At 47.7% G+C, this 43,606-nt stretch carries 36 protein-coding genes and 1 pseudogene (1 of these 37 running past the window's edge); 36 read left to right on the top strand and 1 reads right to left on the bottom strand.

Annotation, left to right across the window (positions count from 1 at the left end; translation table 11 throughout):
• Nucleotides 1-227 precede the first annotated feature (227 nt).
• The 35 genes and pseudogenes from NSB28_RS18165 to NSB28_RS17995 all read left to right on the top strand — a co-directional run bounded on the left by NSB28_RS18165 (nt 228) and on the right by NSB28_RS17995 (nt 41,826).
• Nucleotides 228-1,613 (top strand): ABC transporter substrate-binding protein, encoded by a 1,386-nt coding sequence (locus NSB28_RS18165; protein ID WP_109747901.1) that lies wholly within the window; start codon nt 228-230, stop codon nt 1,611-1,613.
• A 118-nt stretch (nt 1,614-1,731) separates the two neighbouring features.
• Entirely contained in the window at nt 1,732-2,613 is an 882-nt protein-coding gene (locus NSB28_RS18160; protein ID WP_109747902.1) for a carbohydrate ABC transporter permease, read from the top strand.
• Nucleotides 2,614-2,625: 12 nt separating this feature from the next.
• A complete protein-coding gene (locus NSB28_RS18155) occupies nt 2,626-3,456 on the top strand; it encodes a carbohydrate ABC transporter permease (protein ID WP_109747903.1) in 831 nt (276 codons plus the stop codon).
• A 6-nt stretch (nt 3,457-3,462) separates the two neighbouring features.
• Nucleotides 3,463-5,721, top strand: coding sequence for a glycoside hydrolase family 95 protein (locus NSB28_RS18150; protein ID WP_109747904.1), 2,259 nt, complete (start codon nt 3,463-3,465; stop codon nt 5,719-5,721).
• Nucleotides 5,722-5,732: 11 nt separating this feature from the next.
• Complete coding sequence (locus tag NSB28_RS18145) at nt 5,733-6,701, top strand: acetylxylan esterase (protein ID WP_109747905.1); 969 nt, start codon at nt 5,733-5,735, stop codon at nt 6,699-6,701.
• Between the two features lie 252 nt (nt 6,702-6,953).
• Nucleotides 6,954-8,423, top strand: a complete 1,470-nt coding sequence (locus NSB28_RS18140; protein WP_109747906.1) for a UDP-N-acetylmuramoyl-L-alanyl-D-glutamate--2,6-diaminopimelate ligase — start codon at nt 6,954-6,956, stop codon at nt 8,421-8,423.
• Between the two features lie 9 nt (nt 8,424-8,432).
• A complete protein-coding gene (gene priA, locus NSB28_RS18135) occupies nt 8,433-10,655 on the top strand; it encodes a replication restart helicase PriA (RefSeq protein ID WP_109747907.1) in 2,223 nt (740 codons plus the stop codon).
• 63 nt (nt 10,656-10,718) lie between these two features.
• Nucleotides 10,719-11,198: a peptide deformylase gene (def, locus tag NSB28_RS18130; RefSeq protein ID WP_109747908.1), complete on the top strand. Its 480-nt coding sequence runs from the start codon at nt 10,719-10,721 to the stop codon at nt 11,196-11,198.
• Between the two features lie 37 nt (nt 11,199-11,235).
• A complete protein-coding gene (gene fmt / locus NSB28_RS18125) occupies nt 11,236-12,189 on the top strand; it encodes a methionyl-tRNA formyltransferase (RefSeq protein ID WP_109747909.1) in 954 nt (317 codons plus the stop codon).
• Nucleotides 12,190-12,361: 172 nt separating this feature from the next.
• On the top strand, nt 12,362-13,102 hold the full coding sequence (locus NSB28_RS18120) for a zinc metallopeptidase (RefSeq protein ID WP_109747910.1): 741 nt from the start codon (nt 12,362-12,364) through the stop codon (nt 13,100-13,102).
• Nucleotides 13,095-14,450, top strand: a complete 1,356-nt coding sequence (gene rsmB / locus NSB28_RS18115; protein ID WP_109747911.1) for a 16S rRNA (cytosine(967)-C(5))-methyltransferase RsmB — start codon at nt 13,095-13,097, stop codon at nt 14,448-14,450. The genes NSB28_RS18120 and rsmB overlap by 8 nt, the downstream gene beginning before the upstream one ends.
• Nucleotides 14,450-15,517, top strand: a complete 1,068-nt coding sequence (rlmN, locus tag NSB28_RS18110; protein WP_109747912.1) for a dual-specificity RNA methyltransferase RlmN — start codon at nt 14,450-14,452, stop codon at nt 15,515-15,517. The genes rsmB and rlmN overlap by 1 nt, the downstream gene beginning before the upstream one ends.
• Entirely contained in the window at nt 15,514-16,257 is a 744-nt protein-coding gene (locus tag NSB28_RS18105) for a Stp1/IreP family PP2C-type Ser/Thr phosphatase (RefSeq protein WP_109747913.1), read from the top strand. The genes rlmN and NSB28_RS18105 overlap by 4 nt, the downstream gene beginning before the upstream one ends.
• Nucleotides 16,251-18,596, top strand: a complete 2,346-nt coding sequence (locus tag NSB28_RS18100) for a protein kinase domain-containing protein (protein WP_109747914.1) — start codon at nt 16,251-16,253, stop codon at nt 18,594-18,596. Before NSB28_RS18105 ends, NSB28_RS18100 begins: the two co-directional genes overlap by 7 nt.
• Before the next feature lie 15 nt (nt 18,597-18,611).
• Nucleotides 18,612-19,490, top strand: a complete 879-nt coding sequence (gene rsgA / locus NSB28_RS18095) for a ribosome small subunit-dependent GTPase A (protein ID WP_109747915.1) — start codon at nt 18,612-18,614, stop codon at nt 19,488-19,490.
• Nucleotides 19,491-19,492: 2 nt separating this feature from the next.
• Nucleotides 19,493-20,164: a ribulose-phosphate 3-epimerase gene (gene rpe, locus NSB28_RS18090; protein WP_109747916.1), complete on the top strand. Its 672-nt coding sequence runs from the start codon at nt 19,493-19,495 to the stop codon at nt 20,162-20,164.
• Nucleotides 20,161-20,811, top strand: coding sequence for a thiamine diphosphokinase (locus tag NSB28_RS18085; protein WP_109747917.1), 651 nt, complete (start codon nt 20,161-20,163; stop codon nt 20,809-20,811). Before rpe ends, NSB28_RS18085 begins: the two co-directional genes overlap by 4 nt.
• A gap of 260 nt (nt 20,812-21,071) precedes the next feature.
• On the top strand, nt 21,072-22,169 hold the full coding sequence (ychF, locus tag NSB28_RS18080) for a redox-regulated ATPase YchF (protein ID WP_109747918.1): 1,098 nt from the start codon (nt 21,072-21,074) through the stop codon (nt 22,167-22,169).
• 123 nt (nt 22,170-22,292) lie between these two features.
• The gene (locus NSB28_RS18075; protein ID WP_187374364.1) at nt 22,293-22,445 is read left to right on the top strand and encodes a hypothetical protein; all 153 of its coding nucleotides are present in this window, start codon (nt 22,293-22,295) and stop codon (nt 22,443-22,445) included.
• Nucleotides 22,446-22,616: 171 nt separating this feature from the next.
• A complete protein-coding gene (locus tag NSB28_RS18070) occupies nt 22,617-23,522 on the top strand; it encodes a diacylglycerol/lipid kinase family protein (RefSeq protein ID WP_109747919.1) in 906 nt (301 codons plus the stop codon).
• Between the two features lie 101 nt (nt 23,523-23,623).
• Entirely contained in the window at nt 23,624-24,487 is an 864-nt protein-coding gene (fba, locus tag NSB28_RS18065; RefSeq protein WP_109747920.1) for a class II fructose-1,6-bisphosphate aldolase, read from the top strand.
• A 290-nt stretch (nt 24,488-24,777) separates the two neighbouring features.
• Nucleotides 24,778-26,889 carry a glutamine synthetase III family protein gene (locus NSB28_RS18060; protein ID WP_109747921.1) on the top strand — a complete coding sequence of 704 codons (2,112 nt, stop codon included), beginning with the start codon at nt 24,778-24,780 and terminating at the stop codon, nt 26,887-26,889.
• 143 nt (nt 26,890-27,032) lie between these two features.
• Nucleotides 27,033-27,833 carry a prolipoprotein diacylglyceryl transferase gene (locus tag NSB28_RS18055; protein WP_109747922.1) on the top strand — a complete coding sequence of 267 codons (801 nt, stop codon included), beginning with the start codon at nt 27,033-27,035 and terminating at the stop codon, nt 27,831-27,833.
• A gap of 166 nt (nt 27,834-27,999) precedes the next feature.
• A complete protein-coding gene (locus NSB28_RS18050) occupies nt 28,000-30,111 on the top strand; it encodes a glutamine synthetase III family protein (protein WP_109747923.1) in 2,112 nt (703 codons plus the stop codon).
• Between the two features lie 26 nt (nt 30,112-30,137).
• Nucleotides 30,138-31,052 (top strand): CorA family divalent cation transporter, encoded by a 915-nt coding sequence (locus tag NSB28_RS18045; protein ID WP_109747924.1) that lies wholly within the window; start codon nt 30,138-30,140, stop codon nt 31,050-31,052.
• Between the two features lie 513 nt (nt 31,053-31,565).
• Entirely contained in the window at nt 31,566-31,904 is a 339-nt protein-coding gene (locus NSB28_RS18040; RefSeq protein ID WP_109747925.1) for a P-II family nitrogen regulator, read from the top strand.
• Nucleotides 31,905-32,017: 113 nt separating this feature from the next.
• A pseudogene (locus tag NSB28_RS18035) lies at nt 32,018-33,253 on the top strand (ammonium transporter); the annotation flags it as partial.
• A 214-nt stretch (nt 33,254-33,467) separates the two neighbouring features.
• Nucleotides 33,468-34,151, top strand: a complete 684-nt coding sequence (locus NSB28_RS18030; protein ID WP_257517598.1) for a WecB/TagA/CpsF family glycosyltransferase — start codon at nt 33,468-33,470, stop codon at nt 34,149-34,151.
• Between the two features lies 1 nt (nt 34,152).
• Entirely contained in the window at nt 34,153-35,028 is an 876-nt protein-coding gene (locus NSB28_RS18025; protein WP_109747928.1) for a YitT family protein, read from the top strand.
• A 110-nt stretch (nt 35,029-35,138) separates the two neighbouring features.
• On the top strand, nt 35,139-36,227 hold the full coding sequence (locus tag NSB28_RS18020) for a PucR family transcriptional regulator (RefSeq protein ID WP_109747929.1): 1,089 nt from the start codon (nt 35,139-35,141) through the stop codon (nt 36,225-36,227).
• Nucleotides 36,228-36,267: 40 nt separating this feature from the next.
• Nucleotides 36,268-36,954 (top strand): cell division ATP-binding protein FtsE, encoded by a 687-nt coding sequence (gene ftsE, locus NSB28_RS18015; RefSeq protein WP_109747930.1) that lies wholly within the window; start codon nt 36,268-36,270, stop codon nt 36,952-36,954.
• Entirely contained in the window at nt 36,944-37,852 is a 909-nt protein-coding gene (gene ftsX, locus NSB28_RS18010) for a permease-like cell division protein FtsX (RefSeq protein WP_109747931.1), read from the top strand. Before ftsE ends, ftsX begins: the two co-directional genes overlap by 11 nt.
• 25 nt (nt 37,853-37,877) lie before the next feature.
• Nucleotides 37,878-39,458 carry a murein hydrolase activator EnvC family protein gene (locus NSB28_RS18005; RefSeq protein WP_109747932.1) on the top strand — a complete coding sequence of 527 codons (1,581 nt, stop codon included), beginning with the start codon at nt 37,878-37,880 and terminating at the stop codon, nt 39,456-39,458.
• Nucleotides 39,459-39,591: 133 nt separating this feature from the next.
• Nucleotides 39,592-40,881, top strand: a complete 1,290-nt coding sequence (locus NSB28_RS18000; protein WP_109747933.1) for a S41 family peptidase — start codon at nt 39,592-39,594, stop codon at nt 40,879-40,881.
• A gap of 54 nt (nt 40,882-40,935) precedes the next feature.
• Complete coding sequence (locus NSB28_RS17995) at nt 40,936-41,826, top strand: RNA polymerase sigma factor region1.1 domain-containing protein (protein ID WP_109747934.1); 891 nt, start codon at nt 40,936-40,938, stop codon at nt 41,824-41,826.
• A 119-nt stretch (nt 41,827-41,945) separates the two neighbouring features.
• On the opposite strand, the gene NSB28_RS17990 is transcribed toward NSB28_RS17995, so the two are convergent.
• On the bottom strand, nt 41,946-43,241 hold the full coding sequence (locus tag NSB28_RS17990) for an HlyC/CorC family transporter (RefSeq protein ID WP_109747935.1): 1,296 nt from the start codon (nt 43,239-43,241) through the stop codon (nt 41,946-41,948).
• A 293-nt stretch (nt 43,242-43,534) separates the two neighbouring features.
• Between NSB28_RS17990 and NSB28_RS17985 the strand changes: the two genes are divergently transcribed.
• Nucleotides 43,535-43,606: the 5' end (the start) of a hypothetical protein gene (locus NSB28_RS17985; protein ID WP_109747936.1), read on the top strand. 2,037 nt of this gene lie beyond the right edge of the window; 72 of the gene's 2,109 nt are visible here — the first part of the coding sequence; the start codon lies at nt 43,535-43,537; its stop codon lies beyond the right edge, outside the window.

The following is a 43,606-nucleotide window of genomic DNA, read 5'->3' as shown; positions in this document are numbered from 1 at the left end:
CACGAATCCTCCCGCCCGCCTGTCCCTCATGCTGATTCACTGCCTAAAATGCAAAGCGTCCCTCCCGCCCCTAATCATCTAAACAGCAATTTTAACCTGCTTGTCCTGTTTTTTCCCTCCTAATGCACGTTCAGTCCTAGTAGTCCCCCTCAGGAACATGCTAAAATAAACCCATCAAAACAAAGAGATGCCCGTGAGAAACAGGGATAGACAAAAGGAGGACAATCATGAAACTGAAAAAAGTGATGAGTATGGCTATGGCGGCAGCTATGGTATTGGGTATGACGGCTACAGCTGAGGCGTCAGAGGGCACAGAGGCGGCTGCAGAAACTGCGGCAGAGGCAACAGAGGCGGCAGGGGAGAATGCTTCCCAGACTGTAAGCCCGCTGGATCTGCTGGCTCCGGAAGTGGATGAGACGGAGGCGGTTTTCAGGGTCTGCACATATTATGGAGGGGATAATACTGTTTTTGCAGACTACGCGGCTGAAAAAATAAAAGAAAAATATCCCAATGTGACGCTGGAATTTGAGACATATCCTTCAGATGGGGGACAGACCATCAAGACAAGGGCAGCTACAGGGGATCTGCCGGAGATCCTGATGGTGGATTCAGGGACGATCAGTGTGCTGGCGGAGAGCGGCAGTATCATCCCGCTGGATGAATACATAGAAAAGTTCCGCCTTGCTGATTATTATAATGACTCTATTATGCAGAACACCCTTTATGCCCCGGACGGCCATATGTACCATTTCCAGATAGGCAGTATCTCACCGATCCTCTGGTACTATAACAATGAGCTTTTTGAAGAAAATAACATCAAAGTCCCGGAAAACTATGATGAGCTGCTGGCAGCAGTGAAGGCATTCAGAGAAAAAGATATCATTCCTATGGCAATGTTTGGAAAAGAGCCATGGCCGTTAGGTGCATTCTTTGACAGCTTTGCAGTAAAAGAGGTGCCGGGAGGATGCTATGCCTTATCAAAGGGTGAGGTTAAGGCATCAGATGAGGGTATCCAGAAAGCAGTGGGGAAAATCGAAGAACTGATACAGGCAGGTATTTTCCAGGACGGAGTTACAAATACAGATTTTGATACTGCTTCAGCCCTTTTTAAAGAAGGTAAGGCTGCGATGATGTTAAACGGCAGCTGGTATACAGGTGACGTGATCGAGCCTATGGCAGGAAAAGTGGATATCATGGCTGCCTATCCCACAGCTGACGCCGGCAGTGAAGCAGTTAACGAATTCTGCATGACAGGCGGAGGAGATACAAATGGAATGGCAGTGACGGCTTCAGCAAAGGACCCGGAACTGGCAGCCAAGATCGCTTTCCTCTTTGGATATTACCGTGAGGCAGCCCAGTATCAGGCAAAAGGACTTGTGACTACACCGCTTAAATCAGATGTTCTGACCCTGGACAATGAACTTGATCCTATTTCACAGAAGCTTCTTGGTGTAGTGAATGAATATACCTATGATACAAAATTCCTGCACACTCTGCCAAATACAAAATTTGCAACTATTTTTACAGAAGAGATGCAGAAATTCCTGGTAGGTGAATCCGCGGCAGATTTCACAGCTAATCTGGATAAGGCCATTGAAAAGACCGTAGAATAGTAACTATTCAGCAGGTCTGTGCATGTAACTGTGAAGGTACTGAACAGTTGCGCAGAATAGAGAAATACAGGGCCGCTGCCAAAAATGCAGCGGCTCTCTTAATCAGAGGAGAAGCGCTATGAACAAAATGCTGGGAAATAAAAAGGCAATCTGTTTTTTTACATTGCCTACCATAATCGTGTTTACAGTATTCGTATTTTATCCCATCCTGCAGACTGCTTACAGGAGCTTTTTTGAATGGGACGGGCTGAATACAGCAGTTTTTACAGGTCTTGCAAATTACAAAGAGCTTTTTGCAGATGACCTGTTCTATGAGTCACTCAAAAACGGCCTGATCTTTGCCGTCATTCTGGTGACAGTCCAGGTGGGGCTGGCCACCCTCCTGACATTTGCTATGATGAATCATAAGATCAGGGGCAAACGCTTTTTTAAGACAGCCTTTTTTATTCCGGTAGTGCTGTCTGTCACAGTAGTCTGTCAGCTGTGGAGTGCTATCTACAATCCGGAGTTTGGCCTTATTAACAATATTTTTGAGGCGCTGGGAATCAGCTACAGGCAGGACTGGCTTTCTAATATGAACCTGGCTATTTTTGCTGTGACATTTGTCAATGTGTGGCAGTATACAGGATATCAGTTTGCTATTATCTATGCAGGGGCAAAGGCCATCCCTGAAGATTATCTGGAAGCGGCTAAGATTGACGGCGCATCAGACTGGAAAGTGAATACAAGGATCATTCTTCCTCTTTTAAAGGATACATACAGGATGTGTGTGGTATTTGCCATCACCGGAGGCCTGAATGCTTTCGCACACATGAACCTGCTCACCAAAGGAGGTCCCGGCACTTCTACATACACGCTGACATATATGACCTTCCGCAATGCCTTCACTATAGGTGAGTTTGGGTATGGATGTGCCTCTGCTATCATCCTGGTACTCCAATGCCTTCTGGCAACAGTCATAATCAATAAAATCTTCTCCTCACGGGAAGATAATTTATAGGAGGAAACCGTGATGAAACAGAAAGCAAAGACAGTGATCATAACCGCGGCATTGCTTCTATTTGCCCTGGTCTGTATCTATCCTTTAATTTACCTGCTGTTTTATTCCCTGAAGACAAATGATGAGATATTCTTTTTAAATCCGTTCGGCTTCCCGGAACATCCGCTGTTTGAAAATTATAAGACAGCAGTCAGCGCTTTTAATATTCTGGGCTACTACAAAAACAGCATTATTGTCACACTTGTCTCCATAGCGGGAGTCATGGTGCTGGCAGTTCCCTTTGCATACGGAACTACCAGGATGCGCTGGAAACTGAAAAATACAGCGGCCACATACCTGATGATGGGACTTTTCATTCCAATCCAGGTAATCATCATCCCTCTGGCCATTCTGGTACGCCAGCTCCATATGTCAAATACATATTTTGCATTGATCATACCCTACATTGCCTTTAATGTATCCTTTGCCAGCATGATCATAGCCACATCCTTCAGATCACTGCCAAAAGAGATGGAGGAATCAGCATTTATTGACGGGGCAAGTGTGTACCGTTCCTTTTTCCAGATCCTCATGCCTCTTGTGAAACCGGCGATAGCCACTGCCGTTACCTTTGTATTTCTGGGTGTGTGGAATGAGTATACAGTAGCCTCTGTCTTTATCAGCAATGATGCAGTGAAGACGCTGCCTGTAGGGCTGGCTGCGTTTACAGGGGAGCACTCTACGGAATGGGGAGCTATGGGAGCCTGTCTTGTTATGGCAAGCATACCTACTATCATAATATATGCCATATTCAGCGAACAAGTAGAAAAAGCTCTGACTATCGGCGGAGCCGTAAAAGGATAACATACCATGAAAAATAAATTATACTATGAAGCCCCTGCAGATGCATGGGAAAAAGGAATGGCTATAGGAAACGGCCGTATTGGGGCAATGCTTCTGGGAGGGACTGACAGAGAGCATATCTGGCTGAATGAGGATACTCTCTGGTCGGGATATCCGAGGGATTATAATGATCCCGATGCATACCTCTATCTGGAGGAAGTCAGAAGACTTATATTTGACAAAGAATATGAAAAAGCTGAGAAAATATTGAACCGCCGCATGGTGGGGAACTGGAATGAATCCTACCTGCCTATGGGAGATCTGTATATAGAGACTCCCGGATTAAAAAATATAATGGCATACAAAAGAATACTGAACCTGAGCACGGGCACCGCATCCATAAGCGCTGTGACGGATAAATTTTCTTATGAACGCACCTGCTTCTGCTCATATCCTGACCAGGTGATGGCACTTCGGATCAGGTCATCAGAGACCCTGGAGGGAGGCATGAAATTCTGCCTTTCCAGCCAGCTGCGTTCTTTCTGTACAAAGGATGGGGACTGCTTTATACTTACAGGCTGGTGCCCTTCCGTGGTCGAACCTGATTACTATCCGGGTGAATATCCCATCCTCTATGAAGACTATGAGACTACAACGGCTGTCAGATTTCAGATGAGAATGAAGGTAGTGACAGATGGAAGTGCTGCAGTGGAAGAGGACGGCATAAGGGTTACAGGGAGCAGGGAGACGCTCCTGCTTTTGAGCAGCGCCAACAGTTTTCTGGGATATGATGTAAAGCCCCGGGGAAATTTTGAAGAAAAAGTAAGGCAGTATATGGAAAAGGCAGGGCGTTTTTCCTGGAAGGAACTTTATAACAGGCACAGAAGTGATTTCACAGCTCTGTTTGGCAGGGTGGAACTGGAACTGGGACATTCTGAAAACGAAGATCTGCCCATGGATAAGCGGCTGCTGAGATTTTCTGAGGGGGAAGAGGACCCGGAGCTGATCGCTACCGCCTTTCAGTTTGGAAGATATCTGCTTATATCCAGCTCCAGAGAGGGGACGGAGCCTGCAAATCTCCAGGGCATCTGGAATAAAGATATACGGCCGCCATGGAGTTCTAACTACACAGTAAATATTAATACCCAGATGAATTACTGGCCGGCGGAAGTGTGCAGTCTCCCGGAATGTGCCCGTCCTCTTATGAAATTTATTGAGGAGATCAGAGAGGCAGGGAGGAAGACAGCAGAGATAAACTATCACTGTAGAGGCTTTGCAGTCCATCACAACGTAGACCTCTGGAGGAAGACTACAGCTGTGGGGTCCAGAGAAAAGGAGGTGGATGTGCTGCCCTGGTCCTTCTGGCTGATGTCAGGCGGATGGTTCTGCCAGCATATCTATAACCACTATATCTATACCCCGGATAAGAATTTTCTCCTGCAGTCGGCCTGGCCTGTTCTCATGGAAAGCGCCAGGTTCTACCTGGACTGGCTGGTGGAGCGTAATGGAGAATTGCTCACAGTCCCGTCCGCCTCCCCGGAGAATCTCTTTGCGGACGGCGGAGGCTGTCATGGCATCACTTACAGCTGCACATTAGATAATGCTATCCTGCGTGAACTGTTTGGAAATTGTCTGGAAGCCGCGGGCCATGTGAAAAAGTGCAGGAGCCTCACAGCGGAGGAGGAGTCATTCTGCAGGGAGGTCAAAACTGCTCTTTCAAAGCTTCCGCCATATAAGATAGGAAAGTACGGGCAGCTTCAGGAGTGGTATGAGGATTTTGAAGAGAAGGATCCGGAGCACAGGCACCTCTCTATGCTGTATGGCCTTTATCCGGGAAATACCATTACAGCAGAAAACACGCCAAAGCTTGCCGCAGCCTGCAGGAGAGCTCTGGAAAGAAGAGGGGAGGGGAGCGTACCCTGGAGCCGTGCCTGGAAGGTATGCCTTCAGGCCAGGCTGAAAGATGGGGAAAAAGCATATGAGGAGGTGCGGCGTTTTCTTCAGCCGGCCAATTCAAATGAGATATCCTACAATGACGGAGGGATATACAGCAGCCTTTTCTGCGCCATGCCCCTTGAGGTTGACGGCAATCTGGGATTTACGGCGGGAATTGCAGAGATGCTCATACAAAGCCATCTCACAGAACCGGAACTGCTGCCGGCTCTGCCAAAGGCCTGGAAGAACGGCCATGTTAAAGGATTAAAAGTCCGCGGCGGCCAGACGGCTGATATTTACTGGGAAGACGGAAAACTGAAATCATATTCACTGCGAAGCGGCAGCAGATAGGAGGAAATAAAATGCCCATTTTAGATATGCCTGTTGAAAAATTAAAGGAATACACAGGAACTAATCCAAAGCCTGATGATTTTGACTTGTACTGGGAGAGGGCGCTTGCGGAATTGGACGGGACAGATCCTGATCCGGAGTGGATACCCGCTGATTTTAAGGCGCCGTCCGCAGACTGTTATGATCTGTATTATACAGGTGTAAGAAATGCCAGGATCCATGCAAAAGTGCTGGTACCTAAGGTGCATAAGGATAAGATGCCCGCGCTTGTTAATTTTCACGGATATACGGGAAACTGCGGAAACTGGACGGATAAGCTCTCTTACGCCGGCGCGGGTTTCGTGACAGCTGCCATGGACTGCCGGGGACAGGGAGGCAGATCGGAGGATACAGGACAGGTAAAGGGAAACACCATGCATGGCCATATTATCAGGGGTCTTGATGATGAGCCCGATAACCTGCTGATGAGGAATATATTTCTGGACGCCGCAGAGCTTGCCAGGATCCTTATGGATATGCCTGATGTGGATGCAGATAAGGTAGGGGTTTTTGGAGTATCCCAGGGAGGCGGGCTGTCTCTGGCCTGTGCGGCACTGGAACCGCGTATTGCAAGAGCAGCCGTCCAGTATCCTTTTCTGTCCGACTACAGGCGGGTGTGGGAGCTGGACATGGCCCAGAATGCCTATGAAGAGCTGCAGAGCTACTTTAAATTTTTTGATCCCCTGCATGAGAGGGAGGAAGAGGTCTACCGCCGTCTGGGGTATATAGATGTCCATAACCTGGCGCCCAGAATACGGGGGAAAGTACAGATGGCTGTAACACTTATGGATAATATATGCCCCCCTTCCACCCAGTTTGCTGCATATAACGCCATCACAGCCCCGAAGGAACTTCAGATATACCCTGATTTTGGCCATGAATTTCTGCCCGGGCAGGAAGACAGGGCATTCAGGTTTTTAATGGAAATGCTGGAAGGATAAAATACCAGAAAAATCTGACATCAGAAAATTATAAAACACCACTGAAATATAAAAACAACTATTTCAGCGGTGTTTTTTTGATTTCATTTCAATTTAATTTCGTCACCTGCCAAATTTCTTGATTATTGAAATGTCTCCGTGAATATGATATCCTAAAGGGTAGGTTACAGATCAGCCTTTTGCTGTTTGCTGAAGGCATGTACTGTAAAAATTTGATAGCTTATTTTGCAGTGAAGATGGAGGAATCCCATAATGAAATTATCTGCTTTATTAGAAAGATTAGAATATGAATGTGTCCAGGGCAGTCTTGACACGGATGTGAGGTCTGTAGTCAATGATTCCAGGAAAGCGGAGGACGGAGCACTGTTCTTCTGTATAAAAGGCGCCGTCTCTGACGGTCATAAATATGCCGCCGAGGTGGCAAAGAAGGGAGCATCAGTCCTGATCGTGCAGGATGAGGTGGAGGTGCCGGAGAATGTCACAGTCATCAAAGTGGCAGACAGCCGCTATGCCATGGCGCTCATATCGGCCGCCTGGTTCGGATATCCTGCCAGGCAGCTGAAGGTGATAGGGATCACCGGTACAAAGGGGAAGACAACTACTACATATATGGTAAAGTCTATCCTGGAATCAGCCGGGCACAAGGTTGGGCTGATCGGTACTATCGAGGCTATTATTGGGGATGAAGTGATGCCGGCCAGCAATACCACACCTGAATCATATACCATCCAGGAATACTTCAGAAAGATGGTGGATGAAGGGTGTGACTGCGTTGTCATGGAGGTTTCTTCCCAGGGCCTGATGCTCCACAGGACGGCAGGCGTCCAGTTTGAGATAGGTATTTTCACAAATATTGAGCCTGACCACATAGGGCCGGCAGAGCATTCCAGCTTTGAGGAATATATGGCCTGCAAGGGCCTGCTTTTCAGGCAGTGCCGCATCGGTATCGTGAATGCTGATGATAAGCACCTGGATCAGGTGCTGGAGGGGCACACATGTAAAATAGAGACATTTGGCTTTTCAGAAAATGCAGATCTGCGCGCTTCAGATGTAAAGCTGGTCAAGGAGCCGGGCTACCTGGGAGTGTCTTACAGAGCCAGCGGACTCATTGATATGGATGTGGAGATCGACATCCCGGGAAAATTCAGTGTGTATAATTCACTGACAGCCATTGCCATCTGCCTTCATTTCGGTGTATCCAGAGACAATATCAGGCAGGCATTAAAACAGGCCAAGGTCAAGGGCCGCATTGAGATGATCAAGGTGTCAGATGATTTTACGCTGATGATAGATTATGCCCACAATGCCATGAGTTTAAAGAGCCTGCTCACCACACTGAGGGAATATCAGCCCAAGCGTCTTGTATGCCTGTTTGGCTGCGGGGGCAACAGGTCCAGGGCAAGAAGATATGAGATGGGTGAAGTTTCCGGGCAGCTGGCTGATTTTACGATCATTACCTCTGATAACCCCCGGTTTGAGAAACCGGATGATATCATAGCTGATATTGAGACAGGGATAAAGAAAACAGAGGGTGAGTATATCAGGATCCCTGACAGGAAGGAGGCCATTGCCTATGCGATCCACAACGGAAGGCCGGGTGATGTGATCGTGCTGGCCGGGAAAGGTCATGAAGACTACCAGGAGATAGAGGGGAAAAAACACCCTATGGATGAGAGGGTGCTGATTGCCCAGATTTTGAAGGAAGACAGGGCGGGAGCCTGAAAGGGGAGAATGCAGAAGCTATATGCGGATATCATAGTAGATATCACACAGGAAAAATTAGACAGGACATTCCAGTATATTATTCCGGATCGGCTGAGGGAAAAGCTGGAGGTGGGCATGCTTGTGCAGGTTCCGTTTGGAAAGGGCAGCAGGACGATCAAGGGATATGTGATAAAGCTGACTGACACTGCGGAATTCGATTTATCAAGACTGAAAGAAATACAGGAAATCGTCACGGACGGGCTGGGCCCCCAGTCCAGGCTGGTCAGGCTGGCTGCATGGATCAGGGAGCAGTACGGCTCTGCAATGATACAGGCGTTAAAGACCGTGATACCTGTTAAGAAAAAAATAAAGGCAAGAGAAAAGAAAAGCATACGCCTGATCATGGACAGGGAAAAGGCAGTGTCCCAGCTGGAGTTTTACAGGAAAAAGCATCAGGCTGCGAGAGCCAGGCTTTTAGAAGCGCTGCTGGAGGATGCAGAGCTGCCCTATGAGCTGGCCGCCGGCCGCCTGAATATTACTTCAGCTGTAATAAAGGCCCTGGAGGAACAGCAGGTGATCGTCTGCAGCAGTGAAAAGGTCTACAGAAATCCTCTTAAGGGAGAAATGGCGGAAGGGCAGCATATATCCCTGAACGCAGAGCAGCAGGCTGCGGCGGAGGGGATCATCCGTGCATGGGAGGCGGGCGATGACAGGCCCAGCCTGATCCATGGAGTCACAGGCAGCGGAAAGACAGAAGTTTACATGGAACTCATAGCCCATGTGGTAGAAAACGGTCAGCAGGCGATCATGCTCATACCCGAGATCGCCCTGACTTATCAGACTGTCATGCGGTTTTACAGAAGGTTTGGGGAGCGTATCTCCGTAGTAAATTCCCGCCTTTCAGACGGTGAGAAATATGACCAGTTCGAGAGGGCCAGAAATGGGGATATCGATGTCATGATCGGCCCCAGATCGGCGCTGTTTACACCGTTTCAGAATCTGGGGGCTGTCATTATTGACGAAGAACATGAGCGTACATATAAAAGTGAGACAACACCCAGGTACGATGCCAGGGAGACGGCCATCCGCCGGGCGGAGATGGAAGGCGCAAGGGTGGTGCTGGGATCGGCAACCCCTTCTGTAGAATCATACTACAGGGCGCTGGAAGGACAATACAGCCTTTACCAGCTGAAGAAGCGGGTGAGGGAGGGAGAACTTCCTGATGTATGTATCGCGGATATGAGGGAAGAGCTGAAGGCGGGAAACAGGTCTATATTCAGCCGCAGGCTCCTGGAACTCACAGAGGACAGGCTTAAGAACGGCGAGCAGGTCATGCTGTTTCTGAACAGGAGAGGGTATTCGGGGTTTTTATCCTGCCGCTCCTGCGGGCATGTGCTGAAATGTCCCCACTGTGAGGTATCGCTCTCGGCCCATAATAACGGAAAACTAGTCTGCCACTACTGCGGATATGAGGAAGAGATCCCCCATAAATGTCCTTCCTGCGGCTCTGCTTTTCTGAGAGGGTTCAAAGCCGGGACACAGCAGATCGAAGAACTGGTAAGAAAGCAGTTCCCTTCTGCCAGAGTCCTGCGTATGGATCTGGATACGACAAAGGGAAAGGGAGGCCACGACAAGATACTGGAAAGCTTCTTGAACAGGGAGGCGGATATCCTGATAGGGACACAGATGATCGTAAAAGGGCACGATTTTCCAAATGTCACCCTGGTGGGTGTGCTGGCGGCTGATCTCTCCCTCCATGCCGGAGATTACAGGTGCGCGGAAAGAACATTCCAGCTGCTGACACAGGCGGCAGGCAGGGCCGGGAGAGGTGAGAGGCCGGGAGAGGTGGTCATCCAGACATATGACCCTTCAAATTATGCCGTCCAGGCGGCTGCTTCCCAGGACTACGAAGGCTTTTACTGGCAGGAGATACTGTTCCGCAGCCTGGCAGGCTATCCGCCGGTGTCAGGAATGATGGCCATACATGGGACTTCGGAAGATCAGGGGCAGCTGGAACTGGCCATGGAGTATCTGAAAAAGCTGCTGGACCAGATAGGGAAGAAAAACCAGCTCTCTATTGTAGGACCGGCTGACGAGACAGTTTACAAGATCAGCGATGTGTACAGAAAAGTACTCTATGTGAAGCATGAGAGGCGGGAAATGCTGATTATGGTCAAGGACAGGGTAGAACAATATATAGAGATGAACCAGGGATATAAAACAATCAATATACAGTTTGAATTAGAGTAATTATTTAAGTTACAACAGTCATAAATAATTAAAAATGAGAAGATAATAATGGAGGAATGAAAAATGGCGATCCGGAAGATCAGGATTATGGGTGATGGCGTACTTACTAAAAAATGCAAAGAAGTAAAAGAGGTGACACCGAGAATCAGGCAGCTCATAGATGATATGATTGAAACAATGTATGAAGAGATGGGCGTAGGGCTGGCAGCTCCCCAGGTGGGTGTGCTCAAGAGGATCGTTGTGATAGACGTGGGTGAGGGGCCGATCATCATGATCAACCCGGAGATCATAGAGACTTCAGGAGAACAGTGCGGTTCTGAAGGATGTCTGAGCCTCCCTGGAAAGATGGGACAGGTGACAAGGCCGAATTACGTTAAAGCAAAGGCTTATAATGAAGAGATGGAAGAAATCATTGTGGAGGGTGAAGAACTGCTGGCCAGGGCAATCTGCCATGAGTGCGAGCATCTGGACGGAATCATGTTTGTGGAGCATGTGGAAGGCGAACTATATGACGTGGCCCCGGCAGAGGAAGAAGAGTTATAAACATCAGGATAGATGATCAGAGAGATGAGGTGGCAAGATGCGTATAGTATTTATGGGAACCCCGGATTTTGCAGTGGGGACATTAAAGGCACTTATAGGATCACGGCATGAGGTGGCGGCTGTCATTACCCAGCCGGATAAGCCCAAGGGAAGAGGCAAGGCCATGCAGTACACACCTGTCAAGGAGGTGGCCCTGGAGGCAGGGATCCCTGTTTTCCAGCCCAGGAAGGTGCGTGACCCTGAATTTATAGAACAATTCAGACAGCTTGAGCCGGATGCGGCTGTAGTGGTGGCTTTCGGACAGATCATTCCCCAGGCGGTTCTGGATATCCCCAAGTTTGGCTGCATCAACGTGCATGGCTCCCTGCTTCCCAAGTACAGGGGGGCGGCGCCTATACAGTGGGCTGTGATTGACGGTGAAAAGGAGTCAGGCGTGACAACTATGCGCATGGATGCAGGGCTGGACACCGGAGATATGATATTAAAAGCAGCGGTACCTCTTGACGAAAAGGAAACAGGAGGTAGCCTGTTCGATAAGCTGAGCCGGACAGGAGCGGAACTTCTGCTGGAGACCCTGGACAAGATCGAGGACGGGACGGCAGTCTATGAAAAGCAGGAGGAAGAATCGCCTACGGCATATGCTGCCATGCTGAAAAAGGATCAGGGCCATATTGACTGGACCCGGGATGCAGCCAGCATAGAACGCCTTATCAGAGGGCTGAATCCGTGGCCCAGCGCATATACCCGCCTGGATGGAAAGACTTTAAAAATCTGGTCTGCTGATGTAGGGGAGGAAGCAGCCGGAGATGGCAGTTCTTATGGGGAAACAGCCTGTGGCACTGTCATAGAGGTCACAAAAAAGGATTTCAAGGTAAAGACAGGGAAAGGGTATCTTACAGTGAAGGAACTCCAGCCGGAGGGAAAGAAGCGGATGAGCGCGGATGCTTTCCTGAGAGGGTATCATGTAGAGGCAGGCACTGTACTGGAATAAATTCAGCCGGCTGCCGCTTGGCCTACGCAGGCCTGCATGAAAGGTTATATTTATTTTACTTAAGTTTTTATGAATTAATTGTGAAAGCCATGCTTTTTTATAGAAAATAGGATAGAATAATTGTAACTATCCTATGGAGAGTATAGAAATGTACAGGAAAGGAGCATGACTTATGTTATTGAGTTATAATGTAAATCATTTTTATGGATATGGTATGGGCGGGTTCGGGATGTTCCTGGATCCGACTATGATTTTTGCCCTGATCGGGCTGGCGCTGTCACTGATAGCGTCCGGGGCAGTGAGAAGCTCATTTGCAAAATATTCGTCAGTGCGGGCTATGTGCGGACTGACAGGGGCACAGGTGGCTGACAGGCTGCTGAGGAGCGCTGGTATTGGTGATGTCAGGATAGAGCATATAAGCGGAAATCTGAATGACCACTATGATCCAAGGTCAAAGGTCCTTCGTCTCTCAGACAGTGTATATGGGTCCACATCAGTGGCTGCCCTGGGTGTGGCGGCGCACGAATGCGGCCATGCGATCCAGCATCAGGTCCACTATGGGCCGCTTGTGCTGCGCAGCACGCTGGTGCCTCTGGCAAATCTCGGCTCTACCCTTGCCTGGCCCGTCTTTTTTATCGGACTGATCGCTTCTGTTCCATTTCTGACTACCGCGGGAATCATTCTGTTTGGTCTGGCGGTGCTGTTCCAGCTGGTGACACTCCCGGTAGAATTCAATGCATCAAAAAGAGCGCTGTCCCAGCTTGACGGTATGGGGATACTGGGGCAGACGGAGTCAGAAGGGGCCAGAAAAGTGCTAAGAGCAGCGGCTATGACATATGTGGCAAGCCTTGCTGCTTCAATTTTACAATTGCTCAGATTATTAATTTTATCAAGGGGAAGAAGAAATGACTAAGACGGTTAACATAAGAGAACTGGTTCTGGAAATGCTTATGCAGGTGACAGAAGAGGGAGGATACAGCCATATCGTGCTGCGTGAGGTGCTGGAGAAATATCAGTATCTTGAAAAGCGTGACCGCTCCTTCCTCACAAGAGTGTTCGAGGGCACTCTGGAAAATATGATACAGATAGATTATATCATCGGCTGTTTTTCGAAGGTAAAAGTAGAGGATATGAAGCCGCTGATCAGGGACCTGCTCCGGCTTTCCGTTTATCAGCTGAAATATATGGACAGTATACCGGATTCTGCTGTGTGCAATGAGGCAGTGAAGATTGCACAGAGGAGAGGCTTTTATAATCTGAAAGGATTTGTAAATGGAGTTCTGCGGAGTGTGGCAAGAGGAATCGCACAGGTGGAATATCCTGATGAAAAAAAGGAGCCTGAAAAATTTCTGTCGGTGACCTACTCCATGCCGGAATGGATCCTGGAAAAATGGCTGCTCCAGTTTGATTATGCAGTGGTGAAACGTATCTGTGAGGCCTTTCATGAGGAGCAGCCCACGACTATCAGGTGTAATCTGAATATGGCTACTCTGGAAGAGGTGTCTGAGAGCCTCAAGGGCGAGGGTATCGAAGTGAAGAAAGTCCCATATCTGGATTATGCCCTTCAGATCAGGAATTATAATTATCTTAAAGCGATCACATCATTTAAAAAGGGCTGGTTCCAGGTCCAGGATGTGAGCTCTATGCTGGTGGCGGAGATAGCGGCGCCTCAGTGGGGTGATTACTGCATAGATGTGTGCGCCGCGCCGGGAGGAAAGAGCCTGCATCTGGCTGACAAGCTTAAGGGCAGCGGTTATGTGGAGGCAAGGGATGTGACAGATTACAAGGTGGCGCTCATGCAGGAGAATATAGACCGCATCAATTCTGTAAATATGGAAGCAGTTCTTGCCGATGCCACTGTATTTGATCCAAAATCAGTGGAAAAAGCAGATATCCTCATAGCAGATGTGCCTTGCTCAGGCCTTGGCGTGCTGGGTAAAAAGGCGGATATTAAATATAAGATGAGTGCGGCTAAGCAGCAGGAGATCATAAAGCTGCAGAGGAAGATACTTGATACTGTTTACCAGTATGTCAAGGTGGGAGGCACGCTCATATACAGCACATGTACCATCGGAGCTGACGAGAACCAGTACAACGTCAAGTGGTTTCTGGATCATTATCCGTTCAGGCTGGACAGTATCGACCCATATATCAGTGATGAGCTCAAGAGTAAATCCACAAAGGCCGGTTATCTGCAGCTCCTTCCAGGAGTGCACAAAGCTGACGGATTTTTCATTTCGCGTTTTAAGAGGATCAGTTAATGGATAAAAAAGATATCAAATCCCTTTATTTAGATGAACTGCAGCAGGAACTGGCAGTTTTGGGGGAGAAGCCGTTTCGGGCGGGACAGGTTTACCAGTGGATGCATCAGAAGCTGGCGGAAGATTTTGAAGAAATGAGCAGCCTGTCCAAAGAGCTTCGCAGGAAACTCTGTGAAAATTATGAATACATATGTCTGAGGCCTGTCGAGGTCCTGACTTCAGATATCGACGGAACACAGAAATATTTATTTGAGCTGGATGATAAAAATGTAGTTGAGAGTGTGCTGATGAAGTACAGGCACGGGAATTCCGTGTGTATCTCCTCCCAGGTGGGGTGCAGGATGGGATGCCGTTTCTGCGCCTCCACCATCGGCGGATGGGTGAGAAATCTGACGGGGGGCGAGATGCTGGACCAGGTATACCGCATACAGCGCCTGTCAGGAGAGAGAGTCTCAAATCTGGTGATCATGGGAACAGGAGAGCCGCTGGATAATTATGACAATGTGGTGAGGTTCATCCGGCTTTTGAGTAATGAAAAAGGACTGAATATCAGCCAGAGGAATATTACCCTGTCAACCTGCGGACTCGTGCCCCAGATACGCCGTCTGGCGGAAGAGGGACTGCAGATCACACTTGCACTGTCACTCCATGCTTCTAGTCAGGAAAAGCGCAGGGAGCTGATGCCGATTGCAAATAAATACAGCATCAGTGAGGTGCTGGATGCCTGCCGTTACTATTATGATAAGACAGGGCGGCGTCTCACATTTGAATACAGCCTGGTGGGAGGCGTCAATGACAGAAGAGAGGATGCGGCTCTTCTGGCAAAGCTGATCGGAAACCTGAACTGTCACGTAAACCTGATTCCTGTCAATCCTATAAAAGAGCGCGATTTTGTCAGCTCACAGAAAAAAGTTATGGACGATTTCAAAAATAAACTTGAAAAATGCGGAATTAATGTTACTATTAGAAGGGAAATGGGCCGGGATATCAACGGCGCATGCGGACAGCTCAGAAGAAGTTATATAAAGCTTTCAGATGAAAAGGAAGAAGGGGAGGAAGAAGTATGAAATCTTTCTGCATTACAGATGTAGGGCAGAGAAGGGTCATGAACCAGGACTTTGTCTATGCATCAAATAAGCCGGTTGGCAGCCTTCCCAATCTATTTGTGGTTGCGGATGGAATGGGCGGTCATAAGGCCGGCGATTTTGCTTCCCGTTATACAGTTGAAGTACTGCTGGATTCAATCAATAAAAATCCGGAGAGTAATCCGATAAAAGTGATACGGACAGGCATAGAGACAGCCAATACTGAAGTTTTGGCAAAGGCCAATGCGGATGAGAATTTTGCAGGAATGGGAACGACCATAGTGGTGGCTACAGTGATCGGGCATTACCTGTATGTGGCAAACGTGGGGGACAGCAGGCTGTATCTGATCAGGAACAGGATCCAGCAGATCACAAAGGACCATTCCCTGGTGGAGGAAATGGTAAGGATTGGGGAAATTAACAGGGAACAGGCCAGGAACCACCCTGATAAAAATATTATTACAAGGGCGATCGGTGCAAGGCCGAGAGTCATGATTGATTTTTTTGATATGAAGCTGCTCGCTGGGGACAGGCTGCTGCTCTGTTCCGATGGGCTGAGCAACATGCTGGAAGACCAGGAAATCGAGCATATTGTGAAAAAAGGTAGAGACCTGCCGAAGATAGCCAGAGAACTGGTGGCAAGAGCCAACCAGAATGGCGGTAAAGACAATATAGCGGTTGTGCTGGTGGAACCGCTGACAGGTGAGGTGGAAGAATGTTAAAAGAAGGAATGTTTATCCAGGAAAGGTACGAGATCATAAGCAGGATAGGTTCCGGTGGAATGGCTGATGTCTATAAGGCAAAGGACCATAAGCTGAACCGTTTTGTTGCGGTCAAGGTTCTGAAGAATGAATTCAGGGATGACAAGGTATTTATCTCTAAATTCAGGACAGAGGCCCAGTCTGCAGCAGGACTTGCCCACCCGAATATTGTAAATGTGTATGATGTCGGAGAAGACCACGGCGTGTATTTTATCGTCATGGAACTGGTAGAGGGGATCACCCTTAAAGAATACATTGAAAAAAAAGGAAGGCTGGGCGTGCGGGAAGCCACCAGCATCGCAGTCCAGGTATCTATGGGACTGGAGACGGCGCATAATAAAGGGATCATTCACAGGGATGTGAAGCCTCAGAATATCATCATTTCTACAGATGGCAAGGTAAAGGTGACAGATTTCGGTATTGCCCGCGCTGCGTCTACAAATACGATCAGTTCTAATGTGATGGGTTCTGTCCATTACAGTTCTCCGGAGCAGGCAAGAGGCGGATACAGTGATGCCAAGAGCGATATCTACTCGCTGGGTATTACAATGTATGAGATGCTCACAGGGCATCTTCCGTTTGACGGTGACAGCACGGTAGCCATCGCTATCAAACACCTCCAGGAGGAGATGCAGTCTCCGAGGAAATACGTGCCAGACCTGCCAAAGAGCATTGTGCAGATCATTTATAAATGTACCCAAAAAAGTGCCGACAGGCGCTACAGCAATATGGAGGAACTGATATATGACCTGAAGGAATCTCTTGTGAATCCCGACGGTGATTTTGTACAGATCGTCCCTATCGGCAGCAATGCCCAGACGGTAGTGATATCCAAGGATGAACTGGACAGGATAAACGGAGGCTACGGTGATCCCGGGGCCGATGACTACGAGTACGGTGACGGGAACTACGGGGATAACTATCAGGACGGTTATAATGACCAGGACGGTTACGGTGGCGGCTACGGCGGACAGTACGACGACGGCTACGATGACCAGGGCGGTTACGGGCAGGGCTATGATGACTATGGCCAGGACGGCTACGGAAATGACGGTTACGGCGGCGGTGGCTATCAGAATAATCCTTACGGGGCTTACCCTCCGAGGGATAACCGCCAGGGGCGCTATTATGACCCTGATGACGACGATGATGAGAGCGGCATGCATCCGAAGCTGGAGAAGGTCCTGACTGTTGGAAGTATTGTTATTGCAGTTATCATCTTCTGCATTTTTGTGGCGCTTGTTGTGAATGCCCTGGGATTTAAGATCAATCCCTTTGCGAAGAAAGCAGAGACAGAGACAACAACGGAGACTGAGACTGACAGAGAGTCAGAAAGCAAAAAAGAAAGTGAGACAAGCAAGACAGAGGCAGGGGATATCACTGTTCCTTCACTGCTTGGAAAAACAAAGGCGCAGGCGGAGGAAGCCACAAAGAGCCTGGAGCTTGGCTCAAAATACGGCGGCGAGAAGACTTCTAATGAGTACCCGGCAGGACAGATCATGGAACAGAGCCCGGCGGCAGGAACTAAAGTTGCGAAAAATACGACTATCATCTATTATGTGAGCAAGGGTGCAGGCGAGATCAGCATTCCGGATCTGAGCGGCTACGATCTGTCTTCAGCCCAGTCAGCCTTAAGTGCCCTGGGATTAAAGACGAACACGGATTATGCCTATAGCGATACGGTGAGCCAGGACTTAGTCATAAGGACTAACCCGGCGGCAGGAGCTTCCGCACAGGCCGGGGATACAGTCACTGTGATACTGAGCAGAGGGCCAAATCCGGAGACACAGCCGCAGACAGAGCCTGCGAATACTGTCAATGTACCTGATATGACAGGCTGGGCGCAGTCAGATGCACAGAGCGCTATACAGAATCTGGGCCTGACTGTAAATATCCAGGAGGATGTATCCACAACAGTGGCCAAAGGGCTTGTTATGGGGCAGAGTGCCAGCGGTTCAGTTGAAGCCGGCGGAAGTATTACTCTTGTGATCAGCTTAGGCCAGCCTGACCCTGAAGTGGGGGGAGGCAATGAAGGCGGAAACGAAGGAAACGGCGGAGAAGGCGGAAACGGTGTTTATACTGCCGGAGGAAATCTGGAGACACCGCCGACAGGTTATGACGGGTATTCGCCAGTCAGAATTTCCCTGCGCCGTAATGATGTTGAAGAATCAGTTATTACAGATGGAGTTGCTGTTTCTTTCCCGTATCCGGTCCAACTGACAAGTTCTATTTCCGGCAGTGCGGTAATTAGAGTTGAAATTAATGGAACAATAACAGACTATCCTATCAACTTCGAATAAAGAGGCACCAACCACATGCATGGAAAGATAATAAAAGGAATAGCCGGATTCTACTACGTACACACAACAGAATCCGGCACGTATGAGTGCAAGGCAAAAGGGATATTCCGCAAGGATAAGATAAAGCCTCTTGTCGGTGACAATGTGATCATCGATGTCATCAATGAAGAAGAGAAGACAGGGAATCTGGTGGAGATACTGCCAAGGAAGAATGTTCTGGTGCGCCCGGCAGTGGCAAATGTGGACCAGGCGCTTGTTATTTTTGCCATCAGCAGGCCAAAGCCAAATTTCAATCTTCTTGACAGGTTCCTGATCATGATGGAACGCCAGAATGTACCCTCGGTTATCTGCTTTAATAAAATGGACATTGCCTCAGAGGAAGAGGAGCAGAAGCTGCGCACCATCTATGAGAACTGCGGCTGTCAGGTGCTGTTTACAAGTGCGGCTCAGGAGGAAGGGATGGAGAATGTCAGGTCCCGGCTGAGAGGAAAGACGACAACTGTTGCTGGTCCTTCCGGTGTGGGCAAATCTTCTATCATTAATCTGCTGGCTCCCGATGTAGGTATGGAGACAGGGGAGATCAGCCAGAAGATCGACAGAGGAAAACATACGACAAGGCACTCGCAGCTGATCATGCTGGAGGAAGGGACGTATATTATGGATACTCCGGGATTCAGTTCGCTGTACCTGCAGGATCTGGAAAAAGAAGAACTGAAGGATTTCTTTGCTGAGTTTAAGGAGTATGAGCCTTACTGCAGATTTCAGGGATGTGCCCATATCAACGAGCCGGGGTGCGGCGTGAAGGCAGCTCTCGAAGAGGGAAAAATCAGCCTGAGCCGTTATGAAAATTACGTTGAATTATATAACGAGTTAAAAGACAAGAGGAGGTACTAGACATGTATATCTTATCTCCGTCAATATTGGCGGCGGACTTTAAAGAACTGGGAAAAGAGATCCAGACTGTCGACAAGGCAGGGGCCCAGTATATCCACATTGATGTCATGGATGGAGAGTTCGTGCCCAGCATTTCCCTGGGAATGCCTGTGATATCTTCAGTGAGGGGCACTACAAAGAAAGTTTTTGATGTGCACCTTATGGTTGACAGGCCAGAGCGTTATATTCAGGAGTTTGTAAAGTGCGGCGCCGACATTATCACTGTCCATGCAGAGGCATGTACCCATCTGGACAGAGTGATCCAGCAGATACACGATGCCGGAGCCAGGGCCGGTGTGGCTTTAAACCCGGCAACTTCACTGACTGCCCTGGATTATGTCCTGGACAAAGTGGATATGGTTCTCATAATGACAGTCAATCCGGGATTCGGCGGACAGAAATATATTCCTTCGTGCACGGATAAGATCAAAAAGCTGCGCCATATTATAGAAGACAGAGGACTGGCGGTAGATATAGAAGTGGATGGAGGCATTAATAAAGACACAGTCCACACTGTATTGTCTGCGGGAGCGAATGTTATTGTAGCCGGGTCAGCAGTCTTTGGCGAAGGCGCAGATGAAAAGGTCAGGGAATTTTTAGAAATCATGAGCGGATACGGGAAGATACAGAAATGAAAACTACAGTGATCATCAGCGGGGGCAGTCTGGAAAAAGACTTTGCCCTTGCATTTTTGAAAGAGCATTCTTATGAGTATCTCGTAGGAGCGGACAGAGGGATTGAATTCCTGAAGGCAAATGGTATTGAGCCTACCCACATAGTGGGCGATTTCGATTCTACGGGAAAAGAAGCTCTTTCTTTTTTTGAAAAAAATGAGAATATAGAGATAAGAAGATTTAATCCTCATAAGGATTTTACAGATACCCAGCTGGCGCTAGATCTGGCACTCAGTCTGGGCAGCAGCAGAGTTTATATACTGGGCTGTTTTGGAACACGCATCGACCATGTGCTTGCAAACGTGCGGATCCTGCGGATGGCTCTGGAAAAGGACATCCAATGCTTTCTGTGTGATGCAAGAAACAGGGTGCGCCTGACTGACAGGCCAGTTACGCTGCAAAAAGACGGACAGTATGGTAAATACGTGTCTCTGTTTGCACTCAGCGGGGAGGTGACAGGGCTGACCCTCAGGGGATTCTGTTATCCGCTGACAGATTATACAATGAAAAGTGAAGATTCCATAGGAGTCAGCAATGAAATAAAAGATGGGGAAGCGCAGATACTGTTTAAGAGCGGGAAGCTTGTCATTGTAGAGAGCAGGGATTAAGGGGGGCGTGTGCATTGCGAAACGGCGTTTTTGCCGTTTCTGTGCATCGCGAAGCGCATTACTATTTGCGAATCCGCAAATAGTAATTTGCCGTCGAATAGTGTCGATAAGTTTTTGGCGTAATACCTTGCTTTTTTGTCGGTTTATGTGGTAAACTGATTGATGTTAAGAGAAAGTAGTAGACATAAGATAGAAGAATTAAGGCGGCGGCCGCAGAATTTTAGCAGCTGCCCAGGAAGACGAAAGGAAGTTACATACAGATGAAATTAGGAATAGTAGGTTTGCCGAACGTGGGCAAAAGCACACTGTTTAATTCTTTGACTAAGGCTGGGGCAGAATCAGCGAATTATCCATTCTGTACCATAGACCCAAATGTTGGAGTTGTAGCAGTACCGGATGAGAGACTGAAGCTTCTCGCTGATTTGTACGATTCTCAGAAGGTGACACCGGCGGTCATCGAGTTTGTGGATATTGCAGGTCTTGTCAAGGGCGCTTCCAAAGGGGAAGGGTTGGGCAACCAGTTCCTTGCGAACATCAGGGAAGTAGATGCCATTGTGCATGTAGTGAGATGTTTCGAAGATTCTAATGTGATCCATGTAGACGGAAATGTCGATCCGGCCCGTGATATTGAGACGATCAATCTGGAACTCATATTTTCGGATATTGAGATTCTGGAGCGCCGAATCGCAAAGACATCAAAGGTAGCCAGAAACGATAAGGCAGCTGCAAAAGAACTGGAGTTCCAGCAGAGGCTGAAGGATTACCTGGAGGAAGGCAGACTGGCTATTGGTTTTGAGACTAAAGATGATGATGAGGCGGCATGGCTTCCGACTTACAATCTCTTAACATACAAACCTGTTATATACGCCGCGAATGTAGCAGAGTCCGACCTGGCGGATGACGGGGCATCTAATCCATATGTGGCAAAGGTCCGCGAGATTGCCAAGAATGAGCACAGTGAAGTATTTGTGATCTGCGCCCAGATCGAGCAGGAGATCGCAGAGCTGGATGACGATGAGAAGAAGATGTTTCTGGAAGACTTGGGTCTTGAGGAATCCGGACTGGAGAAATTGATAAAAGCCAGCTATTCGCTGCTTGGCCTTATCAGCTATCTGACGGCCGGAGAAACAGAAACCAGGGCATGGACAATTATCAAAGGGACAAAGGCACCGGGTGCAGCCGGTAAGATCCACTCAGATTTCGAGAGAGGGTTTATCAGGGCTGAGGTCGTGAATTATCAGGACCTGCTTGATTGTGGTTCCCTTGCAGCAGCTAAAGAGAAAGGCCTTGTTGGTTTGGAAGGCAAGGAATACGTTGTGAAAGACGGAGATGTTATTCTTTTCCGTTTTAATGTATAGACAACTGGAAAAAACTGGATGAATAGGGCCTGCATCCAGAAGCATACTAGGAGAGGTACCAGGGTACCGGGAAATACTTAGAAACTAAGAAACCTGTATGAAGGGAAAGGCACTGGTGAGAAAATGAGTCAGCTGGAGTTATTAAAAAACGAGATTGAAAAAGAAAGAAAAAAACTGGATTCTCTGCTAGCAGGGGATAACCTTGAGGAAACCTACCGGCAGAGCCTTGTAGTTGACAAGCTGGTAGAGAAATACATCAGCTTAACAGAAAAATAAGTAAAATGATCAGGGCTGCTGCCACGGCGCACATGTAATTTATGTGTGGATGGCAGCAGCCCTTTACTGTTGTTGTTAATGGTCACTCCGTGACCAGGAAAACACTTGCCACCTGCCTTCAATCGTAGTACAATATCCGAAGGCGGGAGAACGGCAAAGTGAGGTAAGATTATGAATAAGAAAGTATTGTTTATTGTTAATCCCAAGTCAGGAAAAGAACAGATAAAGACAAAACTGCTGGAAATCGTAGATCTGTTTGTTAAAAATAAAATGGACCTTACTATTTATACCACCCAGCGCAGCCAGGATGCATGCGAGGTGACAAGAAACAGGATAGCGGAATTTGACATGATCGTATGCAGCGGAGGAGACGGGACGCTTGATGAAGTGATCACCGGCATGATGCAGAGTGAGATAAAAAAGCCGCTGGGGTACATACCGGGGGGAAGCACAAACGATTTTGCCCACAGCCTGAAAATCCCAAAGAATCTTGTGGCGGCAGCTGGCGTGATTACCCTGAACAGACAGTATCTGTGTGATATAGGGGGCTTTAACGAAGATTATTTTGTATATATAGCGGCCTTTGGGCTTTTTACAGATGTCTCTTATCAGACCAGCCAGCAGTTAAAAAACATCCTGGGGCATGTTGCCTATGTGCTGGAGGGGGCCAAACGGATCTTCAACATCAAGGCTTATAAGATGTCCATAGAGATAGAAGGCGAGATGGTCACAGAAGAATTCATCTATGGGATGGTAACAAACTCGGAATCTGTGGGCGGTTTTAGAAATATGACGGGCAAAAATGTAAAGCTGAATGACGGATTGTTTGAGGTCACTCTCATAAAGAGTCCGAAGAATCCCATTGAACTGCAGGAGATCATAGGGGCTCTGCTCCTTCAGGAGGTTAATCCAAAGTATATGTACTCCTTTAAGACAGACAGACTTATCATTGAATCAGAGGATGAGGTGCCCTGGACTCTGGATGGGGAATTTGGAGGAAATCACAGGCAGCTGGAGATCGTTAATCATAAGCAGGCGATTCCTATAATGGTTAAAAGTCTTGACGCGTTAAAATAAAAAAGTGGTTCCTTTTTTATCTAAAGTAGGTTATAATTATAAACGGAAATGGTGTACTTATAAAGTGAGTCTATTAAATTTAGGAAGCGGAGGTAACGTAAATGTTAGTATCAGCAAAAGAAATGTTAGAGAAGGCCAGAGCAGGCCACTATGCTGTAGGACAGTTCAATATCAACAATCTTGAGTGGACAAAGGCAATTCTTCTGGCAGCACAGGAAAACAATTCACCGGTTATCTTAGGAGTCTCTGAAGGCGCCGGAAAATATATGACTGGATATAAGACAGTTGTAGGAATGGTAAACGGAATGTTGGAAGAACTTAACATTACTGTTCCTGTAGCACTTCACTTAGATCACGGCGGATACGAAGGATGCATGAAGTGCATCGAAGCAGGATTCTCATCTATCATGTATGACGGATCCCACAGCCCGATTGAAGAGAACGTGGCAAATACAAAAGAGCTTGTTAAGATCTGCGCAGAAAAAGGAATGTCTCTGGAAGCAGAGGTTGGATCTATCGGCGGAGAAGAAGACGGCGTAGTAGGAATGGGCGAGTGCGCTGATCCTCAGGAATGCAAGAGGATTGCTGACCTGGGCGTTACAATGCTGGCAGCAGGAATCGGAAATATCCATGGAAAATATCCGGCAAACTGGAAAGGACTCAGCTTTGAGACTCTGGAAGCAATCAAGAGCCTGACAGGTGATATGCCGTTAGTTCTTCACGGAGGCACAGGCATTCCGGAAGATATGATTAAAAAAGCTATCGATCTTGGTGTTGCCAAGATAAACGTAAACACAGAATGCCAGCTGTCATTTGCTGCTGCTACACGTGAATACATCGAAGCTGGCAAAGACCAGCAGGGTAAAGGCTATGATCCTCGTAAGCTGCTGGCTCCGGGCACAGAAGCTATCAAAGCTACTGTAGTGGAGAAAATGGAGCTTTTCGGATCAATCAACAAAGCCTGACCAGTTTAAGAACATAATTTTAGGGAAAATGTTAATTGTATTTTTTCCGGAATTGGGTTATTATTTGTACAGACAAAAAAGTATAGCTGAATAAAAGCGAGAACGAGGGCGTTCCACCAACAGGTGGGACGCCTTTTTTTGTTACATAGGAAAGTTCGTCCTATGTAACAAAAAACGCTCCGCGAGGATCGCACTGCGGCGGTAAGGAATCATGTCGCTGAAGCGACCCGCCGCAGGCGGAGAATCCCGCAAGCGAGATTCTTTTTCATTCAAGAAAGGTGAGGAAAATTATGAGTAAAACTATGAATGTGTCAGAGATTTTTGGAGAAAACGTATTTAGTGACAGGGTTATGCAGGAGAGACTTCCAAAGAAGATATACAGAGAATTGAAAAAGACTATGAATGAGGGCAAGGAACTGGATCCGGAGGTGGCTGATGTGGTAGCGGAGGCCATGAAAAACTGGGCCGTGGAGAAGGGGGCCACCCACTATACCCATATATTCCAGCCTCTCACGGGTGTTACTGCGGAGAAGCACGATTCCTTTATCACAGCTCCAAGAGAAGACGGCACTGTACTTATGGAGTTTTCGGGAAAGGAACTGATCAAAGGAGAACCTGATGCGTCTTCATTTCCTTCAGGAGGACTGAGGGCTACCTTTGAAGCCAGAGGGTATACTGCCTGGGACTGTACATCACCGGCCTATGTGAGAGAGGATGCAGCAGGTGCTATCTTGTGCATTCCTACGGCCTTCTGTTCCTATACAGGTGAGGCGCTGGATCAGAAGACTCCGCTTATGCGTTCCATGGAGGCAGTAAATGAACAGGCGCTGAGGCTGCTCAGACTGTTCGGCAATACAACATCAAAGAGGGTTACTCCGTCTGTGGGGCCTGAACAGGAATATTTCCTGGTGGATAAACAGAAATATCTTCAGAGGAAGGATCTTATTTTTACAGGCCGGACGCTTTTTGGCGCTATGCCGCCTAAGGGTCAGGAACTGGACGATCATTATTTTGGGACCATCAGGCAGCGTATCGCTTCTTATATGAAGGATGTGGATGAAGAGCTTTGGAAGCTGGGAGTTTCCGCCAAGACACAGCATAATGAGGTGGCTCCGGCGCAGCATGAGCTGGCCCCCATATATGCGGAGGCAAATATCGCCGTAGACCATAACCAGCTGGTCATGAAGATTTTGAAGAAGACTGCATGTCAGCATGGGCTTCATTGCCTGCTCCACGAGAAGCCCTTTGCAGGAGTAAACGGTTCAGGAAAGCATAATAACTGGTCGATCACTACAGATGACGGGATCAATCTTCTGGATCCGGGCAAGACACCCCATGAGAACATTCAGTTCCTGCTGGTGCTGACATGTATCTTAAAAGCTGTTGATGAACATGCTGATCTGCTCCGTGAATCAGCTGCGGACCCGGGAAATGACCACAGGCTTGGAGCAAATGAGGCGCCGCCGGCCATTATTTCTGTTTTCCTGGGTGAACAGCTGGAGGATGTGATCGAGCAGCTGATCAGCACAGGCATGGCTACACACAGTAAAAAAGGAGGGGTGCTGCACACAGGTGTAAAGACTCTTCCGGACTTTGCAAAGGATGCCACTGACAGGAACAGAACGTCACCGTTTGCCTTTACAGGAAATAAGTTTGAATTCCGCATGGTGGGATCAAGAGATTCCATAGCTTCCCCAAACACTGTATTAAACACGATAGCGGCGGAGGCATTTGCTGAAGCCTGTGAAGTTTTGGAAAAGGCAGAAGACTTTGATCTTGCAGTCCACGATTTGATCAAGAAGTATGCTACAGAGCATCAGAGGATCATATTTAACGGAAACGGATACTCAGACGCATGGGTGGAAGAAGCGGGAAGAAGAGGCCTTCCAAACATCAGGTCCATGGTAGATGCAGTTCCCTGCCTGACAACTGAGAAAACAGTGGCCATGTTTGAGCGTTTTAAGGTATTTTCCAGGACGGAGCTGGAAGCACGTGCGGCTATAAAGTATGAGACATATGCAAAGGATATCAATATAGAAGCCAGAACGATGATCGACATTGCGGGAAAACAGATCATCCCTGCAGTTATCCGCTATACGAAAACCCTGGGAGACACCATCAGTTCAGTCACATCAGCAGGTGTGGAGGCTGATGTGCAGACAGAGCTCCTGAGAGAAGCCAGCGCCCTTCTGGCAGAGACGAAACGCGCATTAAACGAATTGATCCGGGCAGATGCGGCAGCAGCGGAAAAAGAAGAGGGAGAAGAACAGGCAAGGGCTTTCCATGATGAGGTTATGCCTGCCATGCAGGCACTGCGCGCTCCCGTTGACAAACTGGAGATGATCGTAGATAAAGAAATATGGCCAATGCCCTCCTACGGAGATCTGCTGTTTGAAGTTTAAATATAGAAACAGGTGTTATAGGACAAACGGCTGGCCTGTAACAAACCGGCGGCCTGCATCTGGGCTTTTTCTTGACAATTCTATTGGGAAGTAATATATTTATAGCACATGTTGTTTTGAAAAAATGTTTACAGGAGGTTTCTATGCGCTATGAATTATTTTCAATAGGTCCTATTACCATATATGGCTATGGTTTTATGATTGCCCTGGGAGTGCTGGCTGCTCTTTTGACAGCTTCCTACAGGGCCAAAAAGGCGGGGCTCAGTACAGACTTGATCTTTAATCTGACAATACTCTGCGTGCTGGGCGGTTTTCTGGGGGCTAAGATTCTGTATATTATTACAGAATGGAAGAGCCTGATGGAGACAAAATCTTTACTGGATGATCTGAAGAACGGTTTTGTGGTATATGGCGGTATCATTGCAGGGATACTTACTGCTGTCATCTACTGCAGGCATAAAAAGGTGAGCGCTCTGGAATACATTGACCTGGCGATCCCGTCTGTAGCTATCGCACAGGGGCTTGGAAGGGTAGGCTGCTTCATGTCAGGCTGCTGCTACGGGCGCCCGACAGATGCCTGGTATGGGGTAGTTTTCACCGATTCCCCGTTTGCACCGCTGAATGTAAAGCTTATACCCACACAGCTGTTTTCCAGCATTGGAGATCTGCTGATTGCAGCCATCCTTATACTTGCTGCAAGGAAGAAGCCTAATAAAGGCGTCATCACAAGCGGTTATCTGCTCCTTTACGGAGTGGGCAGATTTCTGATCGAGATATTAAGAAATGACCCGAGGGGAAACGTGGGAGCACTCTCCACTTCTCAGTTTATATCTATTTTTATGGTAGCTGCAGGCATTGTAATGATGTATTTGAGCTGCAAGGGCAGGTTTATGTCTTCTAAAGCAGAGAAAGAAGACGAAGCGAAAGAGTCTGAAGATAAATAAAAATGTAGTGGATTGCTGACCCACGGCGGATGATCTCTGCCGGGGGGCAGCATTTTTTTGTCCCAGCCGTTCCCGGCGCGCTTTCTTAAATTTAGCTAAGACTTGCAATTTTAGAAAAAATAAGGTATCATGCGTATAGTTAATTTGAATGAATGGAGGTTCACCGATGAGTGAAAAGTTAAATGTAACCGCGTTGTTCGGCGCAAACGTGTTCAGCGACAAGGTCATGGAAGAGAGGCTTCCTAAAAAAGTCTATAAGGAACTGCGTAAAACGATCGATGAAGGCAAAGACCTGGACTATATGACTGCTGAAGTTGTGGCCGAGGCTATGAAGGACTGGGCTGTGGAGAAGGGGGCGACCCACTACACACACTGGTTCCAGCCGCTGACCGGATTTACAGCTGAGAAACATGATTCTTTTATCACTGCCCCGGATTCCAAGGGTTCTGTGCTGATGGAATTCTCAGGAAAAGAGCTCATCAAAGGCGAACCGGACGCCTCTTCCTTCCCGTCAGGAGGCCTGAGGGCCACTTTTGAGGCGAGAGGATATACAGCCTGGGACTGCACCTCCCCGGCTTTTGTGCGTGAAGATGATACGGGTGCGATCCTCTGTGTCCCCACAGCGTTCTGCTCCTATACAGGCGAGGCGCTGGACCAGAAGACACCTCTTCTGCGCTCTATGGAGGCTGTCCAGACACAGGCGCTCAGGCTCATCCGCCTGTTCGGAAATACTACCTCCAAAAAAGTGACCCCGTCAGTAGGCGTAGAGCAGGAATATTTTATTGTAGACAGAGAAAAGTACTTAAAAAGGAAAGACCTGATCTTTACAGGCAGGACTCTGTTCGGAGCCATGCCTCCCAAGGGGCAGGAGCTGGATGACCACTATTTTGGGGTGATCCGCCAGAGGATCGGCTCCTTTATGAAGGATGTGAATAAAGAACTGTGGAAACTGGGCGTATCAGCCAAAACCCAGCATAATGAGGTGGCCCCGGCACAGCATGAGCTGGCGCCTATCTATGCGCAGTGCAATGTGGCGGCAGACCATAACCAGATCATCATGGAGACACTCAAAAGGGTAGCGGAGAATCATGGGCTGCAGTGCCTTCTGCATGAGAAGCCCTTTGCCGGCGTAAATGGTTCAGGCAAGCATAATAACTGGTCTCTGACTACAGATGACGGTATAAATCTTCTGGAACCTGGAAAAACTCCTCATGAGAATATACAGTTCCTGATGGTGCTCACTTGTATGATGAGAGCTGTAGACCGCCATGCAGACCTTCTAAGAGAATCCGCAGCTGATGTGGGCAATGACCACAGGCTGGGGGCAAACGAGGCGCCTCCTGCCATCATTTCCATATTCCTGGGAGAACAGCTGGAAGACGTGCTCTCCCAGCTCATCAGCACTGGGATGGCCACCCACAGCCTTAAGAGGGAGACTCTCCACACAGGTGTCAAGACTCTCCCTGATTTTGCCAAAGATACATCTGACAGGAACAGGACGTCACCGTTTGCATTTACAGGAAATAAGTTCGAATTCCGTATGGTCGGGTCCAGGGATTCCGTTGCGGAGTGCAATGTGGTCCTGAATACTATAGTGGCAGAAGCATTCTCGGATGCCTGCGATATACTTGAAAAGGCTGATGATTTTGATCTGGCCGTGCATGACCTGATCAAACTCTATGCGAATGAGCATCAGCGCATTGTATTTAACGGGAATGGCTACTCTGAGGAGTGGGTGGAGGAAGCGGCCAGACGTGGTCTTCCGAATATTACATCCATGGTGGATGCCATACCGGCTCTTTTAAATGACAGTTCAGTTGATCTGTTCGGCAAATTCGGCGTATTTACAAGGGCCGAGCTGGAAAGCCGGGCGGAGATCCAGTATGAGAGCTATTCAAAAGCGCTCAATATCGAAGCGAGGGCAATGATCGATATAGCCAGCAAGCATATCATACCGGCTGTCATGCGTTTTGCCAGAAACCTGGCAGGCACTGCCAATGAGATCAGACAGGCCGGGGCGGATGCATCTGTCCCCCTTGGATATCTGGAGCAGACCACAAAGCTGCTTGCGCAGACAAAGGAAACCCTTGAAAAGCTGGAGACTGTCACAGACAGGGCAGCCATGATGGAGTCAGGCAGAGAGCAGGCAGTATATTATCACTCTGAAGTATTTACTGCCATGGAAGCGCTGCGCAGGCCCGTAGACCAGCTGGAGATGATAGTAGATAAAGAAGAATGGCCGATGCCGTCTTACGGCGATCTGCTGTTTGAGGTGTAGTGTAAGAACCTGCCCGGAGGGTGAGAATGATATATCAATATATGATAGAAGGGGGCCGGCTTTCGCCGGTCCCTGAAAACAATCTGGAGAAAACACAGATTTTATTGTGCTCTGTAAAGGAGATTGACCAGGCCGGAGGTTTTGCGAAAACATCCGGCAGCTTCCTCAGGGAGATGGCTGAGAATCCGGATATCAGATTTGAGAGCCATGCAGAATTTGATTTTATGTGTGTGCCCGCCTTTGAGGTGCGTACCAGCCATCCGTTTGAATACCCTGTCTATTTCATATTCGACGGTAAACAGATGATCATGATGGTTCAGGAGCCCGGCAAGGTAGACAGCCTCCTGCGGTCCCTGGAACACAAGGAGCAGGAGATATCGCCTGAATATATAGTCTTCTTGTTTCTGGAGAAGCTGATCCAGAGGGAGGAGGACAGGGTGGAGGTCCTGGAGCGGGAGCTGGATGAAAAGGAAGAATTTTCCCAGGGAGAGGTAGACAGTGAAGAATATATAAAACAGATCGTACATTTCAGAAAACGGCTGCTGCAGTTCAAGCATTTTTATGAACATCTCAGAAGGGTCATAGAAGGGATAGAAGAGAATGAAAATGTCCTGTACAGTGATATGATACTGAAGCGGTTTGCCATACTGGAAGAGCGGTCCAGGAGTATGATAGAGGATATCCAGGTACTCCGTGAAGAGGTCATCCAGTTAAAAGAGGGCTATCAGGCTCAGAGAGACCTGAAGATGAACAGGACCATGCAGTTTCTGACAGTAGTGACTACGATCTTTATGCCTCTTACGCTCCTGGCGGGCTGGTATGGGATGAATTTTAATATGCCTGAATATGACTCTCCCTTCGGGTACCCCATCCTCATTATTATCAGTATCCTGCTGATCACAGCAGGAATATTGATCTGCAAAAAGAAAAAATGGCTCTGAATACAGATCAGGCCATAAAAAGGGAGGATGCCAGGCAGTCGGCTGCCTGGCATTATTATGAAAAAGTTTATTCAAATATTAGTATATAAATACTAGGAAATTGTCATTTGCTTTGATAGTTACATTATATGTAATAGAAATGAAGAAAGAATGTTGTGTGGATGAAAGTTTTTTGAATATTAAATGAATAAATTATGAACACCGGGAGCTACATTGGAAATAATTTACAGAGATTTCCGGCAGATATCCATGAATTTATGAGATTTAAACAAATATTAAAAAAATATAAAATCCCGCTTTACAAACTGTGCAAAGCGTGTATAATTAGACCCAACAGAACGAGGGCGTTCCTGATGCATAAGCAGGAGCGTCCTCGTTTTACGTTGCAGAGATAATAAATACTGCAGCGTCTGGGCGTCAATGATAGCGCCAGTGTAACTATTCAGCAGGTTTTTGCATGTAACTGTGAAGGTACTGAACAGTTACGCGCCAGTCTAAAAAGGAGGAAATGTTATGAAAAAGCTGGAAATGATTATTCAGCCGGGCAAGCTGGAAGAGTTAAAAGCTATTCTGGATGAATGCCAGGCAAGCGGTGTCATGATTTCTAATATCATGGGATACGGCAACCAGAAGGGCTACAGGAGGCTTTACAGGGGAACAGAGTACAATGTCAACCTTCTGCCAAAGGTGAGGGTAGAGACAGTTGTAGATGATGATGTCTCAGAAAAGATAATTGACAGGGTCGTTAAGGAGATCAATACTGGAAATTATGGGGACGGCAAGATCTTCATTTACGAAGTCCAGGATGCTGTGCGTATCCGCACAGGTGAGCGCGGCAAAGATGCACTGTAAAAACAAATTGGTCAAGAAAGCTGATTATCAAAGAAGATAATTGTTACGGATGTCTGGTATCCGGCACGATTACCTTCTTTTTTTGATATATCCAGTAAAAGGAGGAAGAAAAAATGGCAGATATTTCTACGATGGATACCCTGTGGGTCCTTTTGGGAGCAGCACTTATATTTTTTATGCAGGCCGGATTTGCGATGGTTGAGACAGGTTTTACCAGAGCTAAAAATGCAGGCAATATTATAATGAAAAACCTGATGGATTTTGCCTGCGGCTCAGTAGTCTACTGGCTGCTGGGATTCGGGCTGATGTTTGGAAGCGGCAATGGATTTATTGGAATAATAGACCTGTTCTGTCAGGGGGATTACAGCAGCAATATCCCTTCCTGGGCAATGATAGCATTTAACACCATGTTCTGTGCGACAGCGGCAACGATCGTGTCAGGAGCCATGGCGGAGAGGACGAAGTTTTCTTCCTATCTGATCTACAGTGTTGTTATCAGCGCCGTCATCTATCCCATTGAAGGACACTGGATCTGGGGCGGCGGATGGCTGTCCACGCTTTCTATTGGAGGTTCTTCAGGATTTATCGATTACGCAGGTTCCACAGCAGTTCATATGGTGGGAGGCGTCTCAGCGTTTATAGGAGCCGCAATGCTTGGGCCGCGTATCGGTAAGTATGGCAGAGACGGGAAAGCTAAGGCGATCCCGGGACACAGCATCACACTTGGCGCTCTTGGAGTATTCATACTCTGGTTCGGATGGTTTGGGTTCAATCCCGCCTCCAGTTATGGCCTGTCTACAACTGAAAAAGCGCTGGAGGTTGGCAATGTATTTATGACCACTAATATTGCAGCGGCGGCAGCAACAGTCGTGACTATGATAGTGACCTGGATACGCTACAAAAAGCCGGATGTATCTATGACTCTGAATGGTTCCCTGGCAGGACTTGTGGCGATCACAGCGGGCTGCAGCGCGGTGGATCCGTGGGCGGCAGCAGTCATTGGAGCTTTGGCAGGCGCAATCGTAGTGTTTGCAGTGGAGTTTATTGACAAAGTGCTGAAAGTGGATGATCCGGTTGGAGCGGTGTCAGTCCACGGCGTGTGCGGGGCGTTCGGAACTCTGATGATCGGATTTTTTGCCAGGGAAGACGGGCTGTTTACCACAGGTGAATGGGGCAGGCTGGCTGTCCAGGCAGTGGGCGTTGTCTCTGTGATGGCCTGGACTGCCGTGACAATGGGCCTTGTATTCTTTATTATTAAAAAGACAAATGGCCTTCGCGTCACTGCAGAGGAAGAAATCGGAGGACTGGACCCGGTTGAGCATGGTCTGGAAACAGCATATGCAGGATTCCAGATGAAAAATGAACAGTAGCCTGCAGGGATAAATAAGGGCTGAAAACAGCATAATATAAAGGGTCCGGGAAACCGGCCCCTTTTTATTGTAATAAACCTGCTTGAAATCGAAAAGAAAGTCTGATATATTGTAGATGGAATGTGACTATTTACAGTACGAAAGAATAGTCCGGACAGAAGGATATGTTAGCTGGAGGCGGGTGAAAATAATAATGAGCGGTAAGATAGATGTCCTGGGGGTTAAGATTGACAATGTAACGGCACAAGAAGCTATGGAGGCTGCAAAGGAGTTCTTGAAAACAGATACCTTAAGCTCTGTGGGGACAATAAACGGCAGCGTGCTGCTGGAAGCCGGACAGGATGAAGAATACAGGCATAAGATTGAAAATCTCGATCTCTGCGTAGTGACAGACAGGGCAGTCCTGGATGCGGCAGGCATTACAGATGCAGAGCGGAGGCTGGAGATAGAGGATAACTGGTTTCTGATCTCGTTTCTGGAATATGTGGCAGAATCAGGGTACAGCGTGACTCTTCTGTGCGGGAAGAAGTCGGACAAGCCCACATTCGCAGGGTATATCAGTAAACATTATCCGGAGATGAAGCTGGCAGGGATATTTGCCGCGGAGGATGCTACCCAGGATGATGACAGTCTTGTAAATCTCATCAATGGAGCGGGGGCAGATGTGCTGGTGGCAGCCATGCGCCGTCCGGAGCAGGAAGAATTCCTCTATGCAAACAGGCAGAAATTAAATGCGAAGCTCTGGCTTGGTATAGGGGACGGAATTAAGGGGAAAAATAAATCAGACGGAAAGTCTAATTTTTTTGAAAAGCTGATAGAAAAGACTTTATTTAAGCGAAAGGTTTTAAAATATCAAAACGAAAAAGGAGATAAATAATATGGAATTCCATAAGCCCAGGGCGGCAAAGCTGGATTATCTTCTGATGGCAGTCGGAACTGCGCTGATGGCTGTTTCCATTAATTCCATCTATGATCCCATCAGCATGGTGACCGGAGGCTTCACAGGCGCCGCGATCATTATAAAAGAGCTGACAGCTGGTTTTATTCCGGGAGGTATCCCGCTGTGGCTGACGAACATTGTACTGAACGTCCCGGTATTCATATTATGTCTGAAAATCAAGGGTGTCCGCTTTTTAAAGCGGACATTATTTGCCACTGTGGCTCTTTCCTTCTGGCTGTGGATACTGCCGGTCATCCCTCTGGGCATTGATGACTTTGTGCTGGCGTCCCTCTTCGGCGGCGCCATCGGAGGAATCGGGATCGGCATGGTGCTCATGGGCAGGGCGACCACAGGAGGAACTGACCTGGTAGCGGCCCTGATCCAGCATTTTATGAAGCAGTATTCTATTGTAAAGATCATGCAGGTGGTGGACGGGCTTATTGTGATCCTGGGTGCATATGTCTTCGGCATTACTAGGGCTATGTATGCCATCATCGCTATTTTTGTGACCTCCTGGATATCAGATTATCTGCTGGAGGGCGTAAACTTTGCAAAGGTGGCATTTATCATTACTGAGAAGAGAGATGAAGTGGCGGCAGAGATCCTGAAGACTACGGAGAGAGGCATTACCAGCATGGATGCACGGGGAATGTATTCAGGAAATCATAAAAACCTGCTGTTCTGCGTGGTTTCCAAGAAAGAGATCGTGGATCTGAAGGAGGCGGTTGCCGGTGCGGACCCCAGTGCCTTTGTTGTAGTGAGCGATGCCAGGGAGGTCCTGGGAGAAGGCTTTCAGGAATGCAAAATACCTTAAATGTATAAAAGTGTTCATTTTTACTTTCTTTTTTGGTGATTTTATATTACAATATACCATAGGTTATTTTTGGGGTGGTATAGATTATACGGTAGAAGGAGAGGACAAGCATGATATCAAATCAGATATTACAATCTACAATTGACGGTCTAAAAGAAATCACCAGGATAGATTTATGTATTATTGACCTGGAGGGCAACGTGTTGGCGGCTACATTCCCGGAGGCGGACGGATACAGCGACGCTGTTCTGGCTTTTGTGGATTCGCCTGCGGACAGTCAGGTTGTACAGGGACAGCAGTTTTTTAAGATTTTCGATGAGCACCAGCTGGAGTACATACTGCTGGCAAAGGGCAGCAGTGACGATGTCTATATGGTAGGGAAGATGGCGGCATTTCAGATACAGAGCCTTCTTACCGCATATAAGGAACGGTTTGATAAGGATAATTTCATTAAGAACCTTCTGCTTGACAACCTTCTGCTTGTGGACATCTATAACAGGGCCAAGAAGCTGCATATTACCACAGAGGTCCGCAGGGTAGTGTTCATCCTGGAGACAGACCATGAGAAGGACAGCTCGTCCCTGGAAAGCATAAGAGCTCTTTTTGGAGCTAAATCAGGGGATTTTATTACTGCGGTGGATGAGAAGAGCATCATCGTAGTCAAGGAGCTGGCTTCAGCTGAAGGCTATGAGGAGATGGACAAGACAGCCCGGACGATCCTGGAAGCTCTGGGAGCTGCCAGAAAAGAAAATGTCCATATTGCGTATGGCACTATCGTTGATGAGATAAAGGAAGTTTCACGTTCCTATAAGGAGGCCAGGATGGCTCTCGATGTAGGAAAGATATTCTTCAGTGAGAGGAATGTGATCGCATACAGCTCCCTGGGGATCGGCAGGCTTATATACCAGCTTCCAATACCGCTGTGCAAGATGTTTATCCGCGAGATATTTGACGGCAAATCACCTGATGATTTTGATGAGGAGACACTTACCACTATCAACAAATTCTTTGAGAACAGCCTGAACGTATCGGAGACTTCACGCCAGCTTTATATCCACAGGAACACTCTGGTGTACCGTCTGGACAAGCTGCAGAAGAGCACAGGCCTGGATCTGAGGATCTTTGAGGACGCCATCACATTTAAGATAGCGCTGATGGTAGTGAAGTATATGAAATATATGGAAACACTTGACTATTAGGAGGATGATGTGAGATAAGGGGCTTAATGAGGAGGAGCATATGATAGATCTGGAAAACGTCAGCAAATCCTATTCGAAGGGGCAGCCTGCGGTGAAGCATGTGAATCTTCATATCGGCAGGGGAGAATTTGTATTTGTTGTGGGCAACAGCGGTTCGGGGAAATCAACTCTGATCAAGCTGCTGCTAAAGGAACTGGATCCGACAGAAGGGATAATCCGTATAAACGGAAAAGATATAGGAACATTAAAGCACCGGCAGATCCCCAAATACAGAAGGGAACTGGGAGTGGTGTTTCAGGACTTCCGTCTTCTGAAGGACAGGAGTGTATATGAGAATGTGGCATTTGCACAGAGAGTGACGGAGGTGCCCAACAGGATCATTAAGGAGAGGGTGCCGGAGGTACTGTCCATGGTAGGGCTGGCAGAAAAGTACAAGGCATATCCTCATGAGCTCTCGGGAGGAGAGCAGCAGAGGGTGGCAATAGCCAGGGCACTGGTCAACAGGCCGGCGCTTCTGCTGGCAGATGAGCCTACCGGAAATCTGGACCCTAAGACTTCTTTTGAGATTATAGGTCTTTTGGATAAAATAAATACATATGGTACGACTGTTCTTGTGGTCACCCACAATAAAGATATCGTCAATGCAATGAAGAAGCGTGTGATCGCTATCCGGCAGGGCATCATTGTGAGCGATATGCAGGAAGGGGAGTATCTGTATGAGGATTAGCGGCGTAAGTTATATTGTGAAGCAGGGCTTCAAAAACATAGCGCACAATAAATGGTTTTCTCTGGCATCAGTAGCCACGATCACGGCATGTATCTTTTTATTTGGGATATTTTATTCCATCGTGGCAAACTTTGGACATATTGTCAAGTCGGCGGAAGAGGGAGTCGCCGTCACAGTCTTCTTTGAGGAAGGGACCACACAGGAGGCTATGGACAATGCAGGAAAACTGATAGAAGCCAGGCCGGAGGTCGCCAGGATCGAGTTTATTTCAGCAGAGCAGGCCTGGGAAGATTTTAAAGAGCAGTATTTTAAGGATTCAGCAAATCTGGCGGAGGGGTTCGAGGCGGACAATCCTCTGGCACACTCAGCCAATTATGAAGTTTATTTAAAGGATGTGGAAGACCAGTCACAGCTGGTGGAATATATCAAAGGCCTGGACGGGGTCAGAAAAGTGAATCAGTCAGAGGCAGCGGCCACAACTCTGTCCACATTCAATCTTTTGATAGGTTATGTATCGGCTGCGATCATAGTAGTGCTTCTGCTTGTATCAGTCTTCCTGATCAGCAACACGATCGCGGTCGGCATAGAAGTGAGGAAAGAAGAAATCGGAATCATGAAGCTCATCGGCGCAAAGGATGCGGTGGTGAGGGCTCCGTTTCTGATAGAGGGGATGCTCATAGGCCTGGCAGGCTCTGTGATACCTCTGGTGATCCTTTACTTCGGTTACCGGGAGGTGATCAGTTATGTGCTGTCACGGTTCAGGCCGCTGCAGGATTTTCTGAAATTTCTTCCGGCAGAACAGGTATTTCTCACGCTGGTTCCCGTATCCCTGGCCCTCGGGCTTGGTATCGGGCTGTTGGGGAGCTATATCACTGTGAGAAAGCATTTAAAGGTATAGAGTGAAAGGTAATAAGGGTGATTACATGAAAAAAGGAAGCAGGATATTGAAAACACTTGGAGTAATTCTTTCTTGTACAATGGTCTTCAATCTGACCATGCCTGTCTGCGCTGAAGGAAGCGGACAGGACAATAATACGGAGCTGGCAGCGCCCTCACAGAGCAGGGAAGAGGCGGAAGCTGCCAAAGACGAGCTGCAGCAGAATCTGGATGAAGTCAATGGCAGGATCTACGATCTGGAAACGGCAAAGGGAAGCTTAGAACAGAACGTGGCTGAGCTTGACGGGAAACTCAATGAAATATCAGAGAGGCTTCAGACTCTTTCTGATGATCTAAGTACAAAGGAAACACAGATAGAAGAGACGCAGAAGCTTCTGGAAGAGGCAAAGGCGGCAGAAAAAGAACAATATGAGGCCATGAAGAAGCGAATCCAGTTTATGTATGAAAATGGAAATGTGGCATATGTGGAACTTCTGTTAAATGCCCAGTCAATGGCAGACCTTCTGAACAGGGCTGATTATATAACAAGCATATCAGACTATGACAGGGAGATGCTGGAGAAGTACCAGGAGACAAAAGAGCTTGTGGCACAGAAGGAGGAGGAACTCCAGAAGGCATATGAGGAGAGTCAGGGCCTTCACAGCGAGGTTTCTGCTCAGCAGTCTGAGGTTGAAAATGTACTTGCGTCCAAGCAGGGTGAGATCAGCCAGTATAATGATGAGATAGCACAGTCACAGAGTCTGGCCCAGGAATATGCGGATGAGGTGGAAGCGCAGAACAGCGTCCTTGCTGAGATCGTATCTTATGAGGCGCAGATGAGGGCCATAGAGGAAGCAAATGCGGCAGCGGCAGCTCAGGCCCAGGCGGAAGCTGAGGCAGCTGCAGAGGCGGCGAGACAGCAGGCTGAACAGGCTCAGGCGGAGGCCCAGGCCCAGTCAGAGGCAGCAGCTCAGGCAGAGGCCGAGGCAGCGGCAAAACAGGCGGAAGCAGAAGCGGCAGCCCAGGCGGCCCAGCAGCAGCAGGAGTCAGAGGCTCAGGCGGCAGCCCAGGCAGAAGCGGAAAGGCTGCAGGCAGAAGCAGAAGCGGCGAGACAGCAGGCTGAGCAGCAGAAGCAGGAAGCCGAGCAACAGCAGCAGCAGGCAGATCAGCAGCAGCAGGAGGCCGAACAACAGCAACAGCAGCAGGCATCTGGCGGAGCTGGGAACACAAATACCAGCAGCGGCTTTATATGGCCGGCGCCCAGCAGTTATGTGATCACAAGTGAGTATGGAGAGAGAGAATCTCCTATAGAGGGAGCTTCCACCTACCACCAGGGCCTTGATATAGGTGCGTCCTATGGTTCTAATATCCTGGCGGCTGCATCAGGCACAGTCATGACTGCCACCTACAGTACATCTGCAGGCAATTATATCATAATTTATCATGGAAACGGGTTGTCAACTGTTTATATGCATGCTTCCGCACTATTTGTCTCACCGGGGCAGACTGTGAATCAGGGAGATGTGATAGCGGCAGTCGGATCGACGGGATATTCCACAGGCCCGCATCTCCACTTCGGAGTTACAGTAAACGGGTCATATGTAAACCCACATGATTACGTAGGATAAACGGGGCCGGGCCCGTGGGGCCTCTATAAAGATGGAATAAAAAGGTTTTGGGGATGATAAAATTATATCGGAGCCAAAACCTTTCTTCTATAGACAGAGCGGCGAATAATCAGTGGTATAAAAGGAGCAGAATATGGCAGATAATGAAAACAGGAATCAAAATGACAATGAACGCTTTACAAGAGGGTTTGTGAGCGGGATACTGGTAATGCTGCTCTGTGTCAGCATCGTATATTTTGTGAAGAGTACGATCGAGGCCAGGAGCAGCGCTGCCAGGGGGACAGAGGCATCTGCAGCAGTGGGGGAGACCCAGGCTGCTGAGGATCCGTATACACTTTCTCTGGATGATGACAGGATCCTGGATAAGATACATGAGATTGAAGGGATAGTAAATGAGGCATTTATTAATGAGATAGACAGCAGCCAGGTGGAGACTTATGTGTATAAAGGGCTGGTTGCCGGACTGGCAGACCCGTATGCTGGTTTCTATACGGCGGAAGAGCTGGAGAAGGTCAACGAGTCCACATCAGGAGAGTACTATGGCGTAGGCGCCACCCTTTCCCAGAACAAGTCAACAGGCGTGATAACGGTGGTAAAATGTTATGAGGGGACTCCGTCTGCTGAGGCAGGTATGCTGCCGGGGGACATTCTGTATTCTGTGGATGACACACCTGTTACCGGAGTGGACCTCACAGAAGTGGTTTCTATGATTAAAACAGGTAAGGATGATGTCAGCCATATACAGGTCATGCGTGATGGGGAGACTGAGCCTGTCAAGCTTGATGTGCCCCGGATGGATATAGAAGTTCCCACAGTTACTCACGAGATGCTGGAGAATAAGATCGGATACATTGCAGTCAGCAGTTTCGATACCATCACGGAGGGCCAGTTTACTGAGGCGCTTACAGATCTGGAGAGTCAGGGAATGGAAAAGCTTGTGATAGATTTGAGGAACAACCTGGGCGGAGTTCTTCAGACATGTACCGCAATGCTGGATCAGCTTCTTCCGGAAGGGCTGATCGTCTATACAGAGGATAAAGCAGGGAACAGGGAAGAATACAGATCGGATGCAGAGCACCAGTTTAATAAGCCCATGGCTGTATTAGTGAACGGTTCCAGCGCAAGCGCATCGGAGATATTTGCCGGAGCTATAAAGGATTACGGAACGGGTACCATAGTGGGTACACAGACATATGGAAAAGGGATCGTACAGAGGATATTCAAGCTGGAGGATGGTACGGCTCTCAAACTGACAATTGCCCACTACTACACTCCAAAAGGAAATGATATCCATGAAATAGGTGTTACTCCGGATGTGGTGATAGATCTGAATGAAGAACTCAAGAAAAAGGTAACAGTCACACATGAGGAAGACAACCAGCTTCAGAAAGCAATTGAAATATTAAATTCTACTATTCAGTAGGGCTGTGCATTTACTGAATAGTTACTATTAAACGAAAAATAGAGAGGGCAGGATATGCAGGAGAAAATAATTTTTCGCGAGATGCTGAGCGAGATCAAAGAGCTGGCGGATGAAAAGCAGGGAAGGCTTACAGTAGAAGAGATTAAAGATTTTTTCAAAAATGCGCATCTGGACGATAATCAGATGGAACTTATTTACCAGTATCTGCTGGGGCAGAAGATCCGGGTGGATGGATATACAATGCCGGGATCTGCAGCAGCGGAGGATGAGGCAGAGAGGGTACAAAAGGAAGAAGGGAAACCGGAACTGGATGAAGCTGTTGATCCGGAAACAGAAGACGTACTGGAAGATGACTATGTAAGGATGTATCTGGAGGATATAAAAAGTGTTAAACCTGCTGATGGCGATGAGGAAGAGAAGCTTTACGGGGAAGCTGCTGCCGGGGATACCCTGGCAAAGGGAAGGCTTATCGAACTGAATCTGCAGACTGTCTATGACATTTCTAAAGAATACCGCCACGGTGTGCTTCCTCAGAGTGACCTGATACAGGAGGGAAATATTGCCCTGATGCTGGCGCTGGACGGTCTGGAAACACTTGGAAGCCTTTCAGAATACAGGGAATATGTGAGGCGGTCAGTGGCAGATGCAATGGAATCAGCCCTGGAAGAACAGGCAAATGCCAGAGACATGGATGAAGAGATTGCCCAGAGGGTAAATTTCTTAAGCGAGGCGATTGAAAATCTTACACTTGACCTGGAACACAAGGTGAGTATTGAGGAATTATCTGTTTATCTGGAAATGCCCATCGAGGAGATAGAGGATATCCTGAGAATGGCAGGGGACGAGATTGAGATAGAAGACAGTGCAGATGCACATCATCATGAGCATGAGGGAGACTGCTGCGGCCATGCTCATGGAGACAGCGGTGCCCTTGGGACTGAATGAGTTAAGAAACTGAATAAAGGGCGGAACAAAAGTATGTTTTGTACAGTTTCGTATAAAAAACAAGGATTTCCCGGCGGCTCATGCCTCATGGGAAATCCTTATCAGATTATGAAAAATGTTTAACCCTCAGAAGCTTCTTCTGTCTCTTCCGGGTCAGTTTTCTTTTCGGGCAGATACAGATGAACTTTATCTATCCTGTTTTTTTCTACAGAATCAACCACAAGGCGGATCCCGTCATCCGACATTACATACTCGCCTGCCTTTGGAAGGTGGTCCAGGCGTTCGATAATATATCCGCCCACAGAATCATAATCCTCAGAAAACAGATCCAGATCCAGGGCATCGTTTAAGTCGTCCAGCTTCAGAGAGCCTTCGACTACAATTTCATGGTCATTCACATGGCGGATCAGGTCCTCTTCATCTTTGTCATACTCATCCCTGATTTCTCCTACGATCTCCTCAAGAAGATCTTCCAGGGTGATCAGTCCCACAGTTGCGCCATATTCGTCAAGGACGATCGTGAAATTAATAGAATCCTGCCTCATCTCTACCATCAGCTCAGATGTCTTTTTATATTCATAAGTGAAGTACGGCTCCCTCAATATATCACGTATGTGGAAGTCCTGGGGTGAATCATAAAAAAGAAGATCTTTGATATTGATTACTCCGATTACATTGTCAGGGCTGTCTTCATATACCGGAAGCCTTGTAAATTTCTCCTCTTTGAAGACCTGTATGATCTCATCATAAGTGCCGTTTATGTCGATTGAAACCATCTCTACACGGGGAACCATAATATCCTTTGCCTGTGAATCCCCGAAATCAAACACATTATAAATCATCTGGCGTTCATCGCTCTCGATGACTCCGTCCTCATGGCTGACATCTACGATCGTGCGCAGCTCATGCTCTGTCATGGAATTCATTTTAGCTGACGGATCTACATGCAGCACTTTCAGGAACAGGTTTGCCAGGACATTTACCAGAAATATGACTGGTGTCAGGATCCTCATGAGGAACCATATAACACCGGCATATGTCAAAGCTATCTTATCTGCATAAATCGTTGCAAGGTTTTTAGGTGATATTTCTCCGAAAATCAATATTAAAAGTGTCAGGATACCGGTGGCTATACCTACGCCGGCGTTGCCCCACAATTTCATGGAAAGGGTGGTGGCAAGGGAGGAAGCGCTCAGATTGACAATATTGTTTCCCACCAGAATAGTACTGAGCATCTTGGGGGAATCGCCAATCACTTTCAGAAGCGTGGAAGCTTTCTTACTACCCTCATCGGCAAGGCTCATTATTTTTATTTTGTTTACCGTGGTCATAGAAGTTTCCGCTGATGAAAAAAAAGCTGATAAAACCAGCAGGATAACTAGTACGACCAACTGTATGGCATCACTGGAATCCAAAACATCATCTCCTTTTTATTTAAACGTTTATCCTATGAGACAGGGGCTTGCGGCTCCTGTCTCATTTCATTAGGTTATATATGGGAATATACAATATTTTAAGATTAATTGCAAGGATTCAAAAATAATGCAAAGAATTGTTAATAATTTCGTAATAAATGCTTGTCATTTCGTGTAGAAATATGATACAATTATCAGGAACATTACACTTGCGGCCGGTTTTGTGCCGGAGCAGGAATCAAAGGCGGGACGCCTGTAATAGAATGGAGAGCCCAAAAGGCGAGGAGGAGAAAATGAACAGGGAAAAAGCAGCAGGGAAAAGGGCAGCAAAAGTTGCGCTGGCATATGTGCTGACATTATTTATG

The sequence above is a fragment of the Murimonas intestini genome (assembly GCF_024622195.1).
Lineage (GTDB): Bacteria > Bacillota > Clostridia > Lachnospirales > Lachnospiraceae > Murimonas > Murimonas intestini.
Note: the sequence above shows the minus strand (reverse complement) of the source record. Positions and strands in the feature narration are given on the sequence as shown.

Bases quoted from the DNA above. Each gene is read 5' to 3' on its own strand.
- NSB28_RS18165 (WP_109747901.1), top strand. From the start codon at position 228: ATGAAACTGAAAAAAGTGATGAGTATGGCTATGGCGGCAGCTATGGTA.
- NSB28_RS18160 (WP_109747902.1), top strand. From the start codon at position 1,732: ATGAACAAAATGCTGGGAAATAAAAAGGCAATCTGTTTTTTTACATTG.
- NSB28_RS18155 (WP_109747903.1), top strand. From the start codon at position 2,626: ATGAAACAGAAAGCAAAGACAGTGATCATAACCGCGGCATTGCTTCTA.
- NSB28_RS18150 (WP_109747904.1), top strand. From the start codon at position 3,463: ATGAAAAATAAATTATACTATGAAGCCCCTGCAGATGCATGGGAAAAA.
- NSB28_RS18145 (WP_109747905.1), top strand. From the start codon at position 5,733: ATGCCCATTTTAGATATGCCTGTTGAAAAATTAAAGGAATACACAGGA.
- NSB28_RS18140 (WP_109747906.1), top strand. From the start codon at position 6,954: ATGAAATTATCTGCTTTATTAGAAAGATTAGAATATGAATGTGTCCAG.
- priA (WP_109747907.1), top strand. From the start codon at position 8,433: ATGCAGAAGCTATATGCGGATATCATAGTAGATATCACACAGGAAAAA.
- def (WP_109747908.1), top strand. From the start codon at position 10,719: ATGGCGATCCGGAAGATCAGGATTATGGGTGATGGCGTACTTACTAAA.
- fmt (WP_109747909.1), top strand. From the start codon at position 11,236: ATGCGTATAGTATTTATGGGAACCCCGGATTTTGCAGTGGGGACATTA.
- NSB28_RS18120 (WP_109747910.1), top strand. From the start codon at position 12,362: ATGTTATTGAGTTATAATGTAAATCATTTTTATGGATATGGTATGGGC.
- rsmB (WP_109747911.1), top strand. From the start codon at position 13,095: ATGACTAAGACGGTTAACATAAGAGAACTGGTTCTGGAAATGCTTATG.
- rlmN (WP_109747912.1), top strand. From the start codon at position 14,450: ATGGATAAAAAAGATATCAAATCCCTTTATTTAGATGAACTGCAGCAG.
- NSB28_RS18105 (WP_109747913.1), top strand. From the start codon at position 15,514: ATGAAATCTTTCTGCATTACAGATGTAGGGCAGAGAAGGGTCATGAAC.
- NSB28_RS18100 (WP_109747914.1), top strand. From the start codon at position 16,251: ATGTTAAAAGAAGGAATGTTTATCCAGGAAAGGTACGAGATCATAAGC.
- rsgA (WP_109747915.1), top strand. From the start codon at position 18,612: ATGCATGGAAAGATAATAAAAGGAATAGCCGGATTCTACTACGTACAC.
- rpe (WP_109747916.1), top strand. From the start codon at position 19,493: ATGTATATCTTATCTCCGTCAATATTGGCGGCGGACTTTAAAGAACTG.
- NSB28_RS18085 (WP_109747917.1), top strand. From the start codon at position 20,161: ATGAAAACTACAGTGATCATCAGCGGGGGCAGTCTGGAAAAAGACTTT.
- ychF (WP_109747918.1), top strand. From the start codon at position 21,072: ATGAAATTAGGAATAGTAGGTTTGCCGAACGTGGGCAAAAGCACACTG.
- NSB28_RS18075 (WP_187374364.1), top strand. From the start codon at position 22,293: ATGAGTCAGCTGGAGTTATTAAAAAACGAGATTGAAAAAGAAAGAAAA.
- NSB28_RS18070 (WP_109747919.1), top strand. From the start codon at position 22,617: ATGAATAAGAAAGTATTGTTTATTGTTAATCCCAAGTCAGGAAAAGAA.
- fba (WP_109747920.1), top strand. From the start codon at position 23,624: ATGTTAGTATCAGCAAAAGAAATGTTAGAGAAGGCCAGAGCAGGCCAC.
- NSB28_RS18060 (WP_109747921.1), top strand. From the start codon at position 24,778: ATGAGTAAAACTATGAATGTGTCAGAGATTTTTGGAGAAAACGTATTT.
- NSB28_RS18055 (WP_109747922.1), top strand. From the start codon at position 27,033: ATGCGCTATGAATTATTTTCAATAGGTCCTATTACCATATATGGCTAT.
- NSB28_RS18050 (WP_109747923.1), top strand. From the start codon at position 28,000: ATGAGTGAAAAGTTAAATGTAACCGCGTTGTTCGGCGCAAACGTGTTC.
- NSB28_RS18045 (WP_109747924.1), top strand. From the start codon at position 30,138: ATGATATATCAATATATGATAGAAGGGGGCCGGCTTTCGCCGGTCCCT.
- NSB28_RS18040 (WP_109747925.1), top strand. From the start codon at position 31,566: ATGAAAAAGCTGGAAATGATTATTCAGCCGGGCAAGCTGGAAGAGTTA.
- NSB28_RS18030 (WP_257517598.1), top strand. From the start codon at position 33,468: ATGAGCGGTAAGATAGATGTCCTGGGGGTTAAGATTGACAATGTAACG.
- NSB28_RS18025 (WP_109747928.1), top strand. From the start codon at position 34,153: ATGGAATTCCATAAGCCCAGGGCGGCAAAGCTGGATTATCTTCTGATG.
- NSB28_RS18020 (WP_109747929.1), top strand. From the start codon at position 35,139: ATGATATCAAATCAGATATTACAATCTACAATTGACGGTCTAAAAGAA.
- ftsE (WP_109747930.1), top strand. From the start codon at position 36,268: ATGATAGATCTGGAAAACGTCAGCAAATCCTATTCGAAGGGGCAGCCT.
- ftsX (WP_109747931.1), top strand. From the start codon at position 36,944: ATGAGGATTAGCGGCGTAAGTTATATTGTGAAGCAGGGCTTCAAAAAC.
- NSB28_RS18005 (WP_109747932.1), top strand. From the start codon at position 37,878: ATGAAAAAAGGAAGCAGGATATTGAAAACACTTGGAGTAATTCTTTCT.
- NSB28_RS18000 (WP_109747933.1), top strand. From the start codon at position 39,592: ATGGCAGATAATGAAAACAGGAATCAAAATGACAATGAACGCTTTACA.
- NSB28_RS17995 (WP_109747934.1), top strand. From the start codon at position 40,936: ATGCAGGAGAAAATAATTTTTCGCGAGATGCTGAGCGAGATCAAAGAG.